Raw genomic sequence first — 55,255 nt, 5'->3', positions numbered from 1 at the left:
CGAGATAGGGGTGGTCACCGCCGGGCAGACTCACCCGGCCGGACGATTCGGCCGGCAGCGGCACGGCCGACCGGGTCACGGCGCCGTCGGCCGCGGTCACCTGCCACAGCACGTCATCGAGGTCGCGGTCGAGGTCGTCGTCGTCCCCGGCCGGCTCGGGGGCGGGCAGGCCGGTCGACCGGGCCTGGCTCAGCAGGGCGGCGGCGCGCTGGTCGGCGGTCGCCTCCAGGCCCTCGCGCAGGGACCCGCGGACCAGGGCCACGAGGGCGACGGCCGCGGCGAGCAGGGCGACCGCGACGACCAGGACCGCCGCCGCCGCCGTCCGCAGCCGGACGTCAGCCACCGTCGGCGGCCAGCCGGTAGCCGGCGCCGCGCACCGTCTGGATCGCGTCCCGGCCGTACGGGCGGTCGACCTTGTTGCGGAGGTGGCGGATGTACACCTCGACGATGTTCGGGTCGCCGTCGAAGTCGTTGTCCCAGACCGCGTCCAGGATCTGCCGCTTGGAGAGCACGTCGCCGGGGTGCCGGGCCAGGAAGGCCAGCAGCGAGAACTCGCGGGTGGTCAGCCCGACCTCGGCGTCGCCCCGCCAGACCCGCCGCGCCGCCGGGTCCAGCCGCAGGTCGTCCACCACCAGCTCGGTCGGGCGTTCGCGGGCGCCGCGCCGGCTCACCGCCCGCAGCCGGGCCACCAGCACCGGGAACGAGCACGGCTTGGTCAGGTAGTCGTCGGCGCCGGTGTCGAGCCCCTCGACCTGATCCCACTCGCCGTCCTTGGCGGTCAGCATGAGGATCGGTGTCCAGTCCCGTTCGGCGCGCAGCGTCGCGCAGACCTGGTAGCCGTTGAGCCCGGGCAGCATCAGGTCGAGCACGATCGCGTCGTACCGGTTCTCGCGGGCCAGCCACAACCCGTCGACGCCGTTGTGGGCCACGTCGACGGCGAAGCCCTCGGCCTGGAGCCCGAGACGCAGGGACCGGGCGAGCCGCTGCTCGTCGTCGACGACCAGTACGCGCATGGCCCCATCCTCGCGCACCCGGCCTGAACGCCGGCTGAAGGCTCAGGGCTCAGGACTCAGGGCCCCTTGTGGACCAGCACGTCGCCGGCGGTGGCCCAGCGGGCGGCGACCTCGTGCGGGGGCAGCGGCCGGCCGAAGAGGTAGCCCTGGCCGTACTGGTAACCGAGAGCCCGGATCAGCTCGCGCTGCTCGTCGGTCTCGATGCCCTCGGCGACGGACGAGAAGTCGAGGGCGGTCGCCATCTGGCTCACGGCGGTCGCGACGGCCGCCTGCCGCCCCACCGTGGTGATCGACTCGACGAACGAGCGGTCCAGCTTGAGGGTGGTCACCGGGACGGTCAGCAGCAGACCCAGCGAGGACGCGGCGGTGCCGAAGTCGTCCAGCGCCAGCCGCAGGCCGAGACCGCGCAGCCCCAGCAGCGCGGCGGCCGAGTCCTCGTCGTCGAGCACGGCGGTCTCGGTCACCTCGATGCTGAGCGAGCCGGCGGGCAGGCCGGTGTCGCGCAGCACCGCGGCGACCTCGTCGACGAAGCCCGGGCTGCGCAACTGGCGACCGGCCACGTTCACCCCGATGGTCAGATCGCGGGCGCCCGGGAAGTCGGCCCGCCACCGGGCGGCCTGCCGGCTCGCCTCGCGCAGCGCCCACGCGCCGATCGCCACGATGTGCCCGGAGCGTTCGGCCAGCGGGATGAACTCGACCGGCGAGACGAGGCCGCGGGTAGGGTGGTTCCACCGGATCAGCGCCTCGACGCCGGTCATCCGCAGGTCATCGAGGGCCACGATGGGCTGGTAGACCAGCGTGAACTCGCCCGCCGCGACGGCGCCGCCGAGGTCCCGGACGATCTCGGCCTCGGCCGCCGTCCGGGCGCCCATCTCGTCGCTGAAGCACACCGAGGTGCCCTTGCCGCGCCGCTTGGCCTCGTACATCGCGATGTCGGCGTGGCTCAGCAGGGTGGCCGGCTCGTCGCCGGGCCGGGCCCAGGCCACGCCGATGCTGGCCCGGGTGGAACCCTCGAGCCGGTTCTGCAGGTCGTCGGCGATCCGGCGCGCGTCCTCGGGCCCGGTGTGCGGCAGCAGGATGGTGAACTCGTCGCCGCCGAGCCGGGCGACGAGATCGTCGGCCCGGACCGTCCCGCGCAACCGCCCGGCCACCTCGACCAGCAGCGCGTCGCCGGCGGCGTGCCCCATCGTGTCGTTGACCGTCTTGAAGTCGTCCAGGTCGATGAGCAGGACGGCCGGCTCCTCGCCGTCGTCCAGGCGCAGCTTGAGCTCGTCGCTGAAGCGCGAGCGGTTGGCCAGCCCGGTGAGCCCGTCGGTCGAGGCCTGTTCCCGCAGCAGCACCTCCTGGTCGGTGAGGTGCTCCAGCGCGACGTCGAGCCGCCGGATCAGCCGCACGTTGTCCTGGAAGGCGATCAGCTGCCGCGCGGCGACCAGCGCGGTGATGACGACGACGCCCGCGGTCGCTCCCCAGAACCGGGTCGACACGTCGTCCGGCAGGACCAGCAGGAACACGGCGAAGGTGACCGCGATCATTCCGTACGGCAGGAGGCTGTAGGGCTTGCGCAGGGCCGGGCCCACCGGGCCGTCGGCCCGGACCACGAACTCCTGGATGCGCGGCCCGACCGCGATGAGCAGCGACGGCAGCAACAGGACCATGAAGACGTAGGACCGGTCCTGGTGCTGGAACGGGCCGGGCAGGAACGCGGCCAGCCCCTGGACGACCGGCGCGGCGACCATCGGCCAGGCGGCGATCCGGGCCATCGGCGGCCGGGGCACGAGCGCCGCCTTGGTGGCCGCGAACGCCCCGACCACGACCAGGGCGGCGGTGATGCTGGCGGTGACCCGGTCGACCGGCGCGGTGACCGGGTAGACCGCGAAGCACCAGGCCATCACGCCGCCGCCGACCAGAACGGTCGTCGCGTCGAGCCAGAAGACCAGTCTCTCGCGGGCCGAGCGCAGCCCGTGCGGGAACAACAGGCAGGCCAGGACGTTGCTGGACATCCCGACGATGAAGAACGAGGACTGCACGGCGCCGCCGGCGGTCGAGGCCGTGGCCGGCGAGAGCAGGTTGTGCACCGCCTGGAAACCGTCGCCCAGGGTGAACGAGGAGCCGGCGAAGGCGATCGCCGTCCAGAAACGGCGGTAGTGCGGCACCAGCGACCGCAGCTTCCACGCCCCGTAGGCCAGGGCCGCGTCCATCGGCACCTGCGCGCACCAGAAGACCTGCGCCTGCCGGACCCGGTCACCCTCGGACAGCGCGAAGAGCGCGAACGCGGTGAGCGTCACCGCGATCAACGCCATCAGGATCGGATCCCGCCGCAGGGCCTTCACCGGACCTCCCTCAGTAGCTCTCGACTGCGAAGGTCGGCCGGGAACCACCGGGGATGAGGAGAATCGTCAGATCGAAGGGCCGGTCCGCGGCCGGGTGAACCCGGCCACCGCCGCCTCGACGGCGGCCCGGCGGTCCGGCTCGGCCGCGGGCCGGAGCGACTTCAGCGACCAGGAGGCGGTGTCCCAGCTGGTCACGATCGCGAGCACCATGGCCATCAGCTGCACCGCGGGGATGTCCGCGGTGACGCGACCGGCAGCCTGGGCCTCTTCCAGGGCGTCGATCTTGGCGCGATAGGCCTCGACCTCCACGTCGATGGGCTGGGGCCGTTCCAGCGCCGCCCACAGCGCAAGGCGGCGCACGTGCGGACGCTCCTCGAGCCGGCTGAAAAGCTCGCCGGCGTACCGGGGCAGCCGGGCGGCGTCGAACGGCACCGCCTCGGCGAGCTCGAGGAGGCTCTGCCCGACGACCATGTCGAAGAGCTCTTCCTTGGTGCCGAAGTGCATGTAGATGGAGCGCTTGTTGGCCGACGCGGCCTCGGCTATGCGGTCCACCCGGGCGCCGGCCAGCCCCGATCGCGCGAATTCGTCGACCGCCGCCCGCAGGAGCCGTCGTTTGGTGTCGGTCGCATCCGGTGGCATGTGACCCATCGTACGTAACCATCCAGTTGCTTACCTCGCCGCCCCGTGCCAAGGTTTGAATGTATCCAGTTAGTTACGTACGTGAGGAGCACGGATATGCGCACCTGGTTCATCACCGGCACGACTTCCGGATTCGGCCGCCGACTGACCGAGCAGCTGCTCGACCGGGGTGACCGCGTCGCCGCCACCGCCCGCCGGCCCGAGGCTCTCGACGACCTCGCCGTCCGCCACGGTGACCGGCTCTGGCGCGCCCGGCTCGACGTCACCGACACCGCCGAGCTGCGGACGGTCGTGGACCGCGCCTTCGCCGACCTGGACCGGATCGACGTCGTCGTCTCCAACGCCGGCTACGGCCTCTTCGGGGCGCCCGAGGAGCTCAGCGACGAGCAGATCGACCAGCAGATCGCGACCAACCTCACGGCGTCGATCCAGCTGGCCCGGGCCACCACGCCGCATCTGCGGCGGCAGGGCGGCGGGCGGTATTTCCAGATCGCCAGCGCCGGCGGCCAGTTCGCCTTCCCGGCCATGAGCCTCTACCACGCCACCAAGTGGGGTGTCGAAGGCTTCTGGGAGTCGTCGGCGGCCGAGCTGGCGCCGTTCGGCATCGGCGTGACGATCGTCGAACCGGGTGTCTCGCGCACCAACTTCGGCGGCGGCAGCGCGGTCCTCGGCAACGCGATGCCCGAGTACGCCGACGGCCCGTCCGGACAGTTGCGGCGCATGCTCACCGGGGAAATCCCGCCGCTGCCCGCTCCGGGCGACCCGGCGAAAATCGCGGCGGCCATCATCGCCAGCGCCGACCGGCCCGAGGCGCCCCTGCGCCTGACGCTCGGCTCGGACGCGTACGAGCTGGTGACCGCGGCCCTGCGCGACCGCCTGGCCGCGCTCGAAGCCGGGCGCGACCTGGCCTACTCGACCGACGCCTGAGGCCGGCCCGCCCTACGTCCTTCGCCGCGGAGACAGCCCGACGGCGGCCTCCGCGGCGGCACTGATCAAGCCGTACCGAACAAGAGCGGTACAGATCAGGACTTGAAGGCGTCCTTGACGTTCTCGACGCCCTGCTTGAGCTTGGACTTCGACTGGTCGGTCTTGCCCTCGGCCTCGAGGCTCTCGTCGTCGGTCGCCTTGCCGACGCCCTCCTTGACCTTGCCGCCGAGCTCTTCGGACTTGTTGTCCACCTTGTCATCGAACGCCATGATGTCCTCCTCGTCGGATGTCTACGACCGAGTCCCTACCCTGAGCGGGGCTCGCCAACCCGAGGTGGCCACATTGCCCGTATCGAGAATCCGCGGCTACGCCCTGCCCGACGGCGAGTTCGTCGATCTGTACGCCGACGGCGACCGCTGGACCACCGACCCGGTGCCCGGCGCCGAGCTGGTCGCCGAGGGCTGGTTGCTCCCCGGTCTCGTCGACGCGCACACCCACCCGGGGGCCGAAGAGCTCGGCGCCCCGCTGGACGACGAGATCCTCCGGGACGATCTGCGGGCGCACGTGGCGGCCGGGGTGACGCTGATCCGGGCGCCCGGACTGGCCGGCGAGCCGCCCGAGTGGTTCGGCCGGGACGACGCGACCCCGCGGGCCCAGCACGCCGGCGAGTGGATCGCCCAGCCCGGCCAGTTCTTCGAGGGCTGGGGGCGGCGTCCCGACCGGGCCGAGCTGCCCGCGATCGCCGCCGCCCAGGCCGCGCGGACGGGCTGGGCGAAGATCGTGATCGACTGGCGGTTCGGCGACGACGTGGTGCCGGTGGCGATTCTCCGGGAGGCCGTGGCCCGCGTCCACGAGGTGGGTGGACGGCTCGCGGTGCACTCCCAGCACGCCGAGGGCGGCGCGGTCGCGGTCGAGGCCGGTGTCGACTCGATCGAGCACGGCATGTGCCTGGACCCGGCCCTGCTGGCCCGGATGGCCGAGCAGGGGACGGCCCTGACGCCGACCCTGTCGGGGATCACCTCGTCGCTGGCCCGGCACCGGGCCGGACCGGACAGCCCGGCCAAGGACTGGTACGTGTCCGGGGCCGAAGCCCACGGCCGGCTGACCGCCGCCGCCGTCGAAGCGGGCGTGACCGTGCTGGCCGGCACGGACTCGCGGCCGCACGGGCGGATCGGCGACGAGATCCGGGCGCTCGTGACGGCCGGGGTGCCGGCCCACGAGGCGCTGGCCGCCGCGTCCTGGACCGCTCGGTCGTACCTCGGTCTTCCGGGCCTGGCCGACGGCGCCCCGGCCGACGCCGTGGTCTTCGACGCCGATCCGCGAGCCGACCTCTCCCAGCTGGACCGCCCGCGGGCGGTTGTCCTGCGCGGCCGGCGGGTGCCGGTCGGCTGACCTCCGCCGGGCTTGATGAGGAAGCGCTTCCCGGCAATCGTGGCTCGTTTCCGCACATGGCGGGGATCGTTGACCATCGATATTGAGAGAGCGCTTCCCCGCGTCGATACTCCGGGGCATCCCCATCCCTCCCCCGAAGGGAATGCCCCATGCGCGCATTATTGGCGGCGACCCTCATCGCCGCCGCGACGGTCCTCGTCGCCTCCTCCCCCGCGAGCGCCGCCACCGTCACGGTCCAGGCCGAGGCGTACGCGGCTCAATCCGGCACCCAGGTCGAGACCACCGCCGACACCGGCGGCGGGCAGAACGTCGCCTACCTCGGCGAGGGCGACTGGCTGCGCTACGACGGCGTGAGCCTCGGCGCCGCCGGCGCGCTCACCGTGTCGGCGCGGGTCGCGTCGGCGGTCGGCGGCGGCCGGGTCGAGCTGCGCACCGGCTCGGCGACCGGGCCGCTGCTCACCCAGTTCGCCATCACCTCGACCGGCGGCTGGCAGGCCTGGACGACGCTGACCGCCACCGCGGCCACCCACCCGACCGGCTCGCAGACCGTGTTCGCGGTGCTGCGCGGCACCGGCGGCGACTTCGTGAACCTCAACTGGTTCTCGTTCGGCGACGGCGCCCCGCCCGCCGGCGGCGACGGCTGGGTGCCGGTCGACGCCGCGGCCTGGAACGCCCAGCTGGCCGAGTTCCGGGCGCTGACCCCGCGGCCGGTGCCGCCCACCTCGGTACGGGTGGCGGAGTTCAACGCGACCTGCGCCTACAGCCACTCGCGCCCGGACGACCCGATCATCTTTCCGGGGATGCCCGGCGCCTCGCACATGCACACGTTCCTCGGCAACACGAGCACCGACGCGTACGCGACCACCCGTACCCTGCTCGCGAACGCCGGCACGACCTGCCGCCCCGCGCCGGACCTGTCCGCGTACTGGATCCCGACCCTCTATCAGAACGACCGGGCCATCGAGCCCAAGGACGTGGTGGTCTACTACGGATCGCGGCTGACCGACCCCTCGGCGACCGTGCCCTTCCCCCAGGGCTTCCGCATGATCGCCGGGGACGCCCGCCTGCAGACCCCCACGCCGGCGGGCTCGGTCAACGCCTTCTACTGCGCCGGCCCCGGGGGCGAGATCGGCCGCAGCGCCGACGGCAACTGGCCGGTCTGCGCGCCCACCGCGGTGCTGATGTTCCACCTGGTGTTCCAGGACTGCTGGGACGGCCGCAACCTGGACAGCCCGACCCACAAGGCGCACGTCGCGTACAGCTACGACGGCACCTGCCGTGGCGACTACCCGGTCGCGATCCCGAATCTGTCGTTCCTCATCTCCTACCCGACCAGCGGCAGCCCGGCCGGCTTCCGCCTGGCCTCGGGGATGGCGTCGTCGATGCACGGCGACGCGTTCATGGCGTGGGACAACCGCGCGCAGAGTGAGCGGGTGAAGAACTGCCTCGTCCAGGAGGCGAAGTGCAACACCAACGGCGACTTCTAGTCCGTACGCCGTAGTCGATCGCCGCCGGCGCGCCTGAGGGCACGTCGGCGGTGGCTCGTCATCGGGGTTGTCGCTCGGCGGCGCTCGACAGGCGGTCGAGCAGTCCCGGCACGGCTCGCAGGACGTCCCGCTCCTCGGGGCTCAGGTGGGTGGCGATGGCGTCGGCCATCCAGCGGCGCCGGGCCTCCCGGTCGGCCTCCAGCGCGGTGGCGCCGGCGTCGGTGAGCCCGATGAGGAAGGCTCGCGCGTCGGCCGGGGCGGCGCGCCGGCCGACCATCCCCGCCGCCTCGAGCTCGGCGACGGTGCGGCTCATGCTCTGGTGCCGCACTCCGCGGCCGGCCGCCAGCTGGGCGATCGTCCGGGGGCCGTCGCGGTGGAGCGCGCCGAGCACTTCGGCCCGCGTCGGCGACAGCGCGTCGGCCTGAGCGCGGGTGGTGCGCACGAAGCGGCCGATCGACCGCCTGAGCCGCTCGGCGAGCTCCTGGTACGGAACTGTGTCCGACGTCATCCGCGAAATGTACACCTCAGCTGTACATTCGGATATACAGCCTGGCTGTACAACTTACGTCTTCCCGCCTGAGGCTGGAGACGGTTCTACAGCAAAACTGTGCACATCGGCCCGATCGAGGAGCGTTCATGCGGCTCACCAAACATGCCCACGCCTGCGTCACCGTGACCGAGGGAGATCGGACGCTGCTCCTCGATCCCGGCACGTTCACGCCGAACGCCGCCCGTCTCCTCGCCGAGGCGAGCGCGGTCCTGGTGACGCACGAGCACTTCGATCACTTCGACGAGGCCGCTCTGGCCGACCAGCTCGCCCGGCGACCCGACCTGACGGTGTACGGACCGTCCGGCGTGCGCGACAAGCTCGGCGATCAGGGCGGCCGGGTCGTGGTCGTGCGCGCCGGTGACCGCCTCGAGGTCGCCGGTTTCGACGTCGCGGTCCACGGCGAGCGCCACGCCCTCATCCACCCCGACATCCCGCTGGTCGACAACGTCGGCTACCTGATCGAGGGCCGCCTCTTCCACCCCGGCGACTCCTACGCCGTCCCGGACGCGAGCATCGAGACGCTGCTGCTGCCGACCAGCGGGCCGTGGACCAAGTTCGGCGAGGCGGCCGACTTCGTCCGGGCCGTCCGCCCGGCCCGGGTGATCCAGGTGCACGAGCTCATGCTGAGCGAGCTCGGCCAGAACTCGGCCCGCATGCTGCTCGGCGAGAAGGGCCTGACCGGCCTCCCGCTCGAGATCCTGCCGGCCGGCGAGTCCACCGCCGTGTGACCGTCAGGGTGCCCGGGTCTCCCAGGCGGGCCGGCCGGGTTCCTCGTTGTGCACGACGAAATCGGCCCGATCGGCCGGGCCGACCCGGGCGAAGTAAAGCTGCTGAGCGGGGAGGTAGCGCTCGCGCCAGCGCCGTTCGACCTGGGCCCGTGAGGCCACCGGGCGCTCCCGGATCGCGGCGCGATCCACGATCCCGCTCGAGCGGGATCGACACGAAGACGCGCAGCTCCCACCGATCGAGCAGTTCGGGGCGCATCAGGAAGACGCCGTCGAAGAGCAGCACGGCGCCGGCGGGGGCGGTCCCGAACGGCCGGGACAGCACAGCATCGGCTGAGCGGTCGTAGACAGAGTCCCGGAAGCGACGGTCCCCACCCGGCCCGAGCGGGTCGAGCAGCACCCGGTTCAGTGAGTCGTAGTCGTGGGTGTCGAAGTAACAGCCCTCGGCCGAGTACTCGCCGCGCGAATAGCGCCGCGCCCGGGGGAAGAGGAAATCGTCGATCGTCGCACGGATGACGGGGCGGCCCCGGGCCCGCAGCACGACGGCCAGCTCGTCGGCGAGCGTGGTCTTGCCGGCGGCGGGCGGCCCGTCGACAGCCACCCGCACGGGGTGGGCCGCCGTCCTGGACCCGATCACCTCGGCCAGGCGGCCGAGCATCTCGTCGCGGGAGCCGCGGTCCATGTCCTGCCCCGTCCCTCAGGCGCGTCGGCCCCGTCTCGCCGAGACCGCACTTCGAATTCAAAGTACGTAAAGTCGACCGGGTGAGCGACCCGACCCCTGGCCTGAACACCGAGCAGCTCGGTGCGTACTTCGCCCTGATGGAGGTCAGCAGCCTCCTTCAGTACGCGGTGGACGAGCACCTGCGGGCCGACGGTGACCTCAGCTACGTGCAATTTCAGATCCTGGCCCGGCTGGTGGACGCGCCGGAGGGACGGCTGCGGATGACCGACCTGGCCGACGGTGTGGTCTACAGCCGCAGTGGGCTCACCTACCAGGCCGGACTGCTGGACAAGCGTGGCCTGATCACCCGCTCGCCGTCGCCCGACGACGAGCGCAGTGTCATGGTGACCGTCACCGACGCCGGCCGGGAGCTGGTCGCCCGGGTGCTTCCCGGGCATGTCGACAGCGTCCGGCGGCTGCTCTTCGAACCGATGACGGCCGGCGACCTCGCCGCTCTCGGCGCCATCCTGGGCCGGGTCCGCGACCATATGCGCGCCACCCCGCCGCGGTCGGCCCGCCCGCGCGCCGGGCGAGGCCGTACAGGCTGAGCCACGGACGCTGAGCCACCAACGCTGAGCCACCGACGCTGAGCCACCGACGCTGAGCCACGGACGACTTGTCCGTGGATAGGTTCGACCTTCATCCCGGTTCCGCGGCACGCGATGCTCGGTGAGTACGACACGCCGCAGCGAGCGCCTCAGCCGCGGCGCACTCCTCGCGTCAACCACTTCGACCGAAGCGTCATGGCCGAGGAACGCTTCGAATCCGAAGCATCCGGCACTACGAAAGACGAGGGATCCCGATGAAGGCAGTGCGTTTCCACGAGTACGGCGACCCGAGCGTCCTGCGGTACGAGGACGTCGAGCAGCCCGTCCCCGGCGCCGGACAGGTGCTGATCCGGGTGGCCGCGACATCGTTCAACGGCGTCGACGCCAGCATCCGGGCCGGCTTCATGCAGGGCCCGATCCCGGTGACCCTGCCGCACACCCCCGGCATCGACGTCTCCGGCACCGTCGAGGCGCTCGGCGAGGGCGTGACCGGCCTGGCCGCCGGCGATCGGGTCGTCGGCTTCCTGCCCATGGTCGAGGACGGCGCCGCCGCGGCGTTCGTCCTGGCCCCGGCCGAGATCCTGGCGCCGGCGCCCACCACCGTCCCGCTGACCGACGCGGCCGCGCTGCCCCTCGCGGGCCTCACCGCGTGGCAGGCCCTGTTCGACCACGCGAAGCTGACGGTGGGACAGCGGGTGCTGATCAACGGCGCCGGCGGGGCGGTCGGTGGCTACGCCGTCCAGCTGGCCAAGAGCGCCGGCGCGTACGTCATCGCCACGGCCGGCCCGCACAGCGCCGGACGGGCCCGCGCGGCCGGCGCCGACGAGGTCCTCGACCACACCACCACCGACGCGCCGGCGGCAGAGACGCCGGTCGACGTGGTGCTCAACCTGGCCCCCGTCGAGCCGGCCCGGCTGGCCGAGCTGCTCGCCCTGGTCCGCTCGGGCGGCGTCCTGGTCAACACCACGGTCTGGATGCCCGCGCCGTCCGACGAGCAGCGCGCCGTACGGGGAATCGACCTGTTCGTCCGCAGCGACGCCGAGCAGCTGTCCCGGCTGGTGGCCCTGGTCGACACCGGCGACCTCCGCGTCGACGTCGCCCGGCGGGTGCCCCTGGCCGAGCTGCCGGCCCTGCACGCCGAGGCCGCCGCGGGCGAGCTGCACGGCAAGGCCGTCATCGTCGCGCCCACCGCCTGAAAGAGCCCAGCGACCCGGCCGGGCGGACCCTGGTTACGGTTTTGACCGGGCCGCCCGGCCGGGAGGGGGATCCATGAGGTTGACCTGGAACCAGGTGCTGGTGTGGCGGACGCGCCGGCAGTTTCTCGACCGGCCGGAGGGAACCACCGCCGAACGCGTCGTCGGGCGGCTGTGCGGGGTGCAGGCGCAGGTCGCCTCGGCAGCCGAGCAGGCCGTCGCGGCCCGCCGCCCCGCCCCCGGCCGGGGCGAGGCGGCCCGGGCGCTCGAGAGCCGCAAGCTGATCAAGGTGTGGGCCATGCGCGGCACCCTGCATCTGCTGACCGCCGAGGATGCCCCGTCCTACCTGAGCCTGATGGCGGCCGCGCGGACCTGGGAAAAGGGCTCCTGGCAGAAGACCTTCGCCACCGCGGAGCAGGTCGCCGCTCTGGCCGACGCCACCCGCGAGGCCCTGCACGGCCGGACCCTCACCCGGGAGGAGCTCACGTCCGAGATCGTCCGGCGGACCGGGGACGACTCGCTGGCCGAGCTGCTCGGCTCCGGCTGGGGCGCGGTGCTCAAACCGCTGGCCTGGCTGGGGCTGCTCTGCAACGGACCGAACCAGGGCACCAAGGTCACCTTCACCAGCCCGGAGACGTGGCTCGACGGCTGGACCGGCCTGCCGGCACCGGACGAGGCGGCGCGGCGGGCCGTCCCGGCGTACCTGGGCGCCTACGGTCCGGCCACCATGGCCTCGTTCGATCAGTGGCTGCTGCGCGGCGGGTCGAGGAAGGCCGCGCTGAAGGGGTGGTTCGCCTCGCTCACCGAGGACGGCGTGCTCACCGAGGTGACGGTGGACGGCACGCCGGCGTACGCCCGCACCGAGGACCTTGACGACCTCGCCACGGCCGGACCGATGCCCGGGGTCCGCCTGCTGCCGGCGTTCGACCAGTTCGTGCTGGGGCCGGGCACCAAGGACGAGCAGGTGGTCCCGCCCGGGAGGCGGGCCCTGATCAGCAAGGCGGCGGGGTGGATCTCCCCCGTCGTGGTGGCCGGCGGCCGGGTCGCCGGCGTCTGGGAGCTGAACGACACCGTGACCGTCACGCTGTTCCCGGAGGCCGGGGAGATCCCGGAGAGCGAGCTGCGCGCGGAGGCGGATCGCCTGGCGACCGGGGGCGGCTCGCCCGAGCTGGTGGTGCGACAGGCGTAGCCGGACCGCGACGGCGGACAGCGTGTGACGTAAGCGACTGTTTACTTATCCGGCCCGCGGCCGATAATAAGTCAGCACACGTTTACTTCTAGCTGTGGGGACCACCATGACGCACACCACGGACAAGAAGGGGTCGGGCGGCTCGCTGCTGGTGCTCTACCTGGCACTGGGCGGACTGGCCTTCGCGGTGCTCCAGTCGCTGGTGTCGCCGGCGTTGTCCACGATCGGTCACGAGCTCCAGGTGTCGACCGGCGACGTGAGCTGGGTCGTCACGGCCTATCTGCTCTCGGCCTCGGTGCTGACCCCGATCCTCGGCCGGCTCGGCGACATGGCCGGCAAGCGCAAGGTCCTGATCGGCGTCCTGGCCGTCCTGGCCGTGGGCACCGTCGTCTCGGCCCTCGCGACCAGCCTCACCGTGCTGATCGTCGGCCGCGTTCTGCAGGGCGCGGCGGGCGCGATCCTGCCGCTGTCGATCGGCATGGTCCGCGACGAGCTGCCCCGCGAGCGGGTCGCCACCACGGTCGGGCTGATCTCGGCGATCTTTGGGGTCGGCGCCGGCATCGGCATCGTGGCCGCCGGCCCGATCGTCGAGCACCTGTCCTGGCACTGGCTGTTCTGGCTGCCGCTGGTCCTGGTCGTCGTGGCCCTGCTCGGGGCCATCTTCGGCATGAAGGAGTCCGCGGTCCGCACGCCGGGCAAGCTCGACGTGGTCGGCGCGTCCATGCTCTCGGTCTCGCTGGTGGCGCTGCTGCTGGCCATCAGCAAGGGCCAGGCGTGGGGCTGGGGCGACGGCAGGACCATCGGGCTGCTCACCCTGGGCGTGGTCGGTCTGGTGGCGTTCGTCCTGGTCGAGCTGCGGGTCAAGGAGCCGCTGATCGACATGCGGCTGATGAGGGTCCGCGGGGTGTGGGCGACCGACCTGGTCGCGCTGATCCTCGGCTTCGCCATGTTCGGCACGTTCCTGCTGGTCCCGACGCTGCTGCAGCTGCCCGCGGTCACCGGGTACGGCTTCGGCAAGTCGGTCTCCCAGGCCGGCCTGTTCCTGCTGCCCACCGTCGTGATGATGGTGGTCTTCGGCCCGCTGGCCGGCATCCTCAACCGCAAGTACGGCCCGAAGCTCCCGATGTTCCTCGGCGCGGTGTTCGTCGTGGCCGCTTTCGCGCTGCCCGCCGTCGCCCACGGCCAGATCTGGCAGGTTCTGGCCTCCGGGGTGCTGACCGGCGCCGGCATCGGCTTCGCCTTCGCGGCGATGTCCAACGCCATCATCGAGAGCGTTCCGGCCGCGCAGACCGGCGAGGCGACCAGCGTCAACACCATCGCCCGGACGATCGGCAGCAGCATCGGCACCGCGGTGGTCGCGGCGGTCATCACCTCGCACACCACCCCGCAGGGGCTGCCCACCGACGCCGCGTTCACCGACGGCTTCTGGGTCTGCGCCGGGGTGGCCACGCTGGCCGTGGTCGCCGCGCTCGCCCTGCCCCGGGCGCACAAGCGTCACCAGGAGGCCGAGGCGGCCGGCGTCGGCGACCTCCCGCCCGAGCCCGACGAGGTCCACCTGCTCCACCGCACGAACGCCTGACCGATCCCGGGGCGGCGACGCTCGCCCCCGGTGACCTTCACCGGGGGCGCAGGAAGTCGACGGTGTGCCGCAGCAGGTCGGCCGAGTCGGTGAACCACAGCGCGTCGGTGCCGGGGGTCGTCCGCAGCCGGGCGTCCGGCAGGTGGGTGGCCAGGTACGAGGCGTGCCCCACGTCGACGTTGAGACAGTTGCGGCGGTGCAGCACCAGCGTCGGCGCGGCGATGCCGGGCAGCCGGTGGCGCAGATCGGTGCCGGTGGCCACCGTACGGACCGCGAGGGCGACGGCCGGGCTCGCGGCGCGCCGGCCGAGCCGGTTCCACCACCGCCGGAAATCCTCGTCGGCGGCGACGCTGGGCGCGGCCTGAGCGACGGAGTCCACGCCGTGCGCCGGGTCCGCGGGCGACACCGTGTCGTGGATCAGGGTGTCGGTGGTGGCCTGGTCCAGACCGTACGGATAGTCGGGCCCCCGGGTGTAGCGCGGATAGCACTGCGCCAGCACCAGCGAGCGCACCCGGTCGGGGTGGCGCGCGGCGAACTCCAGCGCGACCAGGCCGGTGTCGAAGTTGGCGAACAGGTCGGCCCGGCCGATGCCCAGGGTGTCGAGGACGCGGCCCACGTCGGTGACCCACTGGTCCAGCGGCGTCCGGAGCGGGTCGAGAGGATCGGACAGGCCGATCCCCCGACGGTCGAGGCACACCACCGCGGCGTGCCCGGCCAGAGCGGTCAGCGCGCGGCGGGCGTACGCGCCGTCGAGCAGCCCGTCGACGGTGATCATCCCGGGGTTGAGGACGACCAGGTCACGGCCGTCCCCGGACAGCCGCGTGAACGCGGTCGAGCCGTCCCGGTCGGTCGCGTAGCGAATCGGCGTCGCGGTGGCCGCCGGCGGGGCCGACCGCAGCGCCTCGGCCTGGGCGTCGCGCAAAGCGGCGGAGGGGTCGAGGCCGACCTCGACCAGCGCCGCCCGGGCGGCGGCCGCGGCCCGCAGCGCCTCGTTCGGCCGGCCGGCCCGGTGCAGGGCCCGCACGTAGTGCACCCACAGCGGCTCGTCCAGCGGGTCGGCCGTGGTCAGCTGCTCCAGCTCGCCCAGGGCCGAGCCCGGGTCGTCGCCGGCCACGACGCAGCCGAGATGTTCCTGCACCAGCAGCCGCCGCTCCCGGCGCCAGCCCTGACGCAGCGCCTCCGCGGCGACTGTGCCGGGCAACTCGGGGTCGGCCCGCCACACCGTGCGGGCCTCGGCCAGCACGGCGGCGGCACTGTCGGGGCGGCCGTCGGCGAGCAGGCGGCGGGCGCGGGCCCGTGCGGCGGCGACCGAACCGACGTCGGTGCGCTCGGGCGCCAGCGCGAGCCGGTAGCCGTCGCGGCCGGCCCGCTCGATGTCGGCGCCCGGCTCGGCGGCCCGCAGCGCCACGCGTACCCGGGAGAGGTGGGACCGGACGGTCTTGACCGCCGACGGCGGCGGATCGTCCCAGAGCAGCCGGGCGAGCTCGTCCAGGGTCACCGCGGCCGGCGCCCGGACGGTGAGGATGCTCAGCAGTTCCCGGGCCTTGCGCTCGAGGCGCGGCGCGGCCCCGCCGGAGGGGTGGACCCCGGCCGTTCCGAGCACCCGCACCAGCACACCGCTCAACTTAGGGGGCGGGACCACATCGGAACCACATCCACAACGCGGCGGGCGCCTCCTAGCTTCGGCGCATGACAATGTTCAAGCCCGGCGATCCGGGCTACGACGAGCACCGGCTCGGCTGGAACAGAACTTTCGAGTCGCGTCCGGCTTTGGTCGCCGTGGCGGCGACGGCGGCCGACATACAAGTCGCGGTACGCGCCGCCCGGGAGCACGATTTGCCGCTGGCCGTGCAGGCCACCGGCCACGGCGCCGTCTCCCCGGCCGACGGCGCCCTGCTGCTCAAGACCACCGCGCTGACCGGCGTGGAGATCGACCCCCGGCGCCGGATCGCCCGGGTCGGCCCGGGCGCGGTGTGGGCCGACGTGAACCGTGCGGCGGCCCGGTACGGCCTGGCCGGTCTGGCCGGCCGCTGCGGCACGGTCGGGGTGACCGGGTACACGCTCGGCGGCGGTCAGTCGTGGCTGTCGCGCACGTTCGGGTTCGCCGCCGACAGCGTCCTCGCCGCCGACCTCGTGACGGCCGACGGGGTCGCGCTGACCGCGACCGCGGAGCATCATCCCGACCTGTTCTGGGCGTTGCGCGGCGGTGGCGGGAACTTCGGCGTGGTCACCTCGCTCGAGTTCCGGCTCTACCCCGTGAGCCGGGTGTACTCGGGCATGTCGCTGTACCCGGCCGAGCGCGCGTTCGACGTCCTCTCCGCGTACCGGCAGTGGGCCCTCGACGAGCCCGAGGCGATGAACACGGCGGTCCTGCTGATCCGCCTCCCGCCGTCACCGCTGATCCCGGCCCCGTTGCGCGGCCGCCGCGTGCTGGCCATCCGCGCCTTCCATCACGGCGAGCTCGGTGACCGGGTCCTGGCCCCGCTCCTGGCGGCGGCCGGTCCACCGCTGCTCGACGCGTTCACGATGCGCTCGTTCCCGGACGCCGCCCGCGCCACGAACGGTCCCGACGCGCCGCCGATGCCCAACCGTCAGGAGGTCGAACTGTTCGCCACGCTGCCGGACGAGGTGCTGCACGCGGTCGTCGAGGCGGGCGCGGCCGACTCGCCGCTCGCGTTCGCCGAGGTCCGGCACTGGGGTGGCGCGATGGCCGACCCCGGCCCGCACGCCGGCCCGGCCGGGCACCGCGACGTGTCGTTCTCGGTGCTGGCGGTCGGCGCCTACCCGGCGCCCGATCACACCGCCGTCGACTCGGTCCTCGACCGACTGGCCGGGCGGCTCCGGCCGTACGCGACCGGCGGTTCCTTCCTCACCCTGCTCACCGATCCGGCCCGGACCCGGACGGCGTTCACCGCGGACAACTACACCCGCCTGGCCGCCGTCAAACGCGTCTGGGACCCCGGCAACTTCTTCCGTACGGGCCACAACATCCCACCGGCTCCCGCTCGAAAGGCAACCTCATGACCCGCATCCTCGTCACCGGCGCCACCGGCTCGGTCGGCGTCCACGTCGTCCGCGCACTGCAGGCCCGCGCCGCGACCGTCCGCGCCTTCGTCCGCGCCCCGGCCGACCTCCCCGGCGCCGAGCAGGCCCACGGCGACTTCGACGACCCGGCGTCGCTGCGGCGCGCCCTCGACGGCGTCGACCGCGTGTACCTCTGCGCCGCCGACGGCCCGGACAAGGTGCGGCACGAGACGGCGGTGATCGACGCCGCCGCCCGGCAGGGCGTCGAGCGGATCGTCAAGCTGTCCGCCCTGCACGCCGACCGCGCGTCGGCGGTGCCCGCGTACCGCTGGCACGGCGACATCGAGGCCCACCTGCGCCGCTCCGGGGTGCCGGCGGTGCTGCTGCGGCCCGCGTTCTTCATGACCAACCTGCTGATGGTCGCCGAGGGCGTCACCCGGACCGGCACGCTGTACGCCCCCACCGCCGGCCGGCGGGTCGCGATGATCGACATCCGCGACGTCGCCGCGGTGGCCGCGGCCACCCTCCTCGACGAGGGCCACACGGGACGGGCGTACGACCTCACCGGGCCCGCGGCGGTCACGTTCACCGACGTGGCGGCGGCCCTGGCCACGGCGACCGGCTGCCCCGTACGCTTCGCCGACCTCACCGAGGACCAGGCCCGTCCCCGGTTCGAGGGCGCCGGCCTGCCCGCCTGGCTCGCCGCCCAGCTGGCCGGCGTCTTCGGCATCATCCGGGCCGGCGGCTTCGAGCACGTGAGCGGTCACGTCGAGGCGATCACCGGCCGCCCGGGGCGCGACATCACCGGCTTCGCCCGGGACGTCGCGGCGTCCTTCGCCCCCGCGGCCTGAACCCGTTCCCGGCCCTCGATTGACGGGCGACCCGGCCCGACCCATCATCGGCGCATGGTCCGGTTGCGGGTGGCGCTTGTCGTGCTGCTGGTGCTCGCTCTGATCCTGGCCGCGGTCTGGCTGCTGCAACGGCGGCTGATCTACTTCCCCGACCGGTCGGCGCCACCGCTCGCGGCCGGAGCCGAGGCGGTCACGCTGCGCCCGAGCGACGGGCTGGAGCTGGGCGCGTGGCTGTTCCGGCCCCCGTCCCGTACGCCTGACCGGCGCACGGCCGTGCTGGTGGCGCCGGGCAACGCGGGCAACCGGCTCGGCCGCGCGCCGCTCGCCACGGCCCTGGCCGCTCAGGGGTACACCGTGCTGCTCCTCGACTACCGCGGCTACGGCGGCAACCCGGGCCGCCCGAGCGAGGCCGGTCTGGCCCGGGACGCCGACGCGGCCCGGGCCTATCTGGTCGAGCACGCCGGGCCGCGGCTGATCTATTTCGGCGAGAGCCTGGGCGCGGCGGTGGCGACCGGGCTGGCCACCCGGCACCCGCCCGACACGCTGGTGCTGCGGTCGCCCTTCACCGACCTGGCCGCGGCCGGCCGTGAGCACTACCCGTTCCTGCCGGTCCGGTGGCTGCTGCGGGACAGGTTCCCGGTGCGCGACCAGATCAGGACGATCACCGTTCCCACCTTCGTGCTCTACGGCACGGCCGACGCGGTGGTGCCGCCGGAGCAGAGCCGGCTCGTCGCGGGCGACGCCGCCGGACCGGTCCGGGTGGTCGCCGTCGAGGGCGCCGGCCACAACGACGACTACAGCCGGCCGGTCGTCGAGCTGCTCAGGCCATCGTCGTAGCCAGCGCGGCGGCCACCAGCAGCCCCAGGCCGTTGGTGGCCCAGTGCAGCGCGGCCGCGGCCAGCAGGCTCCCGCTGCGGCGGCGCAGCTCACACAGCAGCAGGCCGGCCAGCGCCGTGAAGGCCACCGCGCCCAGCACGGCCAGGACCCGCCCGGTCGTACCGGAGCCGAACACCGAGCCGACGGCCGCGTTGGCCTGGTTGAGCCGCAGCGACGGCAGGATGTGCCACAGGCCGAACAGCACCGACGACGTGATGCTGGCCCAGACCGCGCCGCGGTGGCGGTTGACCAGGCCGAGGAGCACGCCCCGGAAGGCGATCTCCTCGAGCAGCACCGTGCCCAGCGGCACCACGATGAACGCGGTCAGCAGGGCGGCGCCGGGATGCAGGTGATAGCGGACGTCGTGGAACGCGGGCCGGGTCAGCGGCAGGGCCACGCCGATGGCGTAGACGACCGCGACGGCCAGGACGGCGCCGACCGCGTATTTCAGGCCGGGCACGAACGTACGCCGGGACAGACCGAGATCGTGCCAGCTCAGGCCCGAGCGGCGGGCCAGGAGCACGAGAAGCCCGGCGACGAGGGGGCCGGCCACCAGGCCGGTGTGGGGCGGGCCGAACTTGTCGGCCACGTTCACCGCGGCGAGGATCAGGACGACCGCGCCGAGCAGGAGGAAGAGCCTGCGGCGGGACGGGGGCGGGGCGACGGCTGTAGACATGACCGGGCGAAGCGTACCCGCGCCCGGGCGTCTCACACCCCGGCCGGGAACTCCTGGAGACCGAGCACACGGAGCAGTTCGAGGCGCTCCCGGGCCTCCGCGCCGACCGGGGTGAGCACCAGCAGCAGCTGCCGCTGGTCGGGCGTGACCAGGGTCTCGCAGTCCACCTCGACCCGGCCCACCCGCGCGTTCACGAACGTCTTGCGGTCGTTGCGGCGGACCGCCACCTCGTGCTCGGCCCACAGCCGGCGGAAGTCCGCGCTCTCCCGCTGCAGCGCCGCCACCAGACGGGTGATCGTCGGATCGCCGGGCCGGCGGCCGGCCACGGCCCGCAGGTCGGCCACGATCACCCGGGCGTGGTGCTCCCCGTCCTCGGCCGGGTGCAGGGCCCGGACCGCCGGCTCGGTGAACCACCGGTAGACGTGGTAGCGCCGGTCCCCCTCGAGGCCGGTCTGCTCGCCGTGCAGCAGCAGCGACGCCCGGTTCTGGGCGAGCGTCTCGCTCAGGTCGGACAGCACGAGTGCGGGCGTGTCACCGAGCAGGTCGAGCATCCGCAGCAGGCCGGCGCGGGCCAGGCGGGCCGGGCCTTCGGCCGGTGGCGGCTGGTGACCGGCCAGGTGGAACAGGTGGGCGCGTTCGTCGTCGGACAGCCGCAGCGCGCGGGCCAGCGCCCCGAGCAGCTGGGTCGACGGCTGGCTGCTGCGGCCCTGCTCGAGGCGGACGACGTAGTCGACCGACATGCCCGCGAGCATCGCCACCTCCTCGCGGCGCAGCCCGGCGGTGCGGCGGCGCGGGCCGTCGGCCAGGCCCACCTCGGCCGGGCGGATCGCCTCCCGGCGGCGGCGCAGGAAGTCGGCCAGCTCGTCGCGTTGCATGCCCTCATGCTGCCTCGCCGGGCGGCGGCGCAGCCAGGGACCGGCACTCCCACGATGAACGCTCCGCTCCCGGGAATGCCGGCGGCGGCGCAGGGTAGGTGACGAGATCGACGAAGAGGAGAACTGTGATGCAGTCAGTGACTCTGGGCCGGACCGGCCCGACCGTCAGCAAGCTCGGCCTCGGCGCCATGGGCATGTCCCACGGCGTCTACGGCCCGGCCGACCGGGACGAGAGCATCGCCACCGTGCACGCCGCGCTCGACGCCGGCGTCACGCTGATCGACACCGGCGACTTCTACGGCATGGGCCACAACGAGCTGCTGCTGGCCGAGGCGCTGCGGGGCCGGCCCCGCGACAGCTACCAGCTCAGCGTGAAGTTCGGCGGGCTGCGGGCCCCCGACCTGTCCTGGGGCGGGCAGGACGGCCGGCCCCAGGCGGTCAAGAACTTCCTGGCCTACACGCTGACCCGGCTCGGCACCGACCACATCGACATCTACCGCCCCGCGCGGCTCGACCCGGCCGTGCCGATCGAGGACACGGTGGGCGCGATCAAGGAGATGATCGACGCCGGCTATGTCCGCCACCTCGGCCTGTCCGAGGTCGGCGCCGACACGATCCGCCGCGCCCACGCCGTGCACCCGGTGGCCGACCTGCAGATCGAGTACTCGCTGATCTCCCGGGCGATCGAGGCCGAGGTGCTGCCCACGCTGCGGGAGCTGGGCATCGGCCTGACCGCGTACGGGGTGTTGAGCCGGGGTCTGATCTCGGGGCACTGGAGCGCCGGCCGGGGATCGGGCCAGGGCGACTTCCGCGGCTTCACGCCCCGCTTCTCGGGCGAGAACCTCGATCACAACCTGAGCCTGGTCGACGCGCTGCGCCAGGTGGCCGAGGCGAAGGGTTGCACGGTCGCCCAGCTGGCCATCGCCTGGGTGGCGGCCCAGGGCGACGACATCGTGCCGCTGGTCGGCGCGCGGACCCGGGAGCGGCTCAGCGAGGCCCTGCCCGCGCTGGACGTCACCCTGACGGCCGACGACCTGGCCGAGATCGAGAAGATCGTGCCGGCCGGGGCGGCCAAGGGCGACCGCTACCCGACGGCGATGATGCCGTCGCTCGGCGCGGGCAACTAGCGCAACCGGTCAGCGGCGGCGGTCGGCCGCGACGTAGGAGACGGCGGCGGTCAGGGCCGAGACCGCCAGGACCGAAGGCCAGGGGCCGATGCGCTTGGCCAGCGGGTGCGAGAGGCCGAAGGCCCCGACGTACGTGGCCACGAGCGCGCCGGTGACGGCCGGGCTCGTGCGCCGCGCCCACTCGCGGCCGGCCAGCACGCCGCCGGCGACCAGGACGGCACCGCCCAGGGGCCGGTTGCCGGTGCGGCGGGCGAGCTGCCAGCCGCCGATGAGGGAGCCGGCCGTGACGGCCGCGGTGGGTACGCGCATGGCCGGAAGCCTACTCGCGCGGGCGGTTGCTCCTCTTTCGCAACCGGGAGGGAGATCAAGCGGCGGCTCGCGCGTCCGATCATCGCAGCAGCGGGACCCACCCGCCGTGATGAGAACGGACGAGGAGGCGATGTGTCGTTGTCCCGCGTCCGTCCCGCCCGGCGAGCACCGCGCGGCCTGACCGTGCTGCTGGCCCTGTTGCTGGCCTGCCTGTCCGGCTATGCCGTGGTGGCCAACTGGCAGCAAGCCGCCCTCGTGCGCGACGTCGCCGAGGCCGGCAACGACACCGACGCGTACCAGGCGGCGGCCTTCGACCTCACCATCGAGATGGCGATGCTGCAGGCCACGATGCTGGAGCCCGGCGGTGAGGAGCGGGACGAGCTGCCGGCGGCCAACCAGCGGACCGACGCCTCGATGGTCCGCATGGCCGCCGTCGACCAGGAACACGGCACCGCGGCGGCCGACCTGGCCGGGCGGCACCACAAGCTGCGCATGGTGGTCGTCGGCTTCCTCGATCAGGTCGACCGGGGTGACACGGGCGCCGCCACGATCACGCTCGAGGAGGTCATCGAGCCGGAGTACACGGCGATGATGAGCGACCTGCTGGCCGAACAGGATCACCACCTGACCGAGTACGGCCGGCAGCAGGCCGACTCGCTGCGGGAGTCGCGCAACTCGATCGTCACCGTCCTGGTCGTCTTCCTGCTCGGCCTGATCGTGCTGGCCGGCTTCGGGCTGTCCCGCCGGGCCCACCGGCGCCAGGTCGAGGCGCTGGCCGCCGCCGACCCGCTGACCGGCCTGCGCAACCGCGCGGCCTTCGTCGAGCACGCCGCCCGGGCCCTGCCCGGCCGGCCCACCATCCTGGTGATCAACGTCGACGGCTTCCGGGACGTCAACGAGCAGCTCGGGCACCGCATCGGCGACCTGCTGCTGGTCGAGGCCGGTCGGCGGCTGGCCTCGCTGGTCCGCGGCGGCGACGTGGTGGCCCGGCTCGGCGGGGACGAGTTCGCCGTCCTGCTGACCGACGACGACCCGCGGATCGGCGAGACGATCGCGGCCCGGCTCACCGAGGCGTTCGACCGCTCGTTCGTGCTCGACGAGGTCACCGTCGACCTGGAGGTCAGCATCGGCGCGGCCACCGCCGACGACGGCGAGGACGTCATCACCGTCCTGCGGCACGCCGACGCCGCCATGCACGAGGCCAAGCAGCACCACGCCGGCTTCCACCGGTTCGACGGCGAGGACCGTCAGGACGCCGCCGCCCGGCTGTCGCTGCTGGGCGACCTGCGCCGCGCCCTGGACGACCCGGGGCAGCTGGCCCTGCACTACCAGCCCAAGATCGCGGTGGAGACCGGCCTGCTGGTCGGCGTCGAGTCGCTGGCCCGCTGGCACCACCCGGTGCGCGGCCCGATCTCGCCGGCCGACTTCATCCCGGTCCTCGAGGTCACCAACCTCATGCACCGGTTCACCGAGCAGGTGCTGTCGATGGCGCTGCGGCAGGCCCGGGCCTGGCTCGACGCCGGTCACCGGGTGCCGGTCGCGGTCAACGTGTCGGCCCGCAGCCTGCTCGACCCCCAGTTCCCCGGCCGGGTGGCGGCGTTGCTGGCCGAGAGCGGCGTGCCCGGCGAGCTGCTGTCCATCGAGGTGACCGAGTACGCGCTGATGAGCGACCCGGACACGGCGATCGCCGCGCTGCACCGGCTGGCCGCGGCCGGGGTGAAGGCGTCGATCGACGACTACGGCACCGGCTACTCGTCGATGACGTACCTCAAGGTGCTGCCGATCGCCGAACTGAAGATCGACCGCTCGTTCGTGCTCGACCTGGCCGACAACGCGAGCAGTCGCGCCCTGGTCGCCTCGACCGTCGAGCTGGGCCATCGCCTGGGCCTCACCGTGGTCGCCGAGGGCGTCGAGGACGAGGCCGCCGTCGAGGCGCTGCGCGAGATCGGCTGCGACACCGCCCAGGGCTACCACTTCGCCCGGCCGCTGCCGGCCGACGCGCTGACCGCCCGGCTGGAGGAGACGCGCCGTCCGGCCGTGCTCAGCTGAGCTCCGCCGGACGGCCGTGCTCAGCTGAGCCCCGCCGGACGGCCGTGCTCAGCTGAGCGGGAAGACCGACTGGGCCCACGGCGGGCGGGCCGACGGCTGGATCGAGGTCACCCACTTGACCCACCAGAAGCCGCGGCGGCCGGGCGCCACCAGACGGGCCGGGAAGCCGTGGCCGTACGTCAGCGGGCGGCCGTCGACCGCCGTGACCAGCCAGAGGTCGTCCAGCGTGCCCGGGCCGAACCAGCGGGCGTAGCCGGTCGCCGAGCGGACCTCGACGCTGCGCCAGCCGTCGTCGCGGACGCCGGCCGCCTCGAACAGCGCGCTCAGCCGGACGCCGTCCCACTGCCCGCTGCCGTACCAGCCGCTCGTGCAGTCGAGGACGGCGGTGAAGCGTTCCTGCGGCAGCGCGAGGAGGCCGGCCAGGTCGAAGCCGGCCGGGCCGACCCGTACGCGCCAATCGGCTTGATCGATGCGCTGGACGCCGTCGTCGAACCACGACGTGACCAGAAGCCTGTCCTGCCGGATCGAGCCGCTGAACCGCCGATCGGTCGCACCCCACGTGTCCCAGGCCGCGGTGGTCACGGCCGCACCGGCGCCGAGCGCCCCGAGACGCAGCAGGGCCCGCCGGTCGGGGTCGGTGCGCCGCGGCCGCACGTGGTGCCCGGCGAAGTGGGCCGCCACCGTCAGCAGCGCCCCGATCGCCGCGCCGACGTGGATCTGCATCAGCGTCAGCGGCCCGACCCGATCCACGCCGCCGGTCGAATGGAGCAGCCCGCTGCCGATCGTCACCAGCACGAACGCCAGCAACGCCAGGGAAAGCGCCTTCCTGCCCCGGCCGCGACGGTTGCTGCCCAGCCCGCGCCGGATGACGACGTACTTCCAGGGCGCCAGCAGCAGGATGGCCAGCGCCGCCCCGGCGTGCACCTGGATGAGGTCGAGCGGCCAGTTCACCCCGATGGTGTTGGCCGCCGCGCCGGTGAGCACGCCGGCGGCGACCAGCAACCCGAGCACCAGGTCGACCCTGCGTGCTCCCTGCCTGCCCCGGAAACTCACCCGCACAGCCGAACGCTAGCCCCTGAGGGTGGGTGCGGCTCACCCTGCCTGTTCGGACCGGGTGTTCCTAGGGTCGAGTCGTGGATGACGAACAGAGCAACAGTGGCGAGCGGGCACACCCGTACGTGGGGATGTGGGTGACTGCCGACGGCCATATCCGGCAGGAGTTGCTGACCGAGGGGCGCTACGACGAGGCGCGCGGGCGGCGGCGGAGTGCCTACACCGGGGACTACCGGGTGGCGGGTACGCGGATCGAGTATGTCGACGACACCGGGTTCACCGCGGACGGGACGTTCGAGGGGGACGTCCTGCACCACGGGGGCTATGTGTTCTACCGCGAGGGCAGCGACGCGCACCGGCGGGCGATGCGGAGCTGATCCGTGCCGCTGCCCTGACCAACCGCGAGACAGTCGGCTGATCCTCAGCCGCCGCACGGTCGAGACCCATCTGGCCCACGCCTACGCCAAGCTGTCCATCACCTCACGGCGCGACCTGGCCGGCGCCTTGCGACGTCCCACGCCGAGGACACCGACCGGCTCCCGGCCGCGCTGACCGGTTCACGGGAGCGCTGACCGGTAGACGACAGCGCTGACCGGTTCACGACAGCGCGCGGACCGGGGAAGCTGACCATCGTGGATGAACCGACAATCCTGCCTCAGCAGTGGGCGGCCGACGTGATCGTCAAGGTGCACACCCTCCGCGCGGAAGCGGAGAAGGCTCCGGCCGGGGAGCCCGGATCGACCGCGGCCGACCTGATCGCCATCGCCGAGAGGGAGGCCCGGCGACGGCGACAGGGCCTGCGGCGCTGGTGGCGCGGCACCTCCGTCACCCTGGCCTATCAGAGCCTGCACGCTGCCGAGGCCTGTCTGGTCCCGGTGATGAGCCGCGAGCGGCTGGCCGCCCGCATGCCCTCGGTGGTGCGGCGGGCGCTGACCGCGGTGGAGGTGCTCGATCCGCAGCGGGCGGCGATCGAACAGCTGGCGCAGCGGACCGACGTGGGCACGGCCGGCTTCCGCGCGGCGGCCCAGGAGGCGATGCGGATCGGCTTCGAAGCGACCGACCTGATGCATGTGCGGGTTCGCAACTTCCGCAACATGCTCCTGCTGAGCGCGCTGCTGATCATGGTCCTGATGGCCGGGCTGGTCGCCCTGATCGCGTTCCAGCCCGAGGTGCTACCGCTGTGTTTCCGGCCCGACGCGAACGGGTCCCTGGTCTGTCCCAGCGGGGCCCGCCACCCGACCGGCGGCGACATCCCGATCATCGCGGGACTGGGCCTGCTCGGGGGCTCGCTGGCCGCGGCCTTCTCCATCCGCAAGCTGAAGGGTACTTCGACGCCGTACGACGTACCGGTCGCGGTGGCTCTGCTCAAGCCACCGCTGGGCGCCCTCACGGCGGTGACCGGCATGCTCCTGCTCGGCGGCGACTTCGTACCGGGTCTGTCCGAGCTGGACAACCAGCCGCAGATCCTCGCCTACGCCCTGCTGTTCGGGTATGCCCAGCAACTCGTCTCCCGGCTGATCGACGACCAGGCCCACAGCGTGCTCAGCCGGTTGCCGGCCAAGGAGTCCGGCACCCAGCAGCAGAGCGCCGCCACGACCACCGTGATCACCCGGACCGACGACGACCCACCCCGGACCGGCCGGTCCCTCTCGTCACGGACCGGCCGCTCGACGAGCCGGCGCACGGTGAACCGCATCCGCCCAGCCAAGACCGACCGCCCCGGGTGATGAGTTGTCGCGTCCGTTGCCGTCATACCTGCGACAGGACATGACGAGGCGGAAGGATGCGTGATGACTGCAACCACGCGGGTGGAGGAGCTGGGCGTGAGCGAGCTGGGCGGTAGCGGGTCGGGCGGTAGCGAGTTCAGTGGTGGCGGGCTGGGTGAGGTCGACGAGCCGGCGTTCTCCGGGCTGGCCGAGCGGCACCGGCGGGAGCTGCACGTGCACTGCTATCGGATGCTCGGATCGTTCGAGGACGCCGAGGACACCGTGCAGGAGACGTTCCTGCGGGCCTGGCGTCGGCGGGAGACGTTCGAGGGGCGGTCGACGTTCCGGGCCTGGTTGTACCGGATCGCCACCAACGCCTGCCTGGACCTGCTGGCCAAGTACCGCCCGGAGCCGGCCACCGGCGGCGAGGTGCGGTGGCTGCAGCCCTACCCGGACCGGCTGCTCGACGAGCTGCCCGCCGGCGGCGCCGACGAGCCCGAGACCGTCGCCGTCGCGCGGGAGACGATCGAGCTGGCCTATCTGGTCGCGGTGCAACATCTGGCGCCGCGCCCGCGGGCCGTGCTGATCCTGCGGGACGTGCTCGGCTGGCCGGCCAAGGACGTCGCGGAGCTCCTCGGGGACTCCGTCAACTCCGTGAACAGCGCGCTGCAGCGGGCCCGGGCCGGCATGCGGGAGCACCTGCCGGCCGAGCGGCAGGACTGGACCGGCGGCGACGAGGACGCGGGGACACGCGAGCTGGTACGCCGTTTCACCGACGCCAGCGTGGCCACCGACATCGACGCTCTGGCCACTCTGTTGCGCGACGACGTCCGCTCCTCGATGCCCCCCACGCCGGGGCTGTTCGTCGGCCGCGACGCGGTGGTGAACGACTGGGTCGAGGGCGGCTTCGCGGACATCCAGAACCTGCGCGGCGTTCCCACGTCGGTGAACCGGCAGCCCGCCGTCGCCTTCTACCTCTGGAACGAGGCCGCGGGCGCCTACCTGCCGCTGACCCTCGACGTCCTGCGCGTCACCGGCGGCGCGATCACCGAGATCGTCACGTTCCACGACGACCAGTTCCCGCGGCTCGGGCTGCCGGAGCGGCTGCCGGCCGACGGCCCGGAGTAGTCCCGTGCGGACGCTCGCGCTGCGCGGTGGCGAGCGGGTCGCGGTCGTCGCGGCCGACTGGTGCGACGCGTTCGGCGTCGTCGTTCACGGCCGGGTGCAGCTGGAGCTGCGCGACGGCGAGCCCGGGCCGGTCCTGGGCCGCGACGCCGGGTTCTGGCTGCGCGGCACCGGCGTCCGCGCCCTGCGCAACCCCGGCCGTCGTACCGCCGAGGTCCGCATCGTCACCCCTCGGGGCCGGACCGTCAGGGGTCCGGAACCCCACCTTTCGAACTATGGAGGCGACATGAACAGCAGTGACACCGAAGTCCCCGTCCGGCCGGCCTCGAGCCGGACCGGGCCCACCCGGAAGCTTCGAGGGCTCGCCGGCGTCGGCTTCGTCGCCGCGCTCGCGGCGGTGGTGGCCACCACGCTCGCCGCCGCGCTGGCCCGCGCGGCCGGCGTCGGGTTCGAGATTCCCGATGGTGGCGAGACGATCCCGCTGTCCGGGTTCGCCGTGGTGACCGGCTTCTTCTCGGTGGTCGGCGTCGTCCTCGCCGTCGCCCTGCTCCGGTGGAGCGCCCGCCCGGCCCGGCGCTTCCGGTGGGCGGCGGTGTCGCTGACCGTGCTCTCGCTGGTCCCGCCCGTGCTGTCCGGGGCGGACACCGCGACCGTCGCCGCCTTGCTCGGGCTGCACCTGATCCCGGCCGCGGTGATGATCACGGTGCTGACCCGGAGCCTCGAGGCCCGGACAGCCTGACGGCTCCCGCGGCCCGAGGGTCAGCCCGTGGGAGTCAGCAGGGCCTCGTCGGCCAGGAACAGCGGGATCGCGCGGGCCGGCTGCGGCACCGCGTAGTGGAACCCCATGCCCTGCCGATAGCCGAGGTCGTGGAGCATGGCCGCCTGCGGCGCGCCCTCCACGGCCTTGGCCACCGCGGTGATGCCGAGCTCGCCGGCCAGCGCCGCGATCGCCCGGGCCACGGCGGCCTGCCGCGACGACGTGATGATCCGCTCGGTGATCGAGCCGTGCACCTTGACGACGTCGATGGGAGCGGTGGCCAGGGCGGGCAGCGAGCCAGGGCCCGCCCCGAAGTCGTCCAGCGACACCCGTACGCCCCGGGCCCGGACGGCCCGCAGCGCCCGCACCACCGGCTCCTCGGCCAGGGCGTCCTCGGTCACCTCGAGGATCAGCCGCTCGGGCCGGGTGACCGTGCGGGCCACCTCGTCGGCGAAGCCGGGCTCGCGCAGCTGGTGGGCGGAGACGTTGACGTACGTCTCGGGCCAGTCCGCCTCCTGCTGACGGCACGCCTCGGCCAGCATCCAGCGGCCCAGCGGCACGATCAGCCCGCTGCGCTCGGCGATCGGGATGAAGTCGCCCGGCATGATCGGGCCACGGGCCGGGTGCTGCCAGCGCGCGAGCGCCTCCAGACCGGTCAGCGTGCCCGCGCCGAGGCGGACGATGGGCTGGTAGACGAGCTCGAGCTGACCACCGGCGACGGCGTCGTGCAGGCCTTCGAGCAGGGCGGCCTGGTCGAGGAAGCGGACCTTCAGGCCCGATTCGTAGGGCACCGGCCGGCCGCCTCCGCGCGCCTTGGCCGTGCGCACCGCCATCTCGGCCTTGCGCAGCAGGTCGGAGCCGGAGTCGCCGGGTGCGCCGTGCGCGACGCCGACCGCGGCTCGCACCGACACCGGCCGCCCGCCCGCGTCGACCGGGCCGGCCAGCGCGGCGGCGACCCGCTCGGCCAGCGCGGCCAGGTCGGGCGCGGTGCTGCCGGGCACCAGGATCGCGTACCGGTCGCCGCCGAGCCGGCCGAGGCCGCCGTCGGGGACGATCCCGGCGAGCACGTGGGCCACACCCGCGAGGACCTGGTCACCCGTGTCATAGCCGAGCACGTCGTTCACACCGGCGAAGTCGTCGAGGTCGACGACGAGCACGCCGGGCGGGTCGCCCCGCCGGAACGCGGAGGCCGCCTCGTCCAGGCGGTGGAGGAGCGCCGCCCGGGTCGCCACCCCGGTGAGCTGGTCGGTGTCGATGCCGGTCACCCGGTGTCCCCTCTCCTCACCCACGCGTGCACGCCTCTCATCGGCAGGCCGCGGTCCGCGCTTAGCGGACCGGGCTCAGCAGGCCGGCCTCGATCTCGGCGGCGGTGGTGGGGCGGCCGAACAGATACCCCTGGGCCAGCGAATAGCCGGCGGCGTGCAGGCGCAGCGCCTGGGCCTCGGTCTCGACGCCCTCGGCCACCGCCTCCATGCGCAGGCCGTTGGTGAAGCCGATCAGGTGCTCGACGATCACCGCGCCGGCCTGGCCGGCGGCGGCGCCGCTCACGAAGGACTTGTCCACCTTGAGGACGTCGACCGGCACGGTCAGCAGCAACGACAGCGAGGACTGCCCGGTGCCGAAATCGTCGAGCGCCACCCGCAGACCCCGTTCGCGCAGCTCGCGCACGGCGTCCAGCGGCGCCCCGGCCTCGAGCACAGCCGTCTCGGTGACCTCCAGCAGCAGGCGGCCGCGGTCGGCCCCCGTACGGGAGAGGATCTGCTCGACGTCGGCCACGAAACCCGGCTCGGCGAGCTGGCGGGCCGACACGTTGATGCTGACCTTGGCCGGCGCCGCCGGGCCGAACCGGTGCTGCCACAGCGCGGCCTGGCGGCACGCGTTCTCGAGCACCCACCGTCCGATCTCGACGATCGTGCCGTTGCGCTCGGCCAGCGGCACGAAGACGTCCGGCGGCACGAGGCCGAGCGACGGGTGGCGCCAGCGCAGCAGCACCTCGACGCCGGCCGGACCGCCACCGGGCAGCTCGACGATGGGCTGGTAGAGCAGGAACAGCTCGTCGCGGTCGAGGGCGTGCAGCAGATCGTCGCCGAGGCGGGCCGCCTCCCGCGCCTGCTCGTCGAGGGCCGCGTCGAACCATCGCCGCCGGTCGCCGCCGGCCGCCTTGGCCTCGTACATGGCCACGTCGGCGCGGCGCAGCAGTTCCCCGCCGGTGTCGTCCGGGCGCGCCGTGGTCACCCCGATGCTGGCCGCGCCCCGCACCACCGCTCCGGCCAGCCGGGGCGGCTCGCGCAGCGCCTCCAGGACGCGGTCCAGAACCACCTCGACGCGGGCGGTGTGCAGATCGCGCAGGACGATCGCGAACTCGTCGCCGCCGAGCCGGGCGACCAGGCCGTCGGGGCCGACCGTCGCGCGCAGCCGCCGGCTGACCACCTCCAGGAGCTGGTCGCCGGTGTGGTGCCCGAGCCGGTCGTTGACGCTCTTGAAGTCGTCCATGTCGAGCAGGGCCACGTGGAACGGCGCCCGGGCCGCGAGCAGGACGTCGACCGTCTCGGCGAAGAGCGCGCGGTTGCCCACACCGGTGAGCGGGTCGTGGGTGGCCTGATAGGTGAGCTGGTCCTGATAGTCGCGCAGCTGGGCCAGGTTGGCGTCGACGGTGGTCAGCAGGTAGCGGTTCTCCCGCAGGGCGTACACCTGGCGGGCCAGGACCAGCACCGTGAGCACGGCCGTGCTCACGCGCACGGCGGTGCTGCCGCCGTCGGCGGTGAGCAGCAGGGCGTCCATGGCGACGACCGCCACGTAGGGCAGGACACTGGTCCGGCTGCTCGCGCGGGGCCGGCTCTCCCGGCACTCGCCGCGCCGCTGCTGCTCGGCCGCCAGCACCAGGCCGAGCGCGCCCACCGGCACGGCCACGAAACTCGACGAGAGGTACGGGTGGCCGCTGAGGAACGGGGTCAGGCCGCCGGTGACCGCGCTGAGCGCGCTGGCCCCGGACAGGATGCGCAAGGCCCGGCGGTCGAGGCGGCCCGCGCCGGCCAGCGCGACCTTGACGAACGTGATCACCGCGACGAAGCCGACCGCGACCATGACCAGCACCGGGCCGGCCAGCCCGGCGTCGTCCCGGTGGCCGCGGAGGGAGAACTGCCAGACGAAGGCGGTGGCGGCGACCAGGATGACGCATGCGTCTAGGGCGAAGCGCACCAGGTCGCCGCGGGAGCGCTGCCAGGTCGGCAGCCGCAGCAGGGCCCAGATGACCACGCCCATGACGGCCAGGTACCAGAGCACCGTCACCGGGCCGACCCGCTGGGACGGCTGCGCCCCGCCGAGGGCGTCGACGGCGTTGGAGATCGTGCCCCCGGCGAGGAGCACCCCGGCGACCGCCAGGTGCCGCCAGAACCGCCGCGTCGCCGGCTCGATCCGTTCCGAGCGGGAGACCCGCAGGCAGGCGTACGCGGCCAGGCCGGCGCTGACCGGCAGCGGCACCCAGCCGAGGACCGGGTACGCCCACTCGTGCCCGAGCCCGATCACCAGCCACCCGGCGCTGAGCACGACGAGCGCCGCCCCGCCGAGCGCGAGGCCGTTCCGCTTCGCGTACTCCATGTACCCCGCCTCCGCTTACCTGCCGTGCCTGCGCAGGCTCCCATCGGCGCGCGGTCCCCGACCTCAAGACAAACGCCGGAAATCCCCAGGAGATCGCCGCCCGGCGTTTCCTCACCTGGCCCGGCCCGGTGCCGATCACCTGGGTCGTGGACCTCAGGCGCAGGCTGACCCCGGACCCCGTGCTGGCCGGGCTGGCCGGCTTCAGCCTCGCGCTCGTCTGGTGGTTCCTCGCCGGTCCCGGGGGCGCGACGGTCTCGTGGGCCGTGCAGACGGGCCTCGACGTGACCATCGCCGTCTGCTCGTGGTGGCTCGCCCGGCAGAACGCCGGCCACCGGCACACCCGCCGTTTCTGGCTGGCCGTGGCGGCCACCGGGGTGAGCTGCGCGCTCGGCGACGGCTATCAGACCGTCCTCTCGCTGGTCGACAAGGCGGCCGGGCATCAGCCCAGCGTCGTGCAGACCGTGTGCGTCGTGCTGGGCATGGTGATCGTGATGGTCGCGATGCTGTTCCATCCGCTGGGCGGCTCGGGACGGCAGCGCCTGCGGCTGTGGCTGGACGCCGCGACCGTGCTCGCCGGTGTCGCCGTGTTCCTCTGGTACTTCCTGCTGGCCGGCGTCGTGACCGACGGCAACCGGGCCGAGCTGGTCGGCGCCGGGGCCACCTCGGCGGTCATGCTGCTGATCACCTTCGGGCTGCTCAAGCTCATGCTCGGCGGCACCGCGCCGTTCGCCCGGCTGCCCGGCATCGTGGCCAGCATCGGGGTGGCCGGCACCGCGGTGGCCGCCTCGACCGTGACGCTGGTGACCGGCAACGACGACCCGGGCGTCATCTACGTCTCCCAGCTGCTGCCCTGCCTGCTCATGCCGGTCGGCCTGCGCCTGCAGACCCTGTACGTGCGCCGCGCCGCCGCCGGGGCCGCCCGGCCGGGCCGGCGCCGCTCGAGCCGGCTGCCCTACGTGGCCGTCGTCGCCGTACAGATGCTGCTGGTCGGCGCGCTCTTCGGGCGCAGCGACGACCTGCGGGTCTGGGGTGTCGCGGTGGGCGCCGTGACCATCACCGCCCTGGTGCTGTCCCGCCAGCTCGCGGCGTTCACCGACAACGAGCGCCTGCTCGCCGAGCTCGACAGCCGGATGGCCGAGGTGCGCGAGCTGCACGACGAACTGCGCCACCGGGCCACCCACGACGCGCTCACCGGGCTGGCCAACCGCAGCCTGCTCGAGCAGCGCCTGGCCGAGCACGCGCCCGGCGACCAGGTCAGCGTGCTGCTCATCGACCTCGACGGGTTCAAGCCGGTCAACGACTCGTACGGCCACCACGCCGGCGACCAGGTGCTGATCGCCGTGGCCGAGCGGCTCGCGGCCTGGACGCCGGAGACCGGTCTGGCCGTCCGGCTCGGTGGCGACGAGTTCGCCGTCCTGCTGCCCGGCCCGGCCACCGCCGAGGGCCTCGCCCCGGCGCTGGAGGCGCCGATCATGCTGCCCGGCACCGCCGACGTCGTCGTCGGGGCCAGCGTGGGCGTGGCCACCGGCTCCCCGCGCGACGCCGCCCACCTGCTGCGCGAGGCCGACGCGGCCATGTACCGGGCCAAGGCCGGCCGGAAGGCGGCGCCGCTCAGCTTGTCGAGGTGAGGCGTTCGTACGGTGCCCGGGCCGGCCGGCGGCCGACCTGAGATCGACCCGACCGGGGTCGGACGGCGCTCACCGGCCGCGCTCCGGTAGCCCAGTCTCATCGCCGAAGCACCCCGAATCGGCGAGGCGTTGCAGCCGCAGGGCGATGTCGATGTTCGACAGGCCCGGGTGGTCGTCGCCGAGCCGGACGACGACCGTGCGGGTCGCCGGCGAGACGAGCATGACCTGCCCGTGTGCCCCCATCGCGACGAGATCCGCTCCCCCGGCCGGCCGGGGCAGACGCCACCAGCCGTTGGCGTAGCCGACCGGCACGTCCAGAAAGGACGTCACCAGGTCGTCGGGGCCGCCGAGACTGCGCTCGAGGAAGGCCGGTGGCGCGACCGGGCGCCCGGCGACCCGGCCGTCGCCGAGCATCGCCTGGCCGATCCGGGCGAGGTCCCGGGCCGTCGCCGCCACTCCGCTCTCGCAGTGCGGGAACCCCCGGTCGTCCCGAGCCCACGTGGCCGGACGACGCGCGCCGAGGTCGTGCCAGAGCTGCCGGAAAGGCCCCTGATCGAGGCTCTCGCCGGTCAACCGCTCCAAGGCCAGACCGACGAGGTTGGGGGCGTAGTCGTTGTACATGAACCGGCCCGGCGGCGCCTCGATCACGGGCCGGCCGACGACCAGGGCCGCGAGGTCGGTGGCGTAGTAGACGCTCGGGTAATCGCGATTCAGCCACGGGAACGACGTGTCCTCCGAGAACGCGATGCCCGATCGCATGTCGACCAGGTCGGCGAGAGTGATCCGGTCGAAGCGGGGATCGCGCTGCCGGAGCTCCGGGATGGCGCTGGTGATCGGAAGGTCCAGCTCCACGTGGCCGGCGGCGACGGCACGGGCCAGCAGAAGGGAAACGATCGTCTTGGTCATGGAGAAGACAGCGGCGGGCCGCTCGGGCCGGTCACCGTTGCCATACCACTCGCCGACGATCCGACCGTCGTGCACGACGACCAGGCTCCGGGCCCCGGCGGTCGGAAGGCGCCCGATCGACCCGGTCTCCGGCCGGACGGGCCACTCCGCCGGCACCGGCGCCGGCGGGGTGACCGACTGGGGACGCCACCGGAGGTCGGACGGGCTGGAATCGCCATGGGTGAGGACGCGGACCGCATAGCGGAGTCGATCGGAAGCGACTCTGAGCGACGCGGGCCCCGGCACCATCGGTTTAGTATATGGCGTATACATACGAAGTCACGAGAGGACCACCGTGCCGCGCCCACCCTCCATCGACCGAGACGCGATCCTGCGAGCCGCCCTGGACATCGCCGACCGCGGCGGCGTCGCGGCCGTCACCATGCAGGCGGTCGCGGAGGCGCTGACGGTGACACCGATGGCGCTGTACCGCCACGTCGACGGCAAGGAGGCGATGCTCGACGGCATCGTCGAGCTCCTGCTGGACGAGCTCATGGCCGAGGCCGGCGGGTCCAGCTCACCAACCGTTCTCGGACAGGTCCTCGCCGCGGCACGACACGTGGCGGGCCGGCACCCGGAGGCCTTCCTGCTGCTGCTCGGCCGGCCGGCCGCCACCGACGCCGCCCGCCTGGTCCGGGGGCGCTTCCACGACATCCTCGAGGCCGCCGGCGTGCCCGGCGAGCGCGTCGCCGTGCTCGAACGGATCCTGTCCACCACCATCCTCGGCATGGCGGCCGGCCACGCCACCGCACGGTTCGCGGCGCACGACCAGGACGACGACCTCGCGGTCACGCTCGCCTTCCTCGAAGCCGGACTGGAGCGTTTCCGGACGCCCTGAGGTCACCCGGGTCCATCGCCGGTTGGCTATCGTTCCGGCATGGACACCGCCGCCTCCGCTGCCGTCGCCGCCGCATTCCTCGCCGACGGGCCGGCCGGCGGTCTGGACCTCAGCCTGTTCGGGCAGTTCGCCGGCTCCTGGGCACTGGACTGCACCGAGTACGACCCCGACGGCTCGACGACCGTGCGGCGGGGCGAGTGGCATTTCGGGTTCGCGCTGGGCGGGCGGGCCACCACCGACGTCTGGATCCTGCCCGGCGTCGAGCACGGGGTCAGCCTGCGGTTCCCCGATCCGGCGGCCGGCGTCGGGGTGTGGCGCTCGACCTGGGTCGGCCCGGTCCGGGGTCGCGTCCACACCTTCCTGGCGTCGCGCGTCGCGGACGACATCGTGCTCGACGGCGGACAGCTGCGCTGGACCTTCTCCGACATCGAGGCCGACGCGTTCCGGTGGCGCAACGAGGCGCGCCGGCCGGACGGCTCATGGCGGCTCCAGCAGTCGTTTGAGGTCTGGCGCGGGCGCTGACCCACGGTGTGGCCGCACTGCCGGTTCGAGCAGGGACAACGTGCGCTCTCCGGCGTCGAGGCCGGCGCGGACACCCACCGGCATCGGCAGGTTCGGCCCGGCGTGTCCGAACTCGACGTTGCCCAGCACCGGGATGTCACGGTCACCCAGCACGTCCAGGACGATCTCGGACAGCGCCGGGGTCGCCCCGGACGAGCCGAGTCCGGCGATGTCGCGGGGAACACCCACGACCATGCCGGAGATGCGATCGAGGATGCCGCAGTGCCGCATCACCTGCAGATAGCTCCACAGGTACGAGGCCTGACCCCCGAGCTCCTCCCAGAACAACACGGCGCCGTCGAACCACTCGAGCGGCACCGCGTAAGGAGTCGCCTGCACCAGCGCGATCCGATTGATCACCCCGCCGATCAGCCGCCCCTCGGCCCGCCCGGCGCGCCAGCACTCCCCCGGCGAGCTCGCCGGTAACGCGCCGATCGGCTCGGTGTCCATCAGCAATCTCGAGTAGAGGCTCTCGAGTTCCGCCCGGCGGGGCGCCGGCACGGCCGGCCACTGTCCGCCGAAACCGGGCACGGCCATGTCGGCGTGGAACCCGACCAGGCCGGTGCGCGCGTAGAGCGCCAGGTGCAACAAGGAGATGTCGCTGTAGCCCAGGATCGGCTTGGGGTCGGCCCGGACAGCCTCGAGGTCGATCAGATCGAGGTAGCCGAACACCGTCTGGCCACCGTCGCTCGCGACGATCGCCCGGACCTCGGGATCACGAAGAAGACCGTTGAGCTCCGCGGCGATCTCCGCCGGCGTGGCCGCGCTCCACCACCGCTGCCGTCCGTCCAGCAGCGGCGCCCGGCGCACCCGGAACCCCATCCGTTCGAACACGGCCACCGTCTGCTCGACATTGCCCTCGTACGCCGCGGGCAGCGGGCCGGACAACGCGGCGATGACGACGAGGTCGCCGGGCCGCAGCGCACGAGGCCGAAGCAGCCGGGGCGATGCGGGACGGGTCATCGACGCAGTATCAGCAGATCCGCCACGGCCCGCGACTCCTTTCCGGCCCGCCCTACAGTGTCGGGGTGGCGCGGGTGCTGGTGACGGGCATGTCCGGGGTGGGCAAGAGCACCCTGCTCGAGGAGCTGGCGCGGCGCGGGTACGCCGTCGTCGACACCGACTACGACGGCTGGACGTTGCCGGACGGCCGGTGGGACGAGTCGCGCATGACAGCCCTGCTGGCCCGGCGCGACCCGGTCGTGGTCTCCGGGACGGTGGAGAACCAGGGCCACTTCTACGACCGGTTCGAGCATGTCGTGCTGCTGAGCGCGCCCCTGCACGTCCTGCTCGAGCGCGTCGCCGGCCGGACGACCAACCCGTACGGAAAGACAGCCCGGCAGCGGGCCGAGATCGAGCTCCACCTGAACGAGGTGGAGCCGTTGCTCCGTCGCGGCGCCACGACCGAGCTGGACGGGCGGCGCCCGGCCGGGGAACTGGCCGATGCCGTGGAGCAGTTGCTCTCAGCAGCGCCCGGACCGGGTCGCCGTCACGGCGCCTCGCCGGGGTGACGCCACCTCTTCACCCTTCGCGCGGGCACCTCGCCGGCGGCCGGCCACAGCTGGACGCGCCAGCTGTCGCCGGGCGTGGTCGAGCCGGGCCAGCCCCGGTTGACGAAGCCACGACCCGAGATCCGTACGGCGTAGCGGCCGTTCGGGACCGGGAACGTCTCGTTCGCGTCCGTGGGACTGAAGTAGGTCAGGACCTCGTCGACCACCAGCAGTTCACCCTCGAAGACCTCCTCCCAGTCCGCCTCGTCGTCCGGCGGCCGGGTGTCCCACTCCTCCAGACGGAACGGCATCTCGAAGTTGTTCTGATGGGGCGAGACGACCACCAGTCCGTAGTCGTCACCGGCGATGCCCGGCCCGGCGATCGCCCGTTCCAGCTCCCCCAGATAGTCGGAATCGGGCGAAGGATTGCCGCAGAGCCCGAACTGCCCGTAGTCCAGCTGGACGATGCGTTGCTCCACCCGGCGCGGCTGCCCGGGCGCCCTACTCATGACGCTGACCGCGATGCCGGGACAGTTCGAGCTCGGTGAACGCGGTGATCATCGACCGCCAGATCGCCTCGGCCACGGCAGCGTCCAGTCCGGCGGCGACAGCCTTGGCGCGGACGGCAGTGACGACGCGTTCGACCCGGTCGGGTGCGCGCACAGCGTGCTCATCGCTCTTGAAGCCGGCCGCGGCCTCGACGAGCTTCTGCCGACGGGCCAGCAGGGCGACGATCTGGCTGTCGAGCTCGTCGATGTGGGAGCGGACGTCGTCGAGAGAGCGAAGTTCGGACATGGGTTCCCCTGACTGTCGCGAGCTTTCCATCTGAGGGTGCCGCGCTATTCGGGCGGAACGGAGACTCGGGCGGCGAGGAACTTCGGGGCCATCTCGCGATAGCTGTCGGTGAGCAGCTCGGCGATCTCGGTCCAGTCGGTGTCGTTGCCCAGGAAGGCGCCGGCGACATTGCGGCCCCATCCCGCCCGGAAGAACGGGAAGCCTCCGGCGGTCAGCCCGAGCAGGTCGTCGGCGGGTACCCGAAAGGTCATCAGGGTCGGCGGTTCGTCCCCGGCCGGGTGCCGGGGAGAGGACAGTTCCCGGCCGGCCTCCGCCGTGTAGACATGGGCGACCGTCCGCTTGCGGATCCGCCAGCGAACGCCGATCCAGGCCGGCTCCTCATAGGTCTCCGGCAGAGCTCCGCAAATGGATCGCAGCCGGTCCAGGATCTCCGGCCGCACGTCTCCGGGGGCTGACATGGGGCCGACAGTACCGGCCGGTGCCGGCTGCGGTCGTCGACCGTCTGCTGGGCCAGTGGACATCCCCGGATCCGACCGAGGCCCACGCGGTCCGGCCGGTCGGGTGAGGCGTGACGGCGTCGCCTAAGCTCCGGCTGTGCGGATCGGTGGACGGCGCCTGGGCGCCGCTGGTGCGGTGCTCCTGCTGGTCGTCCTGCTCGCCCTGGCCGCGATCACCCTCGTACGGTGGAATGCGGCCGGTGACCCCCGGGCGATCACGCCGCCCGCGGGGGCGACCGCGCAACCCGGAAACGAACGGGTGGTCATCGACCGCGCCGGCATCATCGCGCGCATCCTCCGCAACGACCGCGGCCCGGCGACCGTGCGCAGCTACGCGATGCCGCCGGGCTCCCCGTGGCTGCGGGCCCGCCAGGTCGTCGCCACCCAGCTCGATCACTGGGAGCAGCTCGGTGACTGCGCCGACAACCCCGAGGGCGCGATCGTCGAGTGTGCCTGGCGCGAGCCGACCCGCTGGTGGCCGCGCACGGTGATGCTCACCATGCTGCGACTGTCGCCGACGGGCGGGGCGGCCGACCGACCTACGTTCCTGGTCATCGGCTCCGCCCCGGGCGACTGAGGCGTTCGTCATGCGGGTGCCGCGGACAGCGGCGTCCCCGTAATGTGGCCGGGTGTTCGCCCTTGAAACAGGTTCCGGTACCCCCGTGGTGCTCCTCCACGGATTCGGTCTGGACCATCGGAGCCTTCTCCCGCTGGAGCCCACGTTCGAGCGTTCGGGTGGCTGGCGGCGCCTCTATCTCGACCTGCCCGGCGCGACCAGATCACCAGCGGGAGCGGTGAGCAGCTCGCAACAGGTTGCGGACGCGGTGACCGACGAGATCCGGACGCGCGTCGGCGACGAGCCGTTCGCCGTGCTGGGGGGCTCGTTCGGCGGGATGATCGCCCGCCACGTCGCCCACGAGCTGCGCCCGCAGGTGCTCGGCCTGGCCACCCTGGCCGGCGTCTTCATCGCCGCGCACGCCGAACGGGCCGTACCGCCCCGAACGGTCCTGCGACAGGAACCCGAGGTCGTCCCGCTCCTGGGCTCGGCGCTCGACCAGTACCGCGAAGGCGCCGTCGTGGAGTCGGCCGCCAACGCCCGGGAGTTCCTGCAGTACGTCGCGCCGGGCCTCGACGGGGCCGATCAGCCCGCCCTGGATCGCATCGCCGGGAGCTACTCACTCGACCGTGAACCCGAGGACGCGTACCCCGAACCCTTCACCCAGCCGACTCTGCACCTCACCGCCCGGCAGGACGACGTGGTCGGCTACTCCGACGCCTGGAACCGGCTCGACCACTACCCCCGCGCGTCGTTCGCCGTCCTCGACGCGGCCGGCCACGATCTCCTCGTCGAGCAACCCGACCTGTGCTCGGCCCTGGTCGCCGACTGGCTGAAGCGAATCAGGCAGGGCCTTTGACGCCCGGAACGTGTCAGTCGAGGTAGAGGGCGGCGAACAGCGGCATGCTGATCCAGTCGGCGAACCAGGTCGCGTCCAGGCGGGTGAACGACTCCGGTTGTGCGGGGTCGCCGGCCGGCCAGTGTGCGGTCAGCCAGCGTTGCTCGGCCCCGCGCAGCCGATTCCAGCGCGAGCGCAGCAGGGCCACCACCACCTGCTGCCTCTCCCCATCCGAGACGGAGTGGCGGGCCAGGTACGCGACCGCAGCGACGACGTCCGACTGGGCGACCAGGACACGGTCCTCGAAGTCGTGTTCCGGGTCGGGTTCCTGGCTGTCGAGGAACAGCCGGAGCCACTCCAAGACATCGGACCAGGCCCGGTCATCGCCCGTGCCGGCCAGTCCCATCAGGGCGTATCCCGGCAGGTCAGGATCCTCGTCGGTGAGCCCGGCCCGCAACACGTCCGACGCCTCGACGCCCTGGCGCTTCGTCAAGGCGACGACCGCCGTCGTCCGTATCTCGAGGGGGTCATCCGTCTCGGCGATGATCTCCCGGAGGGCCGCGACGCCGCCGGGGCCCTCGGCCTCGCCGAGCGCCGAGACGATGCCCGCCGCCTGGTCCTCGTCCTGGACCGAGCCCAGAGCATCGAGCAGCTGCCGCTCCCCGGAAGCCCCGGATCGGACCGCCTCGGCCAGTGCCGCCTGGAAGATGCTTTCGTCCTCGCTGAGCAGATCCACCAGTCGATCCCGTCCGTCCGTGGCATTCGGCAGGTCACCGTACATCGGTGATCGTCCGGTGAGTCAGGGCCTCAGGATGTGCTCGGCCGCCTTCTCGGCGATCATGATCGTCGGGGCCTGTCGGTGCCCGCCCGGCACGTTCCGACCAGGTGCCAGCCGGAGGTCTTTCCGATCTCAGGCTGAATCGCGATGGCGATGCTGTCGGCTGGGACGGCGAGGAAGCGACGTCGGAAGGATCAGGGCGCCGGGGTGGTCACCGGGGACGCGGAGAGCAGGGCGATCTGCTCGGGGGTCAGGACGACGCCGGCGGCCGCGACGTTCTCCTCGAGATGGTCGATCGACGACGTCCCGGGAATCGGCAGCATCACGTCGGCCCGGGCCAGCAGCCACGCCAGCGCCACCTGGGCGGCCGTGGCGCCCGTCTCCGCGGCCACCTGGGTGACCGCGCCCTGCGGCGCGGACAGCGTTCCGCTCATCATGGGGAACCAGGGGATGAAGGCGATGCGTTCGCGCGTGCAGTAGTCCACCACCGCCTCCCAGTCACGAGCCGCGAGGTTGTACATGTTCTGCACACTGACGACGTCGACCAACTGGCGGGCGGCTTCGATCTGCGGGACATCCACCTCGGACAACCCCACCGCCCGGATCTTGCCTTCGTCCCGCAGGTTCCTGAGCTCGCCGATCTGGTCCTCGAACGGCACCTGGGGATCCACCCGGTGCAGCTGATACAGGTCGATGCGGTCCACGCGCAGCCGCCGCAGGCTCAACTCGCACTGCTGGCGCAGGTATTCGGGCCGGCCGACCGCCACCCATTCGCGCCGGCGCGGCTGCGTCTGCCCGGCCTTGGTCGCGATCAGCAGATGCTCCGGGTACGGGTGCAGGGCCTCCCGCAGGAGCTCCTCGTTTCCGCCCAGGCTGTACGAGTCCGCGGTGTCGATGAAGTTCACGCCGAGCTCGACCGCGCGCCGGGCGACCCGGATGGCGCTGTCGCGGTCCGCCGGGGGACCCCAGAAGTCGGCATCGGCCAGTCGCATCGCCCCGAAACCGAGCCGATTCACGATTTTGCCGCCGAGATCGACCGTGCCGGCCCTGGTGATGCCGGGTGTGCTTGCCGCCATGATCTTCTCCCTGATCGGTGATTGCTCAACCGTAGGAAGACCGGAACGGCCGCGGATTGAACCACAGTGACGCCTGATGTAACAGGAGTGCCAGGTTCAGGGATCCGGCCCGGCCGTGACAGGGGCCATAGGCTGCCTGACCAGGCGTGCGGGGCGTTCCTGTTAACTTTGACCGGGATGAGCAACCCCGGGACCGGAGCTTTCACCCTCGATCTGCGCCGCGGCGGAGAAGGCCGTTCCTTCGTCGACCAGTGGCAGACCCATGTCGGCGCCGAGTTCGCGTTGCCGGCCTTCAGCCCGGCGACGAGCGCCGACTTCCGCTTCCGCTTCGAGGCGACCCGGGTGCAGGACGTGGCGATCACCGGCATCGACGGCGTCTCGGCCGCTCGGACGAGCGGCCCGGCGGCCGACGGCGACGAATACGTCCGGTTGTGGGTGGTACGGCAGGGCGAATGGGCCCTCGGCAGCTCACGGGGGGAAAGCGAGCGCCGGATCCCGGCCGGGCGGTTCCTCATGCAGCACGCCGGGCGGATGACCCACTTCGCCCTCCCGCCGCACACGACGGCGCAGGTGTTCATGCTGCCCGCCGCCGAGCTGGCGGCTTCGCTCAAGGGCCGGGCGGTGAGCGGGGACGCCGGCACGGCCGAGGTACGCCTGCTGCTCGCGCACGCGGCGATGGTCGGCCAGACGCTGTCCGACCTGGGTCCGGCCGGCGTCAAGGCGGCGCGGGACACGCTGATCGAGCTGGCTCACGCGGTGACGCTACGCGGCTTCGACGGCACGGATCCCCGCCTGGTCCCCGCCCTCGTCCGCTCCGCGAAGGAACTCGCCGTGCGTCAGCTCCACGACGCCGAGCTGTCCCCGTCGACGCTGGCCCGCGATCTGAACGTCTCCGTACGGACCCTGCACCGGGCGTTCGCCGCGACCGGGGAAACGGTGATGGCCTACATCCGCGATCAGCGGTTGGAGCAGGCGCACCGGGCCCTCGTCGCCTCGGCGGGCCGGCTGACCGTCGCGGAGGCTGCTGCCCGGTGGCAGTTCGCGGACAGCAGCCACTTCATCCGCCACTTCAAACGACGTTACGGCCGTACGCCCACCGAGCCGCCGCTCCGGCCGTGAACCGGGCCGGCCGGAACGTCGGCGGCCGGCCGGTATTCGTCGCAGTCACGGCCCCGTTCGGCCTGGGCCGGCGTCCGGCCGGCGCAGAGCCGCACCGGCGGTTTGACGCCACGGAACAGGTACGACGCCTCGACCCGGACCTGGGTCCGGCCGGGGCCACAGTGCCGGCCGAACGTCCGCCACTCGAGGCCGTCGGCCGGGCCGCTGCGGCCGACCTGAATGACCGCGCAGCCGAACAGGCTGCGCCCGGCCAGGGTGCCGGTGATGCGGAACGGGGGCACGGGCCGCTCCGGGTTGCCCATCATGTGCCGGTAGGTGCCGTGCGCGGCCACGCCGCCGGCCGTCAGGCGGAACGTCGAGGTCGGGGCGGCCGCGGCCGGTGCCGCGGCGATGCCCAGGCCGAGGCCGGCCACGACGACACCTCCGAGCGTACGGGCGATGAGAGCTCGCACAGCGGTGCTCCTTCGGGAAGGTGAACGGCAACCCGGACGGGCCGCCAAGAACACAACGCCGCAGGGGGCCCGGCGGACTCGAAGAGCACTCAGGAGGGTCGGCCCGGCGCCGGGGCCGGCTCGCCCTGGGCGGCGATGGCGGCGGGTTCGGCCCGCACCGGTACGAGCAGGGCGGCCAGCAGGGGGAAGGCGGCCACCACGGCGAAACTCGGGGCGAAGCCGGCGGCGGCGATGGTCACGGCCAGCACGGGCGGGGTGGCCGCGGTCAGCACGTTCTGACCGGTGGTCTGGATGCCGAGGGCGCGGCCGGCCCACGCGGAGCCCGCGTATTCGGCGACGGCTGTGAAGGACAGGCCGTTGCTGCTCACCGCGACCACGCCGAGCACGAGCAGCAGCGGCACGGCCAGGCTCGAGCCGAGCGCGGCGGCGGTGGCCAGCGCCAGCATCCCGGAGCCGGTGACGACCGCGATGATCCGCATGGGCCGCAGCCGGCTGCCCGTGCGGTCCGACCAGTACCCCGCGCCGAGGCGGCTGAGGGCGCCGAACAGCTGCGCGCCGGCCAGCAGATGCCCGGCGGCCGTGGCGGTCCAGCCCCGGGTGTCGGTCAGGAACACGAGCGCGAACGTGGTCACGGTGAACTGCGGGATCACGAGGAGCGCGCTGGCGGCGTGGATCCGCCACAGGCCGGCTGTGCGGTAGGGCGACGCCCGGGAGCGCTCCGGGTCCGGCACCGGCGCGCCCGGCGCGGACGGCTGAGGCGCGGGGTCGCGTACGAGAAGGACGGCCGCCGCCGCCGCGACCAGGAACAGGACCGCCAGGAACAGCAGCGGCACACCGGTGCCGCCCGCGGCCAGGGCCGGCAGCGTCGCCGCGGCGAGCGCGAGGCCGAAGGGTTGCGCGCTCTGCCGGATGCCCATCGCCAGCGCGCGTTCGTGCCGGGCGAACCAGCCCAGGATCAGCCGGCCACTGGCCAGCACCGACCCGCCGCCGGCGCCGGCCAGCGCGAGGCACACGGCCAGCCCCACCGGGCCGCCGCCGGCCACCCACCGGGCGGCGAGGAGCACGACGCCGGCCAGCCCGAGACCGGTGGACAGCACGACACGCTCACCCCAGCGGTCGGCCGCCGCGCCCCAGGCGATGAGCGTGAGCATCACCCCGACGGTCGGGCAGGCGACCAGCAGGCCGGCCTGTTCCAGAGTCAGCCCCTCGGCCCGGAACGCCGGGATGAGGTAGGCCAACCCGTACTGGAACGTGCTGCCCGCGGTCATCGCCAGCAGGCCGACGACCAGCATCAGCCAGCGCCTGCGGTCACTGGGCATCCGCGCGTACTCTCCCGTCCGATCGGCCGGCCGGCGAAAAACTTCCGGCCGGGTGTCGAGTGGGCCGGCCGCCGTTCGACGCGTAGGTGAGATGGCATCCTGACATGAGGAGACAACGATGCGGTTCATGGTGATCACCAAGGCCACGGCGGCGAGCGAGGCCGGCGAGCCGCCCACCACCGAGGACTTCGAGACGATCGGCGCGTTCATCCAGGAACTGGTCGACGCCGGCGTGCTGCTGGCCGCGGACGGCCTGCAGCCCAGCGCCGAGGGCGCCCGGATCTACTTCGACGGCGGCAAGACGACCGTGGTCGACGGGCCGTTCACCGAGACCAAGGAGCTCATCGCCGGCTACTACCTGGTCGAGACGAAGTCGCTCGAGGAGTGCGTCGAGTGGTTCCGGCGTTACCCGATCCGGCAGGCCGGCGGCGCGCCGGCCAACCTCGAGATCCGGCGGGTCTTCCAGGCCGAGGACTTCGGCGAGGAGTTCACCGCCGAGCAGCGCGACGCCGTGCAGAGGCGCGAGGCGACCGTGGCCGGCAACTGATCGGCGAGGCTTCCGGTACGCGCGGCGTGAGCACACTTGCCGCCGACCGCGCGGTGGGGTAGACGAGGGCGTGCCCACTGACACCCACCGCGCGATCGAGGCGGTCTGGCGGATCGAGGCCCCGCGGCTCATCGCCGGCCTGGCCCGGCTCGTCCGCGACGTCGGCGTGGCCGAGGAACTGGCCCAGGACGCGCTGGTCGCGGCGCTGGAGCAGTGGCCGGCCGAGGGCGTGCCGGACAATCCGGGCGCGTGGCTGACGACCACGGCCAGGCGCCGGGCCATCGACCGGATCCGGCGCGAGCAGACCTTCCGGCGCAAGGTCGAGGAGGCCGGCCGGGAGCTCGAGGAGTCGTCCCCGGACATCGGCGCGCTGGTCGCCGAGGACGACGGCATCGGCGACGACCTGCTGAGGCTGGTGTTCGTGGCCTGCCACCCGGTGCTGCCCACGCCGGCCCGCACCGCGCTGACCCTGCGCCTGCTCGGCGGCCTGACCACCGACGAGATCGCCCGGGCCTTCCTGGTGCCCGAGCCGACCGTGGCCCAGCGCATCGTGCGGGCCAAGAGGACCCTGGCCCAGGCCCGGGTGCCGTTCGAGGTGCCGCGGGGCGCGGAGCTGACGGCCCGGCTCTCCTCGGTGCTCGAGGTCGTCTATCTGATCTTCAACGAGGGCTACGCGGCCACCGCCGGCGACGACTGGATGCGGCCGGAGCTGTGTGCGGACGCCCTGCGGCTGGGCCGGGTCCTGGCCCGGTTGGCCCCGCGCGAGCCCGAGGTGCACGGCCTGGTCGCGCTGATGGAGATCCAGGCCTCCCGGACGGCCGCCCGCACCGGCCCGGGCGGCGAGCCGATTTTGCTGGCCGAGCAGAACCGGGCCCGCTGGGACCAGCTGCTGATCCGCCGGGGCCTGGCCGCGCTCCGGCGGGCCGAAGACCTGATCGAGGGCGACCCCGGCCCGTACGTGTTGCAGGCGGCCATCGCGGCCGGCCACGCCCGGGCCCGGCGCTTCGCCGACACCGACTGGGTGCGGATCGCCCGGCTCTACGAGCACCTGGCCCGGGTGGCGCCGTCCCCGGTGGTCGAGCTGAACCGCGCGGTGGCGCTGTCCATGGCGTACGGACCGGAGGCCGGCCTGGCGCTGCTGGACCAGCTGACCGCCTTCCCGGTGCTGCGCGACTACCACCTGCTGCCCAGCGTGCGCGGCGACCTGCTGGCCCAGCTGGGCCGGCACGCCGAGGCGCGGGCGGAATTCGTACGAGCGGCCGCCCTGACCCGCAACGAGCGCGAACGCACCCTGCTGCTCGCCCGCGCCGCCGCCCCGCCCGAACCAGCCCCGGGTCATCCCTGACGGCTACTCAATCGACTTCCGCGGTCAGGGTGAGCAGATTTCCGCGCACCTTCTCCAGCAGCTCCACCAGCAGGGCGCGCTGATCGTCGGCCAGGCCGGCCGTCGCGGTCTCGGCGAGGACGCGCCACGCCGCCTCGATCTGCGGGATGGCGGCCCGGCCCTTGCCGGTCAGCTGGATCCGGGTGGACCGGCGATCGCCCGGCACAGGCTCCCGCACGAACCAGTCGCCCTGGTCCAGGCGGCTGAGGCTGCGCGTGACAGTCGGCTGTTCCACGCCCAGGCGGGCGGCGATCTCCGAGACCGTCACGCCTCCGGGTTCCTGGCCGAGCATCCACAGCAGGACGTCCTGTCCCGGGTGCAGCCCGAGATCGCTCAGCACGTCGGCCTGCGCACCGCGGTACAGCTTGGCCACCTTGACCAGAGCCTTGTTGGTGGCCAGAACATCGGCGAGTTCCACCTGCGCAGTGTACGAGTTGACGCGTTCCCTTCCGGTGATACATAGTCGGCTAACTTATAGCCGACTATGGGGGTCACGATGGAAACCGGCTTGTCGCGCAAGGTCGCTCTGGTCACCGGCGCTTCCGGCGCCATCGGCACGGCCACAGCGCTCCACCTGGCAGCCGAGGGCGCCTCCGTGGCCGTGTCCTGGCGGACCAACCTCGACGGCGCCCGGGCCGTCGTCGACACGGTGACACGAGCCGGCGGCCGAGCCTGCGCGGTCCGGCTGGACCACGGCGATCCGGCGGCCGCGCCGGCCGTCATCGACGAGGTCACCGAGCGCCTCGGCCCGGTCGCCGCCCTGGTCGCCAACGCCGTGCAGTGGCCGTCCTTCGATGCCGACGAGATCGGTGGCCTGACCACCTCGCTGGCCGTCAACACCACCGGGCCGGCCGCTCTGATCGACGCGGCCCTGCCGGCCATGCGCTCCGCCGGCTGGGGACGTGTCGTCGTCGTGTCGACCGACATCGTCGAACAGCCCATGGCCGGGCCGCTCGCCTACGCCACAGCCAAGGGAGCGCTCGAGACCGTCGCGCGGGTGCTCGCCGTCCGCGAGGCGCGCCACGGCATCCTGACGAACGTCGTGCGTCCCGGCTTCACCCTGACCGACAAGGCGTTGAACGCCCCGTTCCCGGGACCGGAAGCCATCGCGGCGGAGTCGAGGAAGACGCCGACGGGACGGATCTGCACCCCCGACGACGTCGCCGCCGCGATCACCTATCTCGCATCGGCCGCGAACGGCCATGTCAACGGGCAGACGCTGTCGCTGGCCGGCGGCCGGGAACTCGTCCGATGACCGATCGGTGCGGGCGCAGGAACACCTCGTCGCTCAGACGCTCAGCAGCCTCTTGAGCCAGCGGATCTGGGCCGCGCGGGCGTCCTGGGAGATCGCGGCCTGCGGCGCCGTCCGGTCGAAGCCGTGGAAGCCGCCGGGCCACACGTGCAGCTCGGCCCGCCCGCCGGCCTGCCAGATGCGGCCGGCGTAGGCCACGTCCTCGTCGCGGAAGGTCTCGGCCGAGCCCACGTCCACGAAGGCCGGCGGAAGGCCCGACAGGTCGGTGGCCCGGGCCGGCGCGGCGTACGGGGAGACGTCCGGCCCGCCGCGGGCCGCCCCCAGCAGGGCAGTCCAGCCGGTGTCGTTGGCGGTGCGGTCCCACACGCCACGCCCGGCCATCTGGATCGCCGACGGGGTGTCCCGGTCGTCGAGCATCGGGCAGAGCAGCATCTGACCGAACAGCGCGGGCCCGCCGCGGTCCCGGGCCAGCAGGGCGACGCCGGCCGCCAGGCCGCCACCCGCGCTGGCCCCGGCGATGACGATCCGAGCGGGGTCGATGCCCAGCTCGGCGGCGTGCTCCGCGGTCCAGGCCAGACCGGCGTAGCAGTCCTCGACCGGCGCGGGGTGCGGGTGCTCGGGCGCGAGCCGGTACTCCACCGACACGATGACCGCGGGAATCTCGGCCACCCAGTCCTGCAGCACGTCCACGCCGCCGCGGTTGTTGCCGAACACCATGCCGCCGCCGTGCGTGTGATAGAGCCCGGGCAGCGGCGCCGGGTGCCCGGTCGGGGTCAGGATCAGCAGCTCGACGTCGGGGTCGCCGGGCGAGCCGGGCACGGTGCGGCGCGACACGGTGAAGGCCCCGCCGCGGGCGAGGTCCTCGTCGCTGAGGTCGGGCGGCGCACCCGCCCGCATCGGCTCGATCAGGTCCGCGGTCAGGGCCGGCGGCATCTGCTCGGCGATGACGTCCAGCACGGCCGCCACCTCGGGGTCGAAGGGCGGAGGCGGGCCGGCGGCGCCACCGGTCTCCGGCACAACAGACGTCATGAAAACCCCCTTGTCACGAAAAATCTCCGCCCAGTGTGTGACCTCGAGGACCCGGGCGCACGAGGGCCCCCGGGTGAAATATCCCCGCCATCCAAGGGCCGGGCGGCGGCGTAGGGTCGCTGTCATGCCGACGATCAGCATCAGCGAGGCGGCTCCGGGGTGCCTCGCATGAGGCAGCACCTGGACGGGCTCGATGTCGTCGTCGACCCCGACGTCCTCGACAGCCTCAGCCACGACGACGCCGAGTGGGCGCCGTACGGCCGGGCGGTGGCGGCCGTCCGGCCCCGGACCACCGAGGAAGTCAGCCGGGTGGTCGCGGCCTGCGCCCGCGACAACGTGCCGATCGTGCCCCGGGGCGCCGGCACCGGCCTGTCCGGCGGGGCCAACGCCGTGGACGGGGCGATGATCCTCGACCTGTCCCGGATGAACCGGATCGTCGAGATCGACGCCGACAACCTGACGGCCACCGTCCAGCCGGGAGTGATCAACAACGATCTCAAGGCGGCCGTCGCCGAGCACGGGCTGTGGTATCCGCCCGACCCGGCCAGCGCGCCCTGGTCGACGATCGGCGGCAACGTGGCCACCAACGCCGGCGGGCTGTGCTGCCTGAAATACGGCGTGACCCGCGACTACGTTCTCGGCCTGGAGGCCGTCGTGGGCGGGCCGGCCGGCGAGTACGGGACGGTGGTGCGGCTCGGGCGGCGAACCACCAAGGGCGTCAGCGGGTACGACCTGGCCGGGCTCTTCACCGGCTCGGAGGGCACGTTCGGCGTCCTCACCGAGGTCACGCTGCGGCTCCGCCCGGCCCGGCGCGAGGCTCCCCGTACGGTGGTCGGCGCCTTCTCCGGTGTCGTGGCCGCCGGCGAGGCGGTCGCCGCGATCACCCGGGCCGGCCTGCTGCCCGCCGCGCTCGAACTGCTCGACCGCACCTGCCTGCAAGCCGTCGAGGACTGGAAGCACCTGGGCCTCGAGGCCGACGCCGCCGCGCTGTTGCTGGCGCAGCTCGACCTGCCCGGCGCGGCCGGCGACGAGGAGGCCACCGCGGTGGCCGAGGTGTTCCGGGCGTCCGGCGCCCTGTGGGCCGAGCAGTCCACCGACGAGATCGAGGCCGAGGCGCTGTTCGCGGCCCGGCGGCTGGCCTACCCGGCGCTGGAACGGCTCGGCCCGGTGCTCACCGAGGACATCTGCGTGCCGCGTTCCCGCGTACCGGACATGCTGGCCTCCATCGAGGCGATCGCGGCCCGGCACGGCACGACGATCGCCACCATCGCGCACGCCGGCGACGGCAACCTGCACCCGCTGATCCTGGCCCCGGCCGGCGACGACCGGGCCCGCCGGGCCGCCCAGGCCGCCTTCGAGGACATGCTGAGCGCGGCGATCGGCATGGGCGGCACGGTGACCGGCGAGCACGGGGTGGGGCTGCTCAAACGCGACGGCATGCGGCAGGAGCTGTCGCCCGCGGTGCTGGCCATGCAGGTGGCCGTCAAACAGACACTCGACCCGCTCAACCTGTTCAACCCCGGCAAAGTCGTCGGCTGACCCGTGCTCAGCCCGCGCGACGCGAGCCGTGATCGCGCTCACCTCCGGTGAACTGGAAAGACCCGTACACGGAGCTGACCCGTCAAGTCGAGCAGACAGCGCCCAACCTGGTCGTCCTGCTGGCCGCGCGCCTGCTGATGGGCGTGAGCCTCGGCGGCTTCTGGGCCGTCGCGATCGCCATGTCGGCCCGCCTCGTGCCCAGCGACTACCTCGGTCGCGCCGTGACCGTGATCAACGCCGGCGTCTCGGTCGCCACGATCGCCGCCGTCCCGCTCGGCACCTGGCTCGGCTCTCTCTGGGGCTGGCGCGGGGTGTTCCTGCTCGCCGCGGGGGCCGCCCTGGTTGCGCTGCTCGTGCAGGCGGTGACCCTGCCGCGCTTCGTCCCGGACACGGCCGGCAGCCTCCGGGTTCTGGTCGTGACGCTGCGTTCGCGGTCGGTCCGGTTCGGGCTCGGGGCGATCCTGGTGGTCGTCGCCGGGCACTTCACCGGCTTCACCTACATCCGCCCGGCCGCGGAGAGCGTGTCGGGGATCGACGTCGCCGGGCTGGCGGTGCTGCTGTTCGCCTACGGGATCGCGAACGTCGCGGGCACGGCGGTCAGCGGCGTACTGGCCGACCGCGTGCTGCGGGGCGCCGCGCTGCTGTTCCCCGCGATGATCAGCCTGGGCATGGTGGCCATGGTCGTCACCGGCAGCACCCGGGTCGGGCTGTTCGTCGCGGCCGTGCTGTGGGGCTTCGGTTTCGGCGGCGTCCCGACCACGGCACAGACGTGGGCCGCCCGCACCGACCCGCAGCATCTCGAGCAACTGGGCGGCGTGACCGTGACGGTGTTCCAGATCGCGATCGCCCTGGCCGCGGTCGGTGGCGGTCTGCTGGTGGACCACATCGGGGTCACCGCCCCGCTGGTCGTGGGCGGCATCGCTGCGATCGTCGGCGGCCTGCTGCTCGCGAGCGCCCTGCGGCCGGCCGCGCGCTGACCGGCGAGCCGGCCGCCGACGCGGGGCGTCGCGGGCCAGAAGCACCGGCCCTTCTGGCCGCGACGGCAACCGCCGGCGTGCGGTGTGGTCGTCAGCGGTACTGCAGGCGGGCCTGGCGGGGAACCGCGCCGAAGCGGCCGGACCGGAAGTCGCGGTGCGCCTGAACGATCTCGGCCTCGGTGTTCATGACGAACGGGCCGCCGAACACGACGGACTGCCGCATCGGCCGGCCGCTGAAGGCCAGGACGACGGCCGGCTGGTCGCTGTCGCCGGTGCGGAGCGCGATCGTCGACGATTCCGGGCCGCCGCCGGGCAGCGGATCGGACCAGCCGGTCTGCCCGGTGGTCAGAGTGCGCCCGGCAATGGTGACCGTCCCGCTGAGCACCGTGAAGAAAGTCCGGTCGTGAGCGGGAAGCGTGTGCGGCAGGGTGCGGTTCGGTTCCAGGGTCAGGGTGGCGCCGGTGATCGGCCAGTGGTTCTTGGCCGGGCCGGTGTGGCCGCCGGCCTGCCCCGAGATCAGATCGATGCGGGTGCCGTCAGCCTCGATGACCGGCCGTTGCGCGGCGAGCAGGTCCTGATAGCGGTTGTCGACCATCTTCTGTTCCGCCGGCAGATTCACCCACAACTGCAGGATGTGAGCGCGTTCGTTGCGGAACGCGAGCTCGCGGTGGATCACGCCGCGGCCGGCCGTCATCCACTGGACGTCCCCGGTGGACAGGGTGCCGGCGTGGCCGATGTTGTCCCCGTGCTCGAGGACGCCGTCGAGGACGACCGTGACGGTCTCCAGGCCGCGGTGCGGGTGCCACTCGAAGCCGGGCGACGAGAACAGGTCGTCGACGAGCACGAGAAACGGATCGGTCAACGTCGGCGACTGCGGGGTGAACAGCAGGGCCTTGTCGTCCACCTGCTGATCCGGACCCAGATGCAGGCGGTCGTCGACCCGGTCGATGGTGCGTTGCTGGAGAGCGGGCCGTTGCTGGAGAGCGGGCATTGTGTTCCTCCAGCCGATCAAGTTGAGGTGTCTCACCGGACGACGAGCTAGATCTGCTCGGCGCCGCCGTCCACGAAGATCTCCGAGCCGGTCATGAAGCTGGACTGATCCGACACCAGGAACAGCGCCGCGTTGGCGATCTCCTCGGGGCGCCCGATCCGGCCCATCGGGATCTTGGTGGCAAGCTGCTCGAACAACCCCTGCGGGTTGCCGGGCACGAGGCCGCCCAGGCCGGGCGTCTCGGTCGGGCCGGGAACGATCGTGTTGACCCGGACGCCGCGCCCGACCAGTTCGCCGGCCCAGGTGCGGCCCAGCGAGCGGATCGCGGCCTTGCTGGCGGCGTACAGCCCGAACGCCGGCTGCCCGTTGCCCGCCGAGCTCGAGCCGGTCAGCACGATGGCCGCGCCCGGGTTGAGCAGCGGCAGCACCTTCTGCACGGTGAAGATCACGCCGCCCACGTTGGTGTTGAACGTCTGCTGGTAGTCCTGCCAACTGACCGAGTCGAGCGTGGCGAACTCGCCGATGCCCGCGTTGACGAAGACCGCGTCGAGCCCCTTGCCGTAGTCCCCGATCACGGCGGCCAGCCGGTCGAGGTGGTCGAGGTCGCTGACGTCGCTGCGCACACCCGTAGCGTTGCCCACCTCCTTGACCGCGTTGTCGAGGCGCTGCTGATCGCGTCCGGTGATGAAGACGTGCGCGCCCTCGGCCGCGAACCGGTGCGCGGTGGCCAGGCCGATCCCGCTCGTACCCCCGGTGACCAGTGCAGTCTTGCCGTCCAGCTGTCCCATCGCACTACCTCCCTGTTGCCCGGCCGAGCATTCCCGCACCCGAACCCGGACCAAATCAATCGCTTGTTTTAATTTACGAACACACCTCGATGTTGTCAAGCAACTGTTTGACTTTCGTCCGCCCACCGCTCGAGGGACCCGGCGGCGGGTTTCCGGCCGCAGGCTCCTGGCCGGGGCGACAACCGTCCGCTTCCGCTGAGACCTGGCCGCCGGGCACCGTACGGTCGTCGCCGCGCCGAGCGGAACGCCGTCGAGTTGACAAGAAATCAAGCGTTTGTTTCAGTTCTGCCATGGCTTCGGAACGGTCGGATCTGCGCCGGGAGGCCGGTCAGCGCACCCGCGAGTGCCTGCTGCGCACGACGTTGCAACTGCTCGCGGCACGCGGCCCGGAGGGTCTCTCGCTGCGGGAGGTCACGGAGACCGCCGGCGCCAACGTGGCCGCGGTCAGCTACCACTTCGGCTCGCTCAAGGCCCTGCGCGACTCAGCCGTGGAAAGCGCGTTGGAGAGCTACCTGGACGCGCAGCTCGATGCGCTCGCCCCGCTCTCCGCCGACTCGACGCTGGCCGAGCTGGCCGCGGCGTTCGCCCGCCCGATGATGCAGGCCCTGGCCGTCGGCGGAGCCGAACTCGCCATCCTGCGCACGGTGGCCCGGGTCGGCATCGATCCCCCCGGCAACTGGGGCCGCCTGACCCCGAAGTTCGAACAGACCCGCACCGACGCGCTCCGGGTGCTGACAGCGCGCCTGCCCGGCGTCGCCCACGAGGAACTGGTCTTCCGGACCCGGTGTGCCGCCGGCCTGCTGAACTGGCTGGTCCTGGCCCCCATCGGGGCCGAACTGGCCACCCAGCCCGCCGAGCGGATCGAGCAGTGGCTGGTCCCCGTCCTGACCGGAGCCCTCGAGGGACACGCGTATCCGGACACCACGACCATCGGCTGAGGCGGGCTGGACCGTCGCGGGAGCGAGGGGTGCCGGCGGCGTGGCGCAGTGAGGTCGCCGACCGGCCTCCTTCGCCGTGACCTCCCGGCCGACGAGGCCGCGTTCATGGCGGAGTCTCAAGCTCCCTGGGGGCTCGCCGCGACGCCGGCGGCCGGCCGTGTCCTTCGCGTTGCGGTTGAACGGTCGCCCGGTTCTGGGCATACGGCGTCGATTCACCCCCGGGGGCGAGGGCGAGGTGCCGGCGCATCGAGTCGGCGCTGCCCGGTCAGCTGCGAACGGCAACGAGGTGGACTCTGGAAATTCGTGCGCCCAGTCTCTGCGCTGATGCAGCAACCATTGCAGGGGGCTGAAGCCGGTTTCGGTGCGGAGTCGGCGTCGTGCGGTGTTGTGGGGCCTGCTGGGCCCGAGAGTCCGAATCCCCCGGCTGTCGTCGCGGGCGACGCGGCTCCTCTCCACCCACCCCGCAGGGTCCCCTCGAGGGATTTCCCCGACGCCTCGGCAGGCAGTCCATTCCTAGCCTTACGGCATCAGTTCCAGCAAATCCTAGGAGTAAGCAATGAGTGAAAACCGGCCAACGGTGGTCCTGGTCCACGGCGGCTT

The 55,255-nt window shown here is 73.1% G+C and carries 56 protein-coding genes and 1 pseudogene (1 of these 57 cut by a window edge); 30 read left to right on the top strand and 27 right to left on the bottom strand.

Annotated elements, in window-relative coordinates; all coding sequences use genetic code 11:
- The 4 genes from HJC40_RS46335 to HJC40_RS31260 all read right to left on the bottom strand — a co-directional run.
- Positions 1-343: the 5' portion of a HAMP domain-containing sensor histidine kinase gene (locus HJC40_RS46335; RefSeq protein ID WP_250006620.1), read on the bottom strand. It extends 962 nt beyond the left edge of the window; the window shows 343 of its 1,305 coding nt (coding positions 1-343); the start codon lies at positions 341-343; its stop codon lies off the left edge, out of view.
- Positions 336-1,013: a response regulator transcription factor gene (locus tag HJC40_RS31270; protein WP_250006619.1), complete on the bottom strand. Its 678-nt coding sequence runs from the start codon at positions 1,011-1,013 to the stop codon at positions 336-338. The genes HJC40_RS46335 and HJC40_RS31270 overlap by 8 nt, the downstream gene beginning before the upstream one ends.
- 56 nt (positions 1,014-1,069) lie before the next feature.
- Positions 1,070-3,343: an EAL domain-containing protein gene (locus tag HJC40_RS31265; protein WP_250006618.1), complete on the bottom strand. Its 2,274-nt coding sequence runs from the start codon at positions 3,341-3,343 to the stop codon at positions 1,070-1,072.
- A 66-nt stretch (positions 3,344-3,409) separates the two neighbouring features.
- Positions 3,410-3,982: a TetR family transcriptional regulator gene (locus tag HJC40_RS31260; protein ID WP_250006617.1), complete on the bottom strand. Its 573-nt coding sequence runs from the start codon at positions 3,980-3,982 to the stop codon at positions 3,410-3,412.
- A gap of 96 nt (positions 3,983-4,078) precedes the next feature.
- Here HJC40_RS31260 and HJC40_RS31255 point away from each other — a divergent pair, with 96 nt between their 5' ends.
- Entirely contained in the window at positions 4,079-4,909 is an 831-nt protein-coding gene (locus HJC40_RS31255; protein WP_250006615.1) for an SDR family oxidoreductase, read from the top strand.
- Positions 4,910-5,004: 95 nt separating this feature from the next.
- Here HJC40_RS31255 and HJC40_RS31250 read toward each other — a convergent pair whose 3' ends face one another.
- Positions 5,005-5,178: a CsbD family protein gene (locus HJC40_RS31250; protein WP_250006613.1), complete on the bottom strand. Its 174-nt coding sequence runs from the start codon at positions 5,176-5,178 to the stop codon at positions 5,005-5,007.
- Between the two features lie 73 nt (positions 5,179-5,251).
- On the opposite strand from HJC40_RS31250, the gene HJC40_RS31245 reads away from it, so the two are divergent.
- The gene (locus tag HJC40_RS31245; RefSeq protein WP_250006611.1) at positions 5,252-6,301 is read left to right on the top strand and encodes an amidohydrolase family protein; all 1,050 of its coding nucleotides are present in this window, start codon (positions 5,252-5,254) and stop codon (positions 6,299-6,301) included.
- Between the two features lie 149 nt (positions 6,302-6,450).
- Positions 6,451-7,788, top strand: a complete 1,338-nt coding sequence (locus HJC40_RS31240) for a DUF1996 domain-containing protein (protein WP_250006609.1) — start codon at positions 6,451-6,453, stop codon at positions 7,786-7,788.
- A gap of 58 nt (positions 7,789-7,846) precedes the next feature.
- Here HJC40_RS31240 and HJC40_RS31235 read toward each other — a convergent pair whose 3' ends face one another.
- Entirely contained in the window at positions 7,847-8,296 is a 450-nt protein-coding gene (locus tag HJC40_RS31235) for a MarR family winged helix-turn-helix transcriptional regulator (RefSeq protein ID WP_250006607.1), read from the bottom strand.
- 128 nt (positions 8,297-8,424) lie between these two features.
- On the opposite strand from HJC40_RS31235, the gene HJC40_RS31230 reads away from it, so the two are divergent.
- Positions 8,425-9,066 carry an MBL fold metallo-hydrolase gene (locus tag HJC40_RS31230; RefSeq protein WP_250006605.1) on the top strand — a complete coding sequence of 214 codons (642 nt, stop codon included), beginning with the start codon at positions 8,425-8,427 and terminating at the stop codon, positions 9,064-9,066.
- Positions 9,067-9,069: 3 nt separating this feature from the next.
- Here the strand turns inward: HJC40_RS31230 and HJC40_RS31225 are convergent.
- Positions 9,070-9,745 (bottom strand): annotated as a pseudogene (locus HJC40_RS31225) (cytidylate kinase family protein).
- 80 nt (positions 9,746-9,825) lie between these two features.
- Between HJC40_RS31225 and HJC40_RS31220 the strand changes: the two are divergent.
- The 4 genes from HJC40_RS31220 (at position 9,826) to HJC40_RS31205 (ending at position 14,293) form a co-directional block, all read left to right on the top strand.
- Positions 9,826-10,332, top strand: coding sequence for a MarR family transcriptional regulator (locus HJC40_RS31220; RefSeq protein WP_250006603.1), 507 nt, complete (start codon positions 9,826-9,828; stop codon positions 10,330-10,332).
- Positions 10,333-10,586: 254 nt separating this feature from the next.
- Complete coding sequence (locus tag HJC40_RS31215) at positions 10,587-11,528, top strand: NADP-dependent oxidoreductase (RefSeq protein WP_250006601.1); 942 nt, start codon at positions 10,587-10,589, stop codon at positions 11,526-11,528.
- A 73-nt stretch (positions 11,529-11,601) separates the two neighbouring features.
- A complete protein-coding gene (locus HJC40_RS31210) occupies positions 11,602-12,714 on the top strand; it encodes a winged helix DNA-binding domain-containing protein (RefSeq protein ID WP_250006600.1) in 1,113 nt (370 codons plus the stop codon).
- Between the two features lie 106 nt (positions 12,715-12,820).
- Complete coding sequence (locus HJC40_RS31205; protein WP_250006598.1) at positions 12,821-14,293, top strand: MFS transporter; 1,473 nt, start codon at positions 12,821-12,823, stop codon at positions 14,291-14,293.
- Positions 14,294-14,330: 37 nt separating this feature from the next.
- On the opposite strand, the gene HJC40_RS31200 is transcribed toward HJC40_RS31205, so the two are convergent.
- A complete protein-coding gene (locus HJC40_RS31200; RefSeq protein ID WP_250006596.1) occupies positions 14,331-15,902 on the bottom strand; it encodes an alpha/beta fold hydrolase in 1,572 nt (523 codons plus the stop codon).
- Between the two features lie 80 nt (positions 15,903-15,982).
- Between HJC40_RS31200 and HJC40_RS31195 the strand changes: the two genes are divergently transcribed.
- Genes HJC40_RS31195 through HJC40_RS31185 form a run of 3 tightly spaced genes read left to right on the top strand, consistent with a single transcriptional unit; the run spans position 15,983 to position 19,005 of the window.
- Positions 15,983-17,317, top strand: a complete 1,335-nt coding sequence (locus HJC40_RS31195; protein WP_250006594.1) for an FAD-binding oxidoreductase — start codon at positions 15,983-15,985, stop codon at positions 17,315-17,317.
- On the top strand, positions 17,314-18,168 hold the full coding sequence (locus tag HJC40_RS31190; RefSeq protein WP_250006592.1) for an SDR family oxidoreductase: 855 nt from the start codon (positions 17,314-17,316) through the stop codon (positions 18,166-18,168). Before HJC40_RS31195 ends, HJC40_RS31190 begins: the two co-directional genes overlap by 4 nt.
- A gap of 54 nt (positions 18,169-18,222) precedes the next feature.
- On the top strand, positions 18,223-19,005 hold the full coding sequence (locus HJC40_RS31185; RefSeq protein WP_250006591.1) for an alpha/beta hydrolase: 783 nt from the start codon (positions 18,223-18,225) through the stop codon (positions 19,003-19,005).
- Here the strand turns inward: HJC40_RS31185 and HJC40_RS31180 are convergent.
- Together HJC40_RS31180 and HJC40_RS31175 are read right to left on the bottom strand one after the other, a co-directional pair.
- Complete coding sequence (locus tag HJC40_RS31180; protein ID WP_250006589.1) at positions 18,989-19,720, bottom strand: CPBP family intramembrane glutamic endopeptidase; 732 nt, start codon at positions 19,718-19,720, stop codon at positions 18,989-18,991. The genes HJC40_RS31185 and HJC40_RS31180 overlap by 17 nt on opposite strands.
- A 32-nt stretch (positions 19,721-19,752) precedes the next feature.
- A complete protein-coding gene (locus HJC40_RS31175) occupies positions 19,753-20,595 on the bottom strand; it encodes a helix-turn-helix transcriptional regulator (RefSeq protein WP_250006587.1) in 843 nt (280 codons plus the stop codon).
- 128 nt (positions 20,596-20,723) lie between these two features.
- On the opposite strand from HJC40_RS31175, the gene HJC40_RS31170 reads away from it, so the two are divergent.
- Positions 20,724-21,722 (top strand): aldo/keto reductase, encoded by a 999-nt coding sequence (locus HJC40_RS31170; RefSeq protein WP_250006585.1) that lies wholly within the window; start codon positions 20,724-20,726, stop codon positions 21,720-21,722.
- A gap of 9 nt (positions 21,723-21,731) precedes the next feature.
- Here HJC40_RS31170 and HJC40_RS31165 read toward each other — a convergent pair whose 3' ends face one another.
- On the bottom strand, positions 21,732-22,031 hold the full coding sequence (locus HJC40_RS31165; protein WP_250006583.1) for a hypothetical protein: 300 nt from the start codon (positions 22,029-22,031) through the stop codon (positions 21,732-21,734).
- A gap of 132 nt (positions 22,032-22,163) precedes the next feature.
- Between HJC40_RS31165 and HJC40_RS31160 the strand changes: the two genes are divergently transcribed.
- Positions 22,164-24,080 (top strand): bifunctional diguanylate cyclase/phosphodiesterase, encoded by a 1,917-nt coding sequence (locus tag HJC40_RS31160; RefSeq protein ID WP_250006581.1) that lies wholly within the window; start codon positions 22,164-22,166, stop codon positions 24,078-24,080.
- A 48-nt stretch (positions 24,081-24,128) separates the two neighbouring features.
- Here the strand turns inward: HJC40_RS31160 and HJC40_RS31155 are convergent, their stop codons facing one another.
- Positions 24,129-25,139, bottom strand: a complete 1,011-nt coding sequence (locus HJC40_RS31155; RefSeq protein WP_250006579.1) for a molybdopterin-dependent oxidoreductase — start codon at positions 25,137-25,139, stop codon at positions 24,129-24,131.
- A gap of 74 nt (positions 25,140-25,213) precedes the next feature.
- Between HJC40_RS31155 and HJC40_RS31150 the strand changes: the two genes are divergently transcribed.
- The 4 genes from HJC40_RS31150 (at position 25,214) to HJC40_RS31135 (ending at position 28,703) form a co-directional block, all read left to right on the top strand.
- Positions 25,214-25,510 carry an Atu4866 domain-containing protein gene (locus HJC40_RS31150; protein ID WP_250006577.1) on the top strand — a complete coding sequence of 99 codons (297 nt, stop codon included), beginning with the start codon at positions 25,214-25,216 and terminating at the stop codon, positions 25,508-25,510.
- A 255-nt stretch (positions 25,511-25,765) separates the two neighbouring features.
- A complete protein-coding gene (locus HJC40_RS31145) occupies positions 25,766-26,860 on the top strand; it encodes a hypothetical protein (protein ID WP_250006575.1) in 1,095 nt (364 codons plus the stop codon).
- A gap of 63 nt (positions 26,861-26,923) precedes the next feature.
- A complete protein-coding gene (locus tag HJC40_RS31140; RefSeq protein WP_250006573.1) occupies positions 26,924-27,967 on the top strand; it encodes an RNA polymerase subunit sigma-70 in 1,044 nt (347 codons plus the stop codon).
- Between the two features lie 4 nt (positions 27,968-27,971).
- On the top strand, positions 27,972-28,703 hold the full coding sequence (locus HJC40_RS31135; RefSeq protein ID WP_250006571.1) for a DUF6069 family protein: 732 nt from the start codon (positions 27,972-27,974) through the stop codon (positions 28,701-28,703).
- Between the two features lie 20 nt (positions 28,704-28,723).
- On the opposite strand, the gene HJC40_RS31130 is transcribed toward HJC40_RS31135, so the two are convergent.
- Both HJC40_RS31130 and HJC40_RS31125 read right to left on the bottom strand, forming a co-directional pair.
- Positions 28,724-29,986 carry a bifunctional diguanylate cyclase/phosphodiesterase gene (locus HJC40_RS31130; protein WP_250006569.1) on the bottom strand — a complete coding sequence of 421 codons (1,263 nt, stop codon included), beginning with the start codon at positions 29,984-29,986 and terminating at the stop codon, positions 28,724-28,726.
- Between the two features lie 61 nt (positions 29,987-30,047).
- On the bottom strand, positions 30,048-32,318 hold the full coding sequence (locus HJC40_RS31125; protein WP_250006567.1) for a bifunctional diguanylate cyclase/phosphodiesterase: 2,271 nt from the start codon (positions 32,316-32,318) through the stop codon (positions 30,048-30,050).
- Positions 32,319-32,464: 146 nt separating this feature from the next.
- On the opposite strand from HJC40_RS31125, the gene HJC40_RS46330 reads away from it, so the two are divergent.
- The gene (locus HJC40_RS46330; RefSeq protein ID WP_250006565.1) at positions 32,465-33,946 is read left to right on the top strand and encodes a GGDEF domain-containing protein; all 1,482 of its coding nucleotides are present in this window, start codon (positions 32,465-32,467) and stop codon (positions 33,944-33,946) included.
- A 69-nt stretch (positions 33,947-34,015) separates the two neighbouring features.
- Here the strand turns inward: HJC40_RS46330 and HJC40_RS31115 are convergent, their stop codons facing one another.
- Positions 34,016-34,927 (bottom strand): serine hydrolase, encoded by a 912-nt coding sequence (locus tag HJC40_RS31115; protein ID WP_250006563.1) that lies wholly within the window; start codon positions 34,925-34,927, stop codon positions 34,016-34,018.
- A gap of 259 nt (positions 34,928-35,186) precedes the next feature.
- Here HJC40_RS31115 and HJC40_RS31110 point away from each other — a divergent pair, with 259 nt between their 5' ends.
- On the top strand, positions 35,187-35,729 hold the full coding sequence (locus HJC40_RS31110; protein ID WP_250006561.1) for a TetR/AcrR family transcriptional regulator: 543 nt from the start codon (positions 35,187-35,189) through the stop codon (positions 35,727-35,729).
- Positions 35,730-35,768: 39 nt separating this feature from the next.
- A complete protein-coding gene (locus tag HJC40_RS31105; protein WP_250006560.1) occupies positions 35,769-36,251 on the top strand; it encodes a hypothetical protein in 483 nt (160 codons plus the stop codon).
- On the opposite strand, the gene HJC40_RS31100 is transcribed toward HJC40_RS31105, so the two are convergent.
- Entirely contained in the window at positions 36,207-37,253 is a 1,047-nt protein-coding gene (locus HJC40_RS31100; protein ID WP_250006558.1) for an LD-carboxypeptidase, read from the bottom strand. The two genes, HJC40_RS31105 and HJC40_RS31100, sit on opposite strands and share 45 nt — an antisense overlap.
- A 65-nt stretch (positions 37,254-37,318) precedes the next feature.
- On the opposite strand from HJC40_RS31100, the gene HJC40_RS31095 reads away from it, so the two are divergent.
- Positions 37,319-37,801, top strand: a complete 483-nt coding sequence (locus HJC40_RS31095; protein ID WP_250006556.1) for a shikimate kinase — start codon at positions 37,319-37,321, stop codon at positions 37,799-37,801.
- Here HJC40_RS31095 and HJC40_RS31090 read toward each other — a convergent pair.
- The 3 genes from HJC40_RS31090 to HJC40_RS31080 are packed head-to-tail and all read right to left on the bottom strand — an operon-like array spanning position 37,780 to position 39,033.
- The gene (locus HJC40_RS31090) at positions 37,780-38,289 is read right to left on the bottom strand and encodes a hypothetical protein (protein WP_250006554.1); all 510 of its coding nucleotides are present in this window, start codon (positions 38,287-38,289) and stop codon (positions 37,780-37,782) included. The two genes, HJC40_RS31095 and HJC40_RS31090, sit on opposite strands and share 22 nt — an antisense overlap.
- A complete protein-coding gene (locus HJC40_RS31085; RefSeq protein WP_250006552.1) occupies positions 38,282-38,575 on the bottom strand; it encodes a chorismate mutase in 294 nt (97 codons plus the stop codon). The genes HJC40_RS31090 and HJC40_RS31085 overlap by 8 nt, the downstream gene beginning before the upstream one ends.
- A gap of 44 nt (positions 38,576-38,619) precedes the next feature.
- On the bottom strand, positions 38,620-39,033 hold the full coding sequence (locus HJC40_RS31080) for an MmcQ/YjbR family DNA-binding protein (RefSeq protein ID WP_250006550.1): 414 nt from the start codon (positions 39,031-39,033) through the stop codon (positions 38,620-38,622).
- A gap of 136 nt (positions 39,034-39,169) precedes the next feature.
- Here HJC40_RS31080 and HJC40_RS31075 point away from each other — a divergent pair, with 136 nt between their 5' ends.
- Positions 39,170-39,649, top strand: a complete 480-nt coding sequence (locus HJC40_RS31075; protein ID WP_250006548.1) for a hypothetical protein — start codon at positions 39,170-39,172, stop codon at positions 39,647-39,649.
- An 85-nt stretch (positions 39,650-39,734) separates the two neighbouring features.
- Positions 39,735-40,487 carry an alpha/beta fold hydrolase gene (locus tag HJC40_RS31070; protein WP_250006546.1) on the top strand — a complete coding sequence of 251 codons (753 nt, stop codon included), beginning with the start codon at positions 39,735-39,737 and terminating at the stop codon, positions 40,485-40,487.
- 13 nt (positions 40,488-40,500) lie between these two features.
- Here HJC40_RS31070 and HJC40_RS31065 read toward each other — a convergent pair whose 3' ends face one another.
- Together HJC40_RS31065 and HJC40_RS31060 are read right to left on the bottom strand one after the other, a co-directional pair.
- A complete protein-coding gene (locus HJC40_RS31065; RefSeq protein ID WP_250006544.1) occupies positions 40,501-41,202 on the bottom strand; it encodes a HEAT repeat domain-containing protein in 702 nt (233 codons plus the stop codon).
- Positions 41,203-41,438: 236 nt separating this feature from the next.
- Complete coding sequence (locus tag HJC40_RS31060; protein WP_250006542.1) at positions 41,439-42,320, bottom strand: aldo/keto reductase; 882 nt, start codon at positions 42,318-42,320, stop codon at positions 41,439-41,441.
- A 177-nt stretch (positions 42,321-42,497) separates the two neighbouring features.
- Between HJC40_RS31060 and HJC40_RS31055 the strand changes: the two genes are divergently transcribed.
- The gene (locus HJC40_RS31055; protein WP_250006540.1) at positions 42,498-43,439 is read left to right on the top strand and encodes an AraC family transcriptional regulator; all 942 of its coding nucleotides are present in this window, start codon (positions 42,498-42,500) and stop codon (positions 43,437-43,439) included.
- On the opposite strand, the gene HJC40_RS31050 is transcribed toward HJC40_RS31055, so the two are convergent.
- Both HJC40_RS31050 and HJC40_RS31045 read right to left on the bottom strand, forming a co-directional pair.
- Positions 43,400-43,891 (bottom strand): hypothetical protein, encoded by a 492-nt coding sequence (locus HJC40_RS31050; RefSeq protein ID WP_250006538.1) that lies wholly within the window; start codon positions 43,889-43,891, stop codon positions 43,400-43,402. The genes HJC40_RS31055 and HJC40_RS31050 overlap by 40 nt on opposite strands.
- A gap of 89 nt (positions 43,892-43,980) precedes the next feature.
- Positions 43,981-45,210: an MFS transporter gene (locus HJC40_RS31045; RefSeq protein ID WP_250006536.1), complete on the bottom strand. Its 1,230-nt coding sequence runs from the start codon at positions 45,208-45,210 to the stop codon at positions 43,981-43,983.
- A 118-nt stretch (positions 45,211-45,328) separates the two neighbouring features.
- Between HJC40_RS31045 and HJC40_RS31040 the strand changes: the two genes are divergently transcribed.
- Together HJC40_RS31040 and HJC40_RS31035 are read left to right on the top strand one after the other, a co-directional pair.
- Entirely contained in the window at positions 45,329-45,757 is a 429-nt protein-coding gene (locus HJC40_RS31040) for a YciI family protein (RefSeq protein ID WP_250006534.1), read from the top strand.
- 70 nt (positions 45,758-45,827) lie between these two features.
- The gene (locus HJC40_RS31035; RefSeq protein ID WP_250006532.1) at positions 45,828-47,102 is read left to right on the top strand and encodes an RNA polymerase sigma factor; all 1,275 of its coding nucleotides are present in this window, start codon (positions 45,828-45,830) and stop codon (positions 47,100-47,102) included.
- Between the two features lie 7 nt (positions 47,103-47,109).
- Here HJC40_RS31035 and HJC40_RS31030 read toward each other — a convergent pair whose 3' ends face one another.
- The gene (locus HJC40_RS31030) at positions 47,110-47,559 is read right to left on the bottom strand and encodes a MarR family transcriptional regulator (protein WP_250006530.1); all 450 of its coding nucleotides are present in this window, start codon (positions 47,557-47,559) and stop codon (positions 47,110-47,112) included.
- A gap of 78 nt (positions 47,560-47,637) precedes the next feature.
- Between HJC40_RS31030 and HJC40_RS31025 the strand changes: the two genes are divergently transcribed.
- A complete protein-coding gene (locus tag HJC40_RS31025) occupies positions 47,638-48,396 on the top strand; it encodes an SDR family NAD(P)-dependent oxidoreductase (protein WP_250006528.1) in 759 nt (252 codons plus the stop codon).
- Positions 48,397-48,429: 33 nt separating this feature from the next.
- Here the strand turns inward: HJC40_RS31025 and HJC40_RS31020 are convergent, their stop codons facing one another.
- Entirely contained in the window at positions 48,430-49,422 is a 993-nt protein-coding gene (locus tag HJC40_RS31020; protein ID WP_250006526.1) for an alpha/beta hydrolase, read from the bottom strand.
- Between the two features lie 168 nt (positions 49,423-49,590).
- On the opposite strand from HJC40_RS31020, the gene HJC40_RS31015 reads away from it, so the two are divergent.
- Positions 49,591-50,961 carry an FAD-binding oxidoreductase gene (locus tag HJC40_RS31015; RefSeq protein ID WP_250006524.1) on the top strand — a complete coding sequence of 457 codons (1,371 nt, stop codon included), beginning with the start codon at positions 49,591-49,593 and terminating at the stop codon, positions 50,959-50,961.
- A gap of 47 nt (positions 50,962-51,008) precedes the next feature.
- Positions 51,009-51,938 (top strand): MFS transporter, encoded by a 930-nt coding sequence (locus tag HJC40_RS31010; protein WP_250006522.1) that lies wholly within the window; start codon positions 51,009-51,011, stop codon positions 51,936-51,938.
- A 91-nt stretch (positions 51,939-52,029) separates the two neighbouring features.
- On the opposite strand, the gene HJC40_RS31005 is transcribed toward HJC40_RS31010, so the two are convergent.
- Positions 52,030-52,929, bottom strand: coding sequence for a pirin family protein (locus HJC40_RS31005; RefSeq protein WP_250006521.1), 900 nt, complete (start codon positions 52,927-52,929; stop codon positions 52,030-52,032).
- A 47-nt stretch (positions 52,930-52,976) separates the two neighbouring features.
- Entirely contained in the window at positions 52,977-53,717 is a 741-nt protein-coding gene (locus tag HJC40_RS31000) for an SDR family oxidoreductase (protein ID WP_250006520.1), read from the bottom strand.
- A 290-nt stretch (positions 53,718-54,007) separates the two neighbouring features.
- Between HJC40_RS31000 and HJC40_RS30995 the strand changes: the two genes are divergently transcribed.
- Positions 54,008-54,655, top strand: coding sequence for a TetR/AcrR family transcriptional regulator (locus HJC40_RS30995; protein WP_250006518.1), 648 nt, complete (start codon positions 54,008-54,010; stop codon positions 54,653-54,655).
- Positions 54,656-55,255: the final 600 nt, after the last annotated feature.

This window comes from Actinoplanes sp. M2I2 (assembly GCF_023544445.1).
Taxonomy (GTDB): domain Bacteria; phylum Actinomycetota; class Actinomycetes; order Mycobacteriales; family Micromonosporaceae; genus Actinoplanes.
The sequence above is the reverse complement of the archived record's forward strand: the minus strand, read 5'-3'. Positions and strand labels throughout refer to the sequence as shown.

Excerpts from the sequence above, each read along its gene's own strand:
- HJC40_RS31270 (WP_250006619.1), bottom strand. The coding sequence starts at position 1,013 with ATGCGCGTACTGGTCGTCGACGACGAGCAGCGGCTCGCCCGGTCCCTG.
- HJC40_RS31260 (WP_250006617.1), bottom strand. The coding sequence starts at position 3,982 with ATGCCACCGGATGCGACCGACACCAAACGACGGCTCCTGCGGGCGGCG.
- HJC40_RS31255 (WP_250006615.1), top strand. The coding sequence starts at position 4,079 with ATGCGCACCTGGTTCATCACCGGCACGACTTCCGGATTCGGCCGCCGA.
- HJC40_RS31250 (WP_250006613.1), bottom strand. The coding sequence starts at position 5,178 with ATGGCGTTCGATGACAAGGTGGACAACAAGTCCGAAGAGCTCGGCGGC.
- HJC40_RS31240 (WP_250006609.1), top strand. The coding sequence starts at position 6,451 with ATGCGCGCATTATTGGCGGCGACCCTCATCGCCGCCGCGACGGTCCTC.
- HJC40_RS31235 (WP_250006607.1), bottom strand. The coding sequence starts at position 8,296 with ATGACGTCGGACACAGTTCCGTACCAGGAGCTCGCCGAGCGGCTCAGG.
- HJC40_RS31230 (WP_250006605.1), top strand. The coding sequence starts at position 8,425 with ATGCGGCTCACCAAACATGCCCACGCCTGCGTCACCGTGACCGAGGGA.
- HJC40_RS31215 (WP_250006601.1), top strand. The coding sequence starts at position 10,587 with ATGAAGGCAGTGCGTTTCCACGAGTACGGCGACCCGAGCGTCCTGCGG.
- HJC40_RS31210 (WP_250006600.1), top strand. The coding sequence starts at position 11,602 with ATGAGGTTGACCTGGAACCAGGTGCTGGTGTGGCGGACGCGCCGGCAG.
- HJC40_RS31205 (WP_250006598.1), top strand. The coding sequence starts at position 12,821 with ATGACGCACACCACGGACAAGAAGGGGTCGGGCGGCTCGCTGCTGGTG.
- HJC40_RS31195 (WP_250006594.1), top strand. The coding sequence starts at position 15,983 with ATGACAATGTTCAAGCCCGGCGATCCGGGCTACGACGAGCACCGGCTC.
- HJC40_RS31190 (WP_250006592.1), top strand. The coding sequence starts at position 17,314 with ATGACCCGCATCCTCGTCACCGGCGCCACCGGCTCGGTCGGCGTCCAC.
- HJC40_RS31185 (WP_250006591.1), top strand. The coding sequence starts at position 18,223 with ATGGTCCGGTTGCGGGTGGCGCTTGTCGTGCTGCTGGTGCTCGCTCTG.
- HJC40_RS31180 (WP_250006589.1), bottom strand. The coding sequence starts at position 19,720 with ATGTCTACAGCCGTCGCCCCGCCCCCGTCCCGCCGCAGGCTCTTCCTC.
- HJC40_RS31175 (WP_250006587.1), bottom strand. The coding sequence starts at position 20,595 with ATGCAACGCGACGAGCTGGCCGACTTCCTGCGCCGCCGCCGGGAGGCG.
- HJC40_RS31170 (WP_250006585.1), top strand. The coding sequence starts at position 20,724 with ATGCAGTCAGTGACTCTGGGCCGGACCGGCCCGACCGTCAGCAAGCTC.
- HJC40_RS31165 (WP_250006583.1), bottom strand. The coding sequence starts at position 22,031 with ATGCGCGTACCCACCGCGGCCGTCACGGCCGGCTCCCTCATCGGCGGC.
- HJC40_RS31140 (WP_250006573.1), top strand. The coding sequence starts at position 26,924 with ATGACTGCAACCACGCGGGTGGAGGAGCTGGGCGTGAGCGAGCTGGGC.
- HJC40_RS31125 (WP_250006567.1), bottom strand. The coding sequence starts at position 32,318 with ATGGAGTACGCGAAGCGGAACGGCCTCGCGCTCGGCGGGGCGGCGCTC.
- HJC40_RS31105 (WP_250006560.1), top strand. The coding sequence starts at position 35,769 with ATGGACACCGCCGCCTCCGCTGCCGTCGCCGCCGCATTCCTCGCCGAC.
- HJC40_RS31100 (WP_250006558.1), bottom strand. The coding sequence starts at position 37,253 with ATGACCCGTCCCGCATCGCCCCGGCTGCTTCGGCCTCGTGCGCTGCGG.
- HJC40_RS31090 (WP_250006554.1), bottom strand. The coding sequence starts at position 38,289 with ATGAGTAGGGCGCCCGGGCAGCCGCGCCGGGTGGAGCAACGCATCGTC.
- HJC40_RS31085 (WP_250006552.1), bottom strand. The coding sequence starts at position 38,575 with ATGTCCGAACTTCGCTCTCTCGACGACGTCCGCTCCCACATCGACGAG.
- HJC40_RS31080 (WP_250006550.1), bottom strand. The coding sequence starts at position 39,033 with ATGTCAGCCCCCGGAGACGTGCGGCCGGAGATCCTGGACCGGCTGCGA.
- HJC40_RS31060 (WP_250006542.1), bottom strand. The coding sequence starts at position 42,320 with ATGGCGGCAAGCACACCCGGCATCACCAGGGCCGGCACGGTCGATCTC.
- HJC40_RS31055 (WP_250006540.1), top strand. The coding sequence starts at position 42,498 with ATGAGCAACCCCGGGACCGGAGCTTTCACCCTCGATCTGCGCCGCGGC.
- HJC40_RS31045 (WP_250006536.1), bottom strand. The coding sequence starts at position 45,210 with ATGCCCAGTGACCGCAGGCGCTGGCTGATGCTGGTCGTCGGCCTGCTG.
- HJC40_RS31040 (WP_250006534.1), top strand. The coding sequence starts at position 45,329 with ATGCGGTTCATGGTGATCACCAAGGCCACGGCGGCGAGCGAGGCCGGC.
- HJC40_RS31025 (WP_250006528.1), top strand. The coding sequence starts at position 47,638 with ATGGAAACCGGCTTGTCGCGCAAGGTCGCTCTGGTCACCGGCGCTTCC.
- HJC40_RS31020 (WP_250006526.1), bottom strand. The coding sequence starts at position 49,422 with ATGACGTCTGTTGTGCCGGAGACCGGTGGCGCCGCCGGCCCGCCTCCG.
- HJC40_RS31015 (WP_250006524.1), top strand. The coding sequence starts at position 49,591 with ATGAGGCAGCACCTGGACGGGCTCGATGTCGTCGTCGACCCCGACGTC.
- HJC40_RS31005 (WP_250006521.1), bottom strand. The coding sequence starts at position 52,929 with ATGCCCGCTCTCCAGCAACGGCCCGCTCTCCAGCAACGCACCATCGAC.
- HJC40_RS31000 (WP_250006520.1), bottom strand. The coding sequence starts at position 53,717 with ATGGGACAGCTGGACGGCAAGACTGCACTGGTCACCGGGGGTACGAGC.
- HJC40_RS30995 (WP_250006518.1), top strand. The coding sequence starts at position 54,008 with ATGGCTTCGGAACGGTCGGATCTGCGCCGGGAGGCCGGTCAGCGCACC.